Here is a 56,298-nt window from a genome sequence, read left to right on the forward strand (position 1 = left end):
GCAGCGGCGGTGCCGCTGACGCATGCGGTCGCTCCCGGAAGAACGCCGGCAGCGCCGGATCGGTGTGTTCGGTCGATACCGCCACCGGGCGCAAGGGCAAGTGCGCGCGTAGCCCGGCATCCAGGGATTGCGCATCGAATGGAGCCAGGGTCATAGCCGGGCCGGCCAGATCATGCACATGCACGCGATGCCCGAGGGTCGTCGCCATGGTGGTGGTGTAGTAGGAACCGTGCTGTTCGGAGCGGTGAATGACGTTCATTTCTGGCGCGCTTGAGACCGCGCGCGGTTGCAGGAACGGCTTGTCACTGAGGCTATTAACATAATCCGTCAGCAGATTGCCGTTGCGTACCGACAAACCATCGAGCCGGTAGGAACCGCCGATATCCGAATGCGCGCCAGGATGGACCAGATTGAGGAATCGCCCATCGTGGGAATGGCCGGGATGCAGGATGTCCTTGGCCGGGAACAGATCGCGGCGTTCGTCGCGGGCGCTGAGCTGCAAGCCCGATACCACCGAGGGCGGCAAGCGCACGTCGTGGAAATTCATCTCGCCGGTGGCGACCGGGTCCAGCAAGCCGACGACCTGCGCGGTGCGGCCTGGTGGCACCAGCGGTGGATGCGTGGGAGTGAGTTTGAGGATTTCGCCGTGTGGGCCTTGATCGATTTTCATCCCAATCGGATCCTGGATGCCGCGCTCGTGGACCATGCGGGTAAACATGGCCGCAGTGACCGCACCACGACTGAAACCGGTGGACAGGATGCTGATTTCGGCTTGCGGATCTTTTTTTCTCCAATCATGCACCTGGCGGATGAACTTCAAGTACATCTCTTCCATCCGTGGGCCATAGCTATAGCCCAGAGCGCCGTCGGCAATGCGGGGCAAGGCATCGTCTTGGGTGCCTACGCCGGGGACGTAGTGGCCCCTGATGTTGTTGATGCCCCTCGAGTACGCCAAGTCTAGTTGATCGCTCAATATCCCAATATTGGTGATGTGCTGAGGATCTTTGTGCTTGTCGTTACCGGTGCCATCGAAGCAGGCCACGAACAAACGAGTGTGGGGGCTCTGTTGGCTGACCAGCAGCGGTGCCTGGAACTGCGCCAATGCATGGCGGCTGTGTGCATATGTCGCCAAGTCTTGCGCCGTTGCTGGATACGTTTCCACGTCATCCGGCCATGTCTTTGCATCGGTATGTTCGTTGCCCATTGCATGCTCCCTGGCGAGGACGCCATCAGTAGGTTTTGGTGTAGGCGAGGATCAAATCGTTGCGTGAGTTGCTATATTTGTTACCTGGCTCTTGCAAAACAGTAGTNATGATGTCCGGGCGAATATCTGCCTGTAGGATCGGCGGCAACTGATTCTGCGGCACATGATGCAGGATCACCTTGTCCTTGAAGATGGCTTCGAGATCGACCAAGGCATGATGCGGCTGGCCATCCTTGGAGCGCCATGTCACCTCGGCGGGGGGGGGGAAGTGCGGGAAGTTGCGGATGCCGATATGCGATGCACCCAATGTATCATCCGGGTACTTGTCTCCCAACGACGCCGATGAAATCGTCTTGGTATCATCCGGAATGTTAAGTAAAGACATGTCGTCATAAATCACCTTGCAACCATAGGTGTCGTAGCAGGCCACTCCGAACGCATGCGTACTGAACGGTATCGGCTTACGGGTATCGATATGCACGGTGTTATGGGCATCAACGGGAATATTCCCGATCAGATGGATGCCGGGAGGTTCATTGGTCGGAGCGTTGGTCGGTGTGTTCATGCGCGAACATCCAGTCAGAGAGTGAGCGAAGATGGCGGTGAGCAGAAGGGGAAGTGCTGCACGGGACGGCGTGGCAAAAGGAGGTCGCACAGCCATGGTTCCACCAGTGGGAAGGAAGAGAAGCAGCCTACTACCCAACGCGGGAGCACGATAGAGCCGTGTCGGTTTGACTGACCAGCAGCGGTGCCTGGAACTGCGCCAATGCATGGCGGCTGTGTGCATATGTCGCCAAGTCTTGCGCCGTTGCTGGATACGTTTCCACCTCATCCGGCCATGTCTTTGCATCGGTATGTTCGTTGCCCATTGCATGCTCCCTGGCGAGGACGCCATCAGTAGGTTTTGGTGTAGGCGAGGATCAAATCGTTGCGGAAATCACTGTCTGGGTTATCTGGATTCCGTAGCACAGTCATCTGCACCATTGCTTTCATATACACATTGATGGTGCGGTCGTTCACTTCCAGGATGATGTCCGGAGAAATATCCGCGTGCAGGATCGGTGGCAACTGATTCTGCGGCACATGGTGCAGGATCACCTTGTCCTTGAAGATAGCTTCGAGATCGACCAAGGCATGATGCGGCTGGCCGTCCTTGGAGCGCCATGTCACCTCGGCAGGGGGGGAAGTGTGGGAAGTTATGGATGCCGATGGTGCCGGCGTGAAGGTTGCCAGGGTAACGCCTTCCTAGCGACGCCGACGAGATTTGTTTGACATCGTCGGGATCGTTGGCCTCATACCTGTCGTTGTACAGCACCTTGCAGCCATAGGTGTCGTAACACATCGCCCCGAACGTATGTTCGGCAAACGGTATCGGCTTACGGGTATCGATATGCACGGTGCCATGAGCATCGACGGGAAGATTGCCGATCAGGTGGATGCCGGGAGGTTCATTGGTCGGCGCGTTGATCGGCGTGTTCATGCGCGAACATCCAGTCAGAGAGTGGGCGAAGACGGCAGTCAGCAGAAGGGAGAGCGCTGCACGTGACGGCGTGACAAACGGAGGTCGCACAGCCATGGTTCCACCAGTGGGACGGGAGAAAAACAACCTACTGCCCAGGGCGTGATCGCGATAGCGCGGTGCCGGCTTGGACGGATTGAGCGGCTATTCATGTCATCCACCATCCATGTCCGGCATGCACAGGTTAGAGTAAAACGCAAGCCACTACATTGATATCAGGAATTTCGCCGTTGTGGCATAGGGTTTTTCCTACAGCATCTTTCCGCATCAACATCACACTGACTATCCGGCCGATGACATTGATTTTATTGACTTGCCGACATCCCAACGGATAACCCAGTTAACCGACACAGACAATCAAGGCCTTATGCACATTGTTTTCAGCGCATCATCACTACTACAATCCAATGCACAGGCAATACCTCGCATCGCCTCAAATAGAATTCATGCAACTCATCTTGAATCATCTTGATTTTCCGATTCAGGGCTGAAAATACACCATCAACGCAATATTGGATTAATCATATATGGAACACAACGACCTAATACCTGCACTTCTATTAATGTATCTTGGGCTCATCATTTCTGCCGTATCCCTAATACTTATCCCAATCTCGCTTGCACTTAAATTTAATAAATTTACAATAAAATTTCTATTCAATGCTCATGGAGCTATATGTATAGGACACGCCTATATTTTTTTAAAATTTCTGAAGGATATTTTTTATAGGAAAAACGAAATTGACCCTTATGTTTACCACCTTCTCCTATGGTCCGCAGTAGGCACGATTTATTTCATCCTATTTGGCTACAGCGCATATATGCGTGGAAGGGGACGAATTATTTCAATTTATTATTATTATTCAATATTTATTATCTTCGGAATTGCCCCCCTTCTTGTAATAGCTTCAGCATTGCCTGGGCCATTCAGTATTTTTCATTTAATCCTGTAGCTTTGGTGGTCACTTCGATAGGAGATAGTCATCGCCAACGAATACAGACACGATTAGATAAGTTCGGAGCCTTCAACCACACGCAACTCACCCCGTACTGGCAAGCAAAGCGGCAGTGACGGATTGGCGTGCCGCTTCCGTCGAGATAATCACACCAGCCGATGACGCAACTGACCTTCTCTTATGCACAGTGTTATGGGCATCGACGGGAATATTCCCGATCAGGTGAATGCCGGAAGGTTCATTGGCCGGCGCGTTGATCGGCGTGTTCATGCGCGAACATCCAGTCAGAGAGTGGGCGAAGACGGCGGTGAGCAGAAGGGGAAGTGCTGCACGTGACGGCGTGGCAAAAGGAGATCGCACAGCCATGGTTCCACCAGTGGGAAGGGAGAAAAACAGCCTACTGCCCAGGGCGTGATCGCGATAGCGCGGTGCCGGCTTGGCGCTGCTCAGGCGCCACGCGGGATGAGCGGCCATCATGGCGCCGCGTCCGGCATGTGTAGTCTCTCATCGCTGGCAAGCTGTGAGAATCAGAATTCTGACTGCCGTTTTGTAGGAATTTTCTTACAGTGTCGCTTCTTATCAACATGACACTGGCAACCAGATTTTTGAGCATCCCATGTCTTGCGTTCTGTTGGCGGCACTACTTTCGATCTACCTGCATGCAGGCAGCAACGTCGTCAAAAGTCCATCCGTCATCGTGGCGACACGATGCCTGCGCGGGGTAGTGCCGGCAAGCTGGTGACGTTCATTGATCCTCGGTCTGCATGCCAGTGATGGAGTGATCCGACTCCAGTGAAGAGCGCACTTCATTGCCTGAAGGGGTCGAAGAGGACGCATTATTTTGTGCGCTCCCTTCACTGCCTTCAGTGCAATTGTCAGCCGGTAACTGCCATGCCCATTCCTGCCTGCCACCGCCAAAGTGGCCGCCACGCTTGACCGCCACCACCCCAATTTCCGCTTTGCCCGTTTCATCGCATAAACCGAGAACCCGGCCTCGCAGGCTTCCCGATACACGTCCTTCGCCGATTTGTTCACTCCCGCATAGGCAGGGCGCTACTTTCCCACGGTCGTCTGCCAGTGACGCACGACATGGGCCGCGATGCCGCAGCCCGGCAAGCGCTAACGACGGCAGGTCGCATACGCCATAATGAAAAACGGGATGGCCACACGGCCATCCCGTTCTTGAACTCCGTTTCTAACAAGACGCGGATCAGTTCTTCAAACCGCGATTTTCCAGCAGCGGTTCGACACTGGGGTCCTTGCCACGGAAATCCCGGTATAAGGTGGCCAACTCGACACTGTTGCCCCGAGAGAGGATCTTGGCACGGAAGATGTCGCCATTTTTGCGCGACAAGCCGCCGTTCTCCTTGAACCACTGGAACGCGTCGTCGTCGAGCACTTCCGCCCAGAAGTAGGCAAAGTAGCTCGCCGAGTAACCGCCGCCCCAAATATGGTCGAAGTACGTGGTGCGGTAGCGCGGCGGCACTTGCGCCAGGTCCACCTTGTACTTCTTCAGTGCGTCGGCTTCGAACTTGTCCACCTCCTGCAGCGGCGCGTCGGCTGGCAGCGTGTGCCAGGCCAGGTCCAGCAGCGCGGCCGACAGGTACTCGGTGGTGATGTAGCCCTGGTTGAAGGTACGCGCCTTCTTGATTTTTTCGACCAGTTCGGCCGGCATCGCTTCGCCGGTCTTGTAGTGCTTGGCGTAATGCGCGAACACCTTCGGGTCCGAGGCCCAGTGTTCATTGAGCTGCGAGGGGAACTCGACGAAGTCAGGCGCCGTGCTGGTGCCGGCGAGCGAGGGGTACTTCACCGCGGAGAACATGCCGTGCAGCGCATGGCCGAATTCGTGGAACATGGTGGTAACTTCGTCGAAGCTCAGCAGCGCCGGCTGGCCCGGCGCCGGCTTGGTGAAGTTGCAGACGTTGTAGACCACCGGCTTGGCGCCGGTCAGGCCATTCTGCACAACCAATTGATCCATCCAGGCGCCGCCTGACTTGCTATCGCGCTTGAAGTAGTCGGTGTAGAACAGCGCCATCGACTTGCCGTCTTGGTCGAACACCTCGTAGACCTTCATGCCGTCGTGGTAGGTCGGGATGTCGGTGCGTTCCTTGAAGGTGATGCCGTAAAGCTCGGTGGCGGCGTAGAACACGCCGTTCTTGAGCACGTTGTCCAGTTCGAAGTACGGCTTGATCTGCGCTTCGTCGATATCGTACTTGGCCTTGCGTACCTGCTCGGCGTAGAAATTCCAGTCGGCGGCGGTGAGCTTGAAGCCACCCTTCTGCGCATCGATCACCTTCTGGATTTCGGCGCTCTCGCTGTGTGCCTTGGCGGTGGCGGCAGGCACCGTGTCGGTGAGCAGCTTCAGCGCCGCCTCCGGGGTCTTGGCCATCATGTCGCTGAGTCTGTAGGCGGCATAGCTGTCGAAACCGAGCAGCTTGGCTTTCTGCGCGCGCAACTGAGCCAGGCGTTGGATGCTCTGACGGGTGTCGTTGGCGTCGCCTTTTTCGGCGCGCGACTGCGAGGCCGCCATGACCTGCAGGCGCAGGTCACGGTTCTTGAGCGAGGCCAGCGCCGGTTGTTGGGTGGTGTTTTGAAGGGCCAACAGGTACTTGCCATCGAGCTTATGTGCGCTGGCGTCCTGCGCGGCCGAGGCGATGTCGCCATCGGACAGGCCGTCGAGTTTGGTTTTGTCGTCCACGACCACGGCGCCGGCGGCGGTGGACGCGACCAACTTGTTGTGAAACTGGGTGGACAGCGAGGTTTCATCGACGTTGAGTTTGCGCAGCGTTGCTTTGTCGGCATCGGACAGTTGCGCGCCTGAGTGCACAAATTCGTCGTAATCGTGCTCGAGCAGGTGCTTTTGCACCGGATCCAGGTTCAGTGTGTCGCGCTGGTCGTAGAGGCTTTTGATCCGCGCGAACAATTTCGGATCCAGGCTGATCTCATCCTGGTGCGCAGCCAGTTTGGGCGCCACGGTTTCCTGGATCTTCTGCCGCGCCTCGTTGGTATCGGCCTGGACCAAGCCAAAGAAAATACGCGACACGCGTTTCAAGGTTTCGCCGCTGCGCTCCATCGCCTCGATGGTGTTGGCGAAGGTCGCAGGTTCGGGGTTATCGGCGATCTTGCGGATTTCGGCCAGCTGCTGCTTCATGCCCTCCTCGAACGCTGGCAGGAAGTCGGCATCCTTGATCTTGTCGAACGGCGGCGCCTGGAACGGCAGCGGGCTGGGGCTCAGCAGCGGATTGGCGGCGGGCTGCGCGGGGGCAGGAGCTGGAGCAGCAGGCACAGCGGTGGACTCCTTACCGGAACAGGCGACCAGCGCCAAGCTGATGGCGGCGGCCAGAATGACAGTACGCGACATGAAGTGGGACTCCTGAGAGGACCTTGGGGCCAAGGCGACCAAGTACCTTACCGGGTTTGCGTTGCAGTGGCATGTGCCATTGGATCGTGCGGTGGCGCGGGGAAGGCCGGCCGACGCGCCGACGCTGGGGAGGGCAACGGTGCGGCGGCATGAGCGCCATCCATGCAACGGTGCTCGGTGCGGTACCTCCACGCATTCAGCGACGATGCCATGCTGGTCGGAGCGGGCTGCCCCTTGATGCAGACAACCGCCGCTGCTCCGATAGCGAGAATGGTCAGCTTACAGCGTATCGCGATGTTTGCCGCGCCATGGGCGGTACCAAGTGCGGATGGCGGCGATGTCCGCCTGCATGTCCTCGCTGGTGCGGACCGGTTCGCCCAGGCCGACCGTGCGGCTGGGGTAATCGAAATACACCGGAAAAATCGGCACCTGCGCATCGTGGGCGATCTTCCAGAAGCCGGTCTTCCACTTCTCCACCCGCTTGCGCGTGCCCTCCGGAGTAATCACGTACCACATGCGCTCGGCGTCGCGAATCAGCGCCACCGCCTGTTCGATCACCCCGCGCGGGGATTTGCGATCCAGCGGGATGCCACCGAGCTTGCGCAGCAACGCGCCCAGCGGCCACCAGAACAATTGGGTCTTGCCGAGCACGCGCACCTCGAAGCCGACCGCGAACTTGACCGCGAAGCCCAGAAACCCATCCCAATTGGACGAGTGCGGCGCCACGATCATCACCAGTTTGGGCAGGTCCGGAAACTCGCCCACCACCCGCCAACCGGTGAGCCGCAAAGCGGTCCGGCCGAGCCAGCGCATGCAGCGGCTGGGCTTGACCATCGGCATGTTCGGGGTTGCGGGGGGCAGGCGGAAATCGCGTTCGCTCAAAGGTCACTCCCAACGGCCGGGCGAGCGGCCACGTTTGATTTGGCCGCGCTCGCGCTTGGCGTCCAGGCGCCGCAGCTTGGAACCATGGGAGGGCTTGGTGGCGATGCGCCGCTTCGGCACCAACAACCCGGCGGCAATGAACGCGGCCAGACGCTGGCGCGCATCGTCGCGATTGCGGTCCTGGGTACGGAAGCGCTGCGCGTCGATCACCAGCACACCCTCGGCGGTGATCCGGCGGTCGCGCCGCGCCAGCAGCCGTGTGCGTAGCGGTTCTGGCAGCGATGGCGAGCCGGCCAGATCGAAGCGCAATTCCACCGCGGTGGCGACCTTGTTCACGTTCTGCCCGCCGGCGCCACTGGCGCGCACGAAACGCTCGAGGATTTCGTCCTCCGGAATCGCCAGGTTGTTCGAGATGTGGAGCGCGCCGTTACCCATGCGCCGATTGTAGGGCATCGGCCAGACGCTGGATTTCCCCGCGCCGGCTGCCAGGTCGCCGACCGGCGGCAGGGCAATCGCGGCGGCACCGCCGCGATTGCCGTATTCTGGCTGCTACCTCATCGCCACGCAGGATGCTCCATGAATTCGCTCCCGCGCTTCTCCCATCGTTGGCCGCAACGCCTGCTGCTGAGCATGCTGCTGGCCCTGGCCAGCGTGCCGGCCCTGGCCGAGGCACCCAGTGATGCCGACATCAACCGCCTGCTGTCGGCTTCGCGCGCGCAAAACATGCTCGACACCATGCTGCCGCAGATCGAGGCGATGCAACGCCAGCAGTTCGCGCAACTCAACGCGCAGCGCCACTTCAGTCCTGCGCAACAGCAGAAATTGCAACAGATCCAGGAGCGTACCCAGGCCACCGTGCATCAGGCCATGTCCTGGCAGGAGATGCGCCCGCTCTACGTGAATCTGTACAAGCAGTCGTTCTCCAAGCAGGACGTGCTGGCGATGGCCGAGTTCTACGAGAGCCCAGCTGGCCAGAGCATGCTCGACAAGACTCCGCAACTGATGCAGAACCTGATGGTCGCGATGCAGCAGAAGATGGCCCCGCTGCTCGCCAACCTGCAAAAAGAACTGGAACAGACCGTCAACGCGCCGCCAGCCAAGCCTTGATCGGTTGTGGGAAGTCCTCTCGCGTCTCGCGGACACGCACACGGTGGCCGCGATGTCAGTGCAGCGGCGTTGACGCGACCGGATGCTTACGACCGCGCATGCGCAGTGTTGCCTGTGTTCGCATCGACGCATACAACTGCTGCTGACGGGGACGCATGATCGCCACTGGGCGCGGGGAACAACACGCCCTCGCTATCGCTCGGCCGCCACGGCACCGCCGACCAACCGAACAATCCGAATGCACGCACGAACTGGGCATCCAGCGGCGCGCGCACTTCGACGCGATGGCCGTGCGGATGCGCAAACGCCAGGCGTTCGGCGTGCAGCAGCATGCGGTGTATTCCCTGCATGCGGAAAATGCGGTTGTGACGACCGTCGCCGTGACTGGTATCGCCGATCAGATGGTGCGAGAGGTGCTTGAGATGACGGCGAATCTGGCGGAAACGCCCGGTCACCGGGCTACAGCGCAGTAGCGCATAGCGGGAGGTCGGAAACTCGCCCGAAGGCACCGCCAGTTCGCCGCAGGCCAGGCGTTGGAAGCGGGTTTGCGCAGGTTTCTTCAACGGTTTGCCGGGACCGCCGTCGAGCGGATGATCGACCTCGAACCGTATCTCGGCCGGCCAACCCCGGCAGATTGCCAGATAGTCCTTGTCCACCTCCCCGCCCATCAACGCTTTGCCCAGCAGGCTCGCGGTGTCACGGTCGAAGGCCAGCAACAAACAGCCACTGGTGGCACGGTCGAGCCGGTGGATCAGGAAGATCGGGCGCCCCAACTGCGCGCGCAGGCGGTCGGCAAGGAAATCGTCTTCGCCACGGGCAAGCTTGCTGTCGTGGGCCATCAGCCCAGCCGGCTTATCGACCACGGCGATCAACGGATCCTGGTAGAGAATCTGCAGGAAATCGGCGGAAGCGTTCACGGTTGCATTATCCGCATCGCATCGATGCGCCACAACGCCAGCAGTGCCGCATCCTCGCCGCTATACATGCCGCGATGGCAACCGGCTATCGCAGCAGCCTGGCGGTGAACAGCCAAACTACACGCGGCACCCAGCGCATGCAGTAACGAAGAGGCAGCGCCGCGAGCGCTAGCGCCGCCACCACGCTGCCAGCAACGCGCACGCTCCGGCAGCACTGCTAATCCACGCCCACAGCGACGTCCCACCCAATTGCGGTCCACCGGCATTGAGCGCGTACAGCAAAGTGCCCACCGTGAGCAGGCCAACGCCGGCGATCGCCGCCACCACACGGCGCTGGATGCGCCGAAGGAACAGGTTGAGTTCGGCCAGATCGTGCGAGCGCATCGACAGCTCGTGGCGGCCTTCGACCTGTTGACGCAACCAGCCATGGATCAGCCGCGGCATGTCCGGCGCATGGGTCATCAGTTCCGGCAGGCGCTTGCGCAACTCTTGCAGCACGCGCTGAGGGCTGTAACGCTGGATCAGGATGCGTTCGAGCACCGGCCGCGCGACCGCCCAGATGTCCAGTTCCGGATCCAACTGGCGGCCCACGCCCTCGATATTGAGCAAGGTTTTCTGTAGCAGGATCAGTTGCGGCTGCAACGTGAGCTGATAGCGCTGGGCCACGCGGAACAGTTTGATCAGCACCTCGGCCAGCGAAATCTGCGACAGTGGCCGGGTGAAATACGGCTCGCACACCGAACGCGCTGCCGCCTCCAGCTCGTCGATGCGCACGTTGGCCGGCATCCAGCCCGCTTCCACGTGCAACTCGGCCATGCGCCGGTAGTCCTTATTGAAGATGGCCATGAAGTTCTCGGCCAGGTAGTACTGATCTTCCTGCGAGAGCTGGCCCATGATGCCGAAGTCCAGCGCGATGAAACGCGGGTTGGCCGCGCGCGCCGGGTCGCCGTCGACCCAGATGTTGCCGGCGTGGGCGTCGGCATGGAAGAAATTGTCGCGGAACACCTGGGTGTAGAACACGCGCACGCCCTTGGCCGCCAGCACCCGACGGTCGATGCCGGCGGCATCCAGCGAGGCGATGTCGTCGGAGGGAATGCCGCGCACCCGCTCCAGGGTCAGCGCGCGCTCGGCGGTGTGGGTCCAGATCACCTCGGGCACGTACAGATCATCCGAGTGCAGCCAGAACCGGCGCAGCACGCTGGCGTTGGCGCCTTCGCGCTGCAGGTCCAGCTCCGCGGCCAGGGTGGTCTCGATCTCGGCCACCACTTCGCGCGGACGGATCTTGTCGGCGCGTGGGTGGGTGCGCTCAAGCAACGCCGCGGCGGATTTCAATAGCGCGATGTCGGCGTTGATTTGCATTTCGATGTCTGGGCGCAGCACCTTGACCACCACCTCGCGGCCATCGTGCAGCGTCGCCGCGTGTACCTGCGCGATCGAGGCCGAGGCCAGCGGCTCGGTGTCGAAACTGGCGAAGGCCACCGCGATCGGCCGGCCCAGCGCCTGCTCGACGATGCGCCGCGCCGCCTCGCCATCGAATGGGCGGACCCGATCCTGCAACAAGGTCAGTTCCGCGGCCACGTCCGGCGGCATCAGGTCGCGGCGGGTGGACAGGATCTGCCCGAACTTGACGAAGAGCGGCCCCAGATCCTGTAACGCCAGGCGCAAGCGCGCACCGCGCGACTGCGCGGCGATGTCGGGACTGGCACGCGGCACGAACGGCTTGGCCAGGTCCAGCCATCGTTCGATCGGGGTGCCGTCGAGCAGATCATCCAGGCGGTAGCGCAAGATCACCCGGCCGATGCGGCTGGCGCGAAACAGCGCCTTCATGCGCCGCGCTCTGGTTGCAGCCGCAACAGCCGCGCGGCCAGACGCTCCAGATCGTCGCGCAGGATATCGACGTCGTCGTAAAACGCCTCCAGTTCGGCGCGCGCGACCACGTCGCGGGATTCCTCGGTGATGTACTCGGCCGCGCTATGCGCCAGATCCTGCGCACCGTGCCAGGCATGCTGCAACGCCGAACGCACCGCGTTGGCCAATTGCACCCCAAGCACCTCGCCGAACACCTGGGCAAACGGCTGCTGCCAATCCGGATCGAAACGCGCGGCCAGTTGCTGCAGGCGGCGCGCCAGTTCGGCGTCGCCGGACACACGCACCCGCCCGACCGGGCTGCCGCCGCGCCGCGTCTGCGCCAGGAACGGCAGTTGTGCGAACAATCCACCGAGCGTGCTGCGCACCGCCAGGTCCGGCTCCTGCGCCGGGTCCACCGGGCCGACCCGCAGCCGGGTGCCGTCCACGCGGATCTGCAGGGCCAGCGCTGGCGCCTCGATGGTCAACGCCACCCGCTGACCATCGAGGTCGCGCAGGGCCTGGCAGGTCTCGGGGTCCAGCGCCAACACGCGATTGAGCGCCGCTTCCAGCGCACGGCCGGCCAGGGGCTTGAGAGCATCAAGAGGGGAGGGTGACATGTCCGGCATTCTACAAGGCTGCAGTGATGAGACATGCGCCTGCGGCGCGGGGCTATCTTGCTTCGCTAACGGGTCACGTGGGTACCGTGATGCCATGAGGATGCCAGGTGTTGCAAGCCTTGCGCGATCGACACCCGCGGCACGTAGCCGAAATCGCGCCGCGCCGGTTCCATGCTGTACCAATGCGGGGTGCACAACTGCTCGGCGAGGAAACGGGTCATCGGCGGCTCGCCGCGCAGGCGCAACAGCGGCCACAGCGTCTCGCAGACGCAGGCGATGCGGTAGGCGGTCTTGAACGACAGCGTCTTGGTCACGGCCGGCGCACCGACCGCGGCGAGCAGCCTGTTCAACACCTCGCGCATCGGCAGTGGCTCGCCATTGGAAATGAAATAGGCCTTGCCGGCGCAGGCCGCGCCCACCGCCAGATGGTCCAACGCATCGAAATGCGCCTGCGCGGCGTTGTCGATGTAAGTGGAATCGACCAGATTGTCGCCGTTGCCGACCAGGCGCAGGCGGCCCGCCTGCGCACGCGTCACCAGTTTGGGCAGGATGTGTTGATCGCCCGGCCCCCAGATCAGGCGCGGCCGCAGTGCCATCACCGCCAACTGCGCGTCGTTGGCGGCGAGCACCTTGCGTTCGGCGAGCATCTTGGTCGCCGCATACGGTGCCTGGAGATCCTCCGCGTATGGCACCTCGTCCGCGCCCAGGCCTTCGACCGGATGGGCGGCGCGGTGGGTCACACTCGGGGTGGAGGTGTAGATCAGCCGGCCCACCCCATGCGCACGGCATGCGGCCAGCACGTTCTCGGTGCCGACCACATTGGGCTGGTAGTAACTGTCGTAGCTGCCCCAGACGCCGGCCCTGGCGGCGTTGTGGAAGACCGCGTCTGCACCGGCCAACGCATGCCGCAGCGCCTGCGCGTCGGTCAGGTCACCACGCACCTGGGCCACGCCCAGCGTCCGTAGTTCTGCATAGTGGCCACGGTTGTAACTGACCACCTGGTGCCCGCGCGCGACCAGGCCACGACACAAGGCCTGCCCCAGGAACCCGCCACCGCCCGTCACCACAATCTTCATCGTGTCGCATCCATCGAACCAAGGGGCACACGATAGCCGGGGCCACCAGCGAAGGCGATCCACAGCGGCGCATCACGCAACCGCGTCATGCGACCCCGGTGATCCTGCGCACCGTCGGAAATCTTCACCGTGGTATCGAGCACTTCAACGCCGGTGCGGCTGTACGCCGCGTTCGGCCCGCTACCGCTGCATGGCGCTACACCCCTCGTCCGGCAAGTCGCGCATGCTCAGCGCCGTGGCTCAGCGCCGTGGCTCAGCGCACACGGCCCTTGGCCCACACGGCCAGCTTTTCGCGACCGATCTTGGCGTTGTGGCGGATGTCCACCGGAAACCCCGGGTGATGCAGGAAATCGACGATACCGGCGGTATGCGGATGCGCCAACGCCAGCGCACGCAGTTCGCTCTGTGGTCGCGTCGGCATCGCCACACCCGGCTGCACCTCGTAGCACAGCACCGGGCGCTGCGCGCCGGGCTTGCCGATCCCGACCAGGGCGCTGCGCCGCAGCCACGGCAAGGCATTGAAGATCGGCTCGACTTGCTCGGTGTGCAACGGCCCCTGCGCGGTTTCCACACGCTGGGTTTTCCGCCCGCAGAACCATAACCGACCCTGCGCATCGAAATAACCGACATCGCCCATGCGGTGCACGATGCGCTCGCTGCCGTCGCCTAGGCGCTCGCGGATCTTGGCCAGACGCGTGGCCGCATCGCGGTTGAAATAGGTATCGGTGGCGGTGGGCCCGGCCACGGTGATCTCGCCGACACCGCCCACCGGCAGTTCGCGCACGCCGCTCCATTGGGGAATCGCCGCATCGTCGATGGCGATGATGCGCACCTCGTTGGGCGCCACCACTGTGCCGACGCAAGTCCCGGCGCCACTTTCGGTGGCCGCGCGGGTGTCCTGCAGTTCGCGTCCTTCGATCACCGCCACCGGCAGGCACTCGGTGGCGCCGTAGGGGGTCCACAGTTGTGCGTCTTCTGGCAACAAACGGCGTATTTTGGCCACCACCTCCGGCGGCACCGGGGCGCCCGCCGAGGTCGCACGGCGCACGTTCGGCAGCGGTTTGCCGTAGTCGGCCAAGACTCGCATCAGTGCCGGCGATCCGAACAATTGGGTCACACCGAAGCGCGCGATCGCAGCGTGCAGCCTGCGCGGATCGACGTTGGCCGGACGGGTCGGATCCATATCCGGAATCACCGAGGTCAGGCCCAGCGCCGGGTCGAACAATGCGAACGGCGGGAACGTGGGCAAGTCGACGCCGCCAGGCAGCATGCCGAAAGCGTTGCGCATCAGCTCGATCTGACCGACGAAATGGCGGTGCCGATAGACCACGCCCTTGGGTACGCCAGTGGAGCCGCTGGTGAACAGGATCGCGGCCACCGCGTCGGCGTCGGTGGCCGCCAGCTGGCCGACCGCGCCTCGACCGGCACGCTCGATCCGCGCCAGCGTGGTGCCACCCCAGGCCCAGCGCCGGCCCACGGTGACGATGTGCGTGGCCGACCGTGCCCAGCCCAGCAGGCGCCGCGCCAACTGCGCGAGTGGGATGCCGATGAATGCCTGTGGCTGCGCCTCGTCCAGGCATTGCGTGAGCGCGCGCTTGTCGATGCCCGGATCGACCAGCACCGGCACCGCGCCAGCCTTGAACAAGGCAAACATCAACAGGAAGAACTCCGGCGATGGCCGCACCATCACCACCGTGCGGGTTCCGTGACCGATCCCGTAGTCGGCCAGACCCGCAGCGATTGCATCGCTGCGCGCGTCCAATTGCGCATAACTCAGGGTCACGTCATAGGCGGCCAGGCCATCGGCACCGCGCCGACCAGGGCAGCGGATCGCGATCTGGTCGGGACGCTCGCGCGCCAACGGCGACAGCGTCGCCGCGATGTTCCAGTTGGTGCTCATCCGTGGATTATCGCCGATGCCGCACTCGCGAACGGCACCACAGGCCGCATCGGTTCGGTCACAATGCCGCGCTCCTCAACGCGCTTGCCGCGCAAAACCCGGCGGTGTCATGGCTCATCCTTGCCTCACTTGCGGCGCTTGCTGCGCCTACTTTCGCGTCAGTTTCCACTGGAGCGAAGCCGATCCCGCACTCGGCGGCAGGGTGCCGTTCGACCTCACCGAACCGCTACGCACGCACGAGCGGGTGATGCGCGGGACCTCGCAAGCGCAACCGCGCTGCGTCGCGCTGGATGCCGACATCGGCCGCTACAGCCGTTGCACGATCCACACCCACCGCCCTTCCGTGTGTGCGGCGGTTCCCGCCTCGCTGGAGTTCGGCGAACGCAGTGCGCAATGCGACAAGGCGCGATTGGCGCACGGGCTCTCACTCTTGAACGAAGCAGACTGGGACGGCGTGGTCGAGCGCAATTTTCCGGATGCCTGAAACGGCGCGAGGCAGGTCGCGACCGCCTGCGCCGGACAGGCTTTATTGCGCCTTGCCGCCCACATCGAGTCCGGCGCTGCCGCGGCGGACCCACGCACAGGCGTGGACACGGTTCACTTGTGTGTCCACCCGGTTGGCACCGGATTGGTCACCGTGTTCTTTTCCTGGGTGTAAGTGCCGTTCTGCTGCGCAATGGCTTCGCCGGTATCGACAATGGCGTTTTGGATGAACACGTTTTGCTTCTCGCCACGCACGAACGTCAATTGATGGAAGGCGGTCTTGTTACCCCAATCTTCGGAAGGCAAGGAAATGAACCTGACGGTATAGGTCTGGTCATCGAAACTGCCTTGCAGCACGTACACCCCGTAATGGTTTTCGCCCTGGGAAATGAGCTTGTAGACGCCGTTGCTGTAGTAATAGAGTTCGGCATCGGGGAACGGTTTCTTATCGTACATTTTCCGATAATGCAGCACCTGCTTGATGGTGGGCTGGCCGAAACCGACCACCAGCGTCTTGCCATCGCGGGAAGTCGTCAGGTCTTCCGCATGCACACCCGTACTACTCATCGACATCATTAACATCGATATTGCCATTGCTTTCACTGGATTTGTCTCCTGTCGGTTTCAATCAATCGCCCGATGTGGCGAACCGCATACAGCACATGTCCACTGTATATTGGCGGTCTTATCATGGAGCAGCAATCGGTTGCATTTTCGACAGCCAAGCACAATTGCCGATGCAGCCGATGGCGACGCATACGGCGTGACCGCCCTCCATTGTCCAGAATCCGCATGGACAGCAACGCCACGTCATCGCACCGCATTGCCAGCGACGCTTACGTCCAACCCGCCTCCATTTCACCCAAGCGCGCGCTCACGCCAACGGATGCGCGTCCAGAAACCTGCGGATCGCCGGCACTAACACCTCGTGTTTGTCTTCCAGCACATAATGGTTGGCATCCTCGAACGCCATGACCTCGGCCTGTGGCAACGCGCGGCGAAATCCCTCGAGGAAATGGTGATCGAAGCAGATGTCGCGCAAACCCCAGCCGATGAATGCGGGGCGATCGGCGAACCCAGGCAGCGCCTGCGCCGCACGCTCGAGCAACGACCACGCCGGATCCGCTGGCGATAGTGGAATGTCCTGCATGAAGCGAATGGTGGAAATACGGTTGGCCCAAGTGTCGTACGGCGCCACGTAAGCGCGGCGCACGTCGGCGGGCATGCGTCGCGACACGCCCAACCACGATGCGCCGGCGGAGAAGGCGTTGAAGGTACGGATGAACCACTCGCCCAAACGCCAGTGCCTGCCCATGGCAATCTGCCACGGCATCGGCTTGGCTGCCGGCAGTGGAAACGCCGCCGTGTTGGTGATCAGCAGACGTCGGACCTGTGCAAAGTGCGATAGCGCCCAGCCGAAGCCGATCATGCCACCCCAATCGTGCACGGCCAGCGTCACCGGGCCATCGATGCGCAGATGCCGCAACAGCGCATCGAGATCGTCCACACGCGATTGCAGCGTGTAGTCATAGCCTGGCTGCGCGCCTGGCGCATCGTCCGGTTTGTCCGACAGGCCCATGCCGATGTGGTCGGGCACGATGCAGCGGTATCGGTCAGACAGTCCAGTCACCAGCGTGCGCCACAGATAGCTCCATGACGGATTGCCATGCAGCATCAGCACCACCTCGCCCTCGCGCGGACCTTCGTCGAGGTAGGACATCTGCAAGCCCGGACGAACCTGGAAGCGCTGCGCAGTGAAGGAATAGCCGGGGTAGTTCATGCGGATGGCAACTTCTCGTGGACGGAGACGGTAGTGGGAGACAGACATCGCGTTCCAGCATCTGCATGCGCAGCGCACGCACCTGGACGAAAGTGCGTCAGCCACGCTCAGTGGTGTCGGCACCACGTCCAAGCCATTCGAACAGCGGCCGGTTCACATAATAGTTGCTGCGCCCGACCCTGAGCTTCTGCACGACCACACTTTGTGCCAGCGGATCGAGCAGTCTGGATGATTGAACGGATCGTGGATCAAGTCCTGCCCATGAAACCAATCACGCTCTGACACAGGCGTTACTTGGATACCGCAACAATGATTCGTTGCCCATTCGTCTTGCTCACGCATCACCTGAAGCAACCGACAATATCGATGCCGCCGCTAAGACCGTTTCCATCTTAGGCGAAGGATGCTCTCTTGGATCTCGAGACGCGCTGGACAGAGCCGCTGTAACGCGGGGATGGGCATCGTGGCCGCCACATGCGAGGAAAAACGGATTTTATATGCTCACCAAAGCAAACCTGTCTAATTTTTCCAAGATCTATACATGTTCGCTTTGCCACGATGCTGCAAGCACGCTCCTCCCCGCCTACCACACCACCTCGGCCATTGAGCAGTTCAGGCCCGAGCCGATGCCCATCAACGCGATACGGTCACCCTTCTTCAGCCGGCCCAGTTCTTTCAGTTTGCTCAACACGATCGGCACGCTGGCGGGACCGATGTTGCCGTGTTCGCCAAAGATGGTCATGACCTTCTTGGGATCGATGCCGAAATTCTTGATGAAGGCTTGCGTGTGCGGCAGGCTGACCTGATGGATGACGAACTGATCCAATTCATCCACCGCCCAGCCCAGTGCCTGCTTGGCGGCGGCAAAGGTCTTATGCGCCAGCTTGATGCCTTCGATCAACAGCATTCGGGTGTCGGTGACCATGCGGTCCAGGTTGCCACGGCACAACTTGTTCCACTCGGTGGCCGAGCGGGTCACACAGCCGCGGTAACGCGGCGCGTCCGGTACCAATTCGGCACGCGCCATCACCATCGCCGCGGCGCCACAGCCCAGCGTCAGCGCTGCCAGCTCGTCGCGGAATTCGTTCGCGGTCACCTCCGGCGAGGTCATCCGTTCCAGGGTCTTCTCGTAGAGCAGGTTGGCGGTTTCGCCGTCGACGACCAGGGCGTAATCGATTTCGCGGCGCTCAATCATCCGCGCCGCGATGTCCATGCCGTTGATGAAGGCCAGGCAGGCATTGGCGACGTCGAAGGTCATGCACTGCTCGCCGACACCCAGGTTGCCCGACACGATGCTGGCCGTGGAAGGCTCCAGGTAGTCTCGACTGACCGAGGTATTGACCAGCAAACCGATCTGGTTGGCCTCGATACCCGCATCCTGCATCGCCTTGCGCGCGGCCAGGGTGGCTACGTCGGAAGCTTGCATGCCCTGATCCCACATGCGCCGCGCATGGATACCGGCGATATCGCCCAGTGCATCGGCACGGATACCAAGCCGCTGGTATGTCGGCTGCAGACGCTCGTTGATCTGCTTAGAAGTCAGCGTATGCGGCGCATCGATGTGCGCCAGCCCCGCAATGGAGACGTTGTTAAAGAGCATCGAGGTGTACGCCAGGCTAAGGCGAGGGGCGCCAATTCTAGCGGCTGCCCGGTTTTAGCGCATCTTTAACAGATCCAGGGAAAGCGTATGGCCTGAGCGATTCAGGATCCGCTGCATTGGTAGGCCGCAAACCGCTGCTCGCCATTGCTCGGCTCGCCCATGGCTTGCACGGTGTTGGCGCCCACCCCCGGCGCCTCGTTGCGGGCCAGAGTCTCCAGCTCTTCCCGCACCCGCAGCGGATTGCGCTGGTAGAAGCCGACGCTGCTCTTTACCGACACAACCACCTCGCCCCGCTTCTCGCAACCAGTCACGGCCTGCCCAGGCAGCAGCACTCGCACACCCTTGCCTTCCGGCGCCATCGGCACCCAGGTGCAGGCCGCGAGACTGACAAGTACGAAGGACACGATCAATAAGCGCATGGGCAGGCCGCTGGTAGGTGGACTCGGATTGTGGCGCACATCGCTGAATCGGCGATGACGTTTACTGGCTCGATACCGCAGTCCGGTGCCGCAGGTGTCGGCCACCTCGATCGGCGCCGGCAAGCTCAGGGTCCGATGGCGCGGCGGAAGCCTGCCATCTCTTTGCGCGATCAACGCCGTCTTGGCGTGGGCGGACAGCCCCATCTGCTCGTACACCCGAATGCAGCGCTGGAATGCGGCGGATGCATGCGGGAAGACCTGCACCGGCTCGCGGACACCATCACACGAATTAATTTCCTTATAAAACAATAGTTTGTAGTTTCAGCAAGATCTCCTTGATAGGGCAAACGCCACCGAACGGCTAAAAATGAATTTTAGCTTAATTGAAATGCGCGATCGTCAAGAGGACTTGATCTTTCTGACTTGGTGTTTTACTTTACTACAACACCACTATTTAAATACACCAATGAGGCCGCCGATGAAAACCGTCTCCTTCCTGCTGACCACAGCCATTGCAGCGCTGTGTGCCATACCAGCACTCGCCGCTCCTCGCGTCGTCACCCTAGGCGTTGTCCAGGTGCATCCTTCCGCCGAGCAGCTCGCCCAGCGTCACACCACAATGCCGGGCCGCATCGTCACTCTCACCACAGTGCAAGTACGCCCGTCGGCCGACCTAATCGCGCTGCGCGATGCGGAGCAAGCCGCCAGCTCACACCTGCCGCCCCTGGCGACGGTGCATGTATACCCAGATGCCAACCTGCAGCCGGTCTTCGCACTCGGCAATGAGATGGGCAGCGTGCTGAAGCAGTTGTGGCCGGATATGCGGCAGTGGGGTCAAGCACTGGCGCGCAGTGAGTGACCCGCGCGACACCTATCCCGACGCGTAGACTGAGCCCATGACCGCCACACCGACGCTACACGTTCTGCTGTTCCAACCCGAGATCCCACCGAATACGGGCAACGTCATCCGCCTGTGCGCCAATACCGGCGCGCAGTTGCACCTGATCGAGCCGTTGGGCTTCGACCTTAGCGACAGGCAACTCAAGCGTGCCGGTCTGGACTATCACGAATACGCCCAGTTGCAGGTCCATGCTTCGCTTGACGCAGCGCTGCAAACGCTCGCCCCGCAGCGCCTGTTCGCCCTGAGTACCCGCGGATGTGCTCGCTACGACGCTGCCGCGTTCGCCGATGGCGATGCGTTTCTGTTTGGCCCGGAAACCCGAGGCCTGCCCCCCGAGGTGCTGGAGGCGATCCCGCCAGCACAGCGGCTGCGCCTGCCGATGCGCCCAGACAACCGCAGCCTCAACCTGTCCAACGCCGTGGCGGTGGTGGTGTTCGAGGCATGGCGACAGCTGGGATTCGCTGGCGCTGAATGAATAACTTCACAAAGTGAAAATCCAGTTAATATGCCAAGTCAAGCAATTACACCCCAAAATTTTCTGAACATAGCGAGAAATTCATGCGCAAGTCAGTTTTAAATTCAGGGCAAGTTCGGATCCGTAACGGATAATTTACATATCGGCAGCGAACGGCATTGCGCCTCAGCGCCGACACACCCATAACGAAGGTACCCGATTATATGAAGACCTCTCTGCTTGCTCTGGGCCTCCTGGCCACCCTGCCGTTCGCCGCTTCGGCCGCCGAAGGCATTTCCTACAACTACGTTGAAGGCGGTTATGTCCAGAGCGACGGCCGCAGCGACCAAACCGTCGACGCCAAGGGCTGGGCGCTGAAGGGTTCCTATGCGTTCCACCCGAACTTCAGCGTTTTCGGCGACTTCAGCCGCCAGAAGACCGATTACGATAGCGACAATTTCCGCTTCAACCAGTTCCGCGTCGGTGCTGGCTACAACTACGAGATCGCCAACAGCACCGACCTGGTGACCCGCGTGGCCTACAACCGTCTCGACCAGCAACACGGCACCAAGTTCAACGGCTGGAGCGCCGAAGCCGGCCTCCGCACCGCCTTCAACCCGTACTTGGAAGTGTATGCGCTGGGCGGCTACGAGGATTACTTCAAGAAGGACGGCATCGATCCGAAGGGCAAGTTCTACGGCGTTATCGGCGGCGAAGCCAAGCTCAACCAGAACTGGGGCCTCAGCGCCGACATGAAGATGGACCGCCATGGCAGCAAGGAATGGTTCGTCGGCCCGCGCTTCAGCTGGTAAGCGCTTGTCCTAGCGCCGCGCGCGACGTCTTCTCTCCCGCCGCGCGCGGCTCTGAAAGCCCGGTCTCACGACCGGGCTTTTTTTGTCCGCGACCAATCGATCGCCGGCGACGGTACCGTTTACGGAAACGCCCGGCGTGCCAGCAGACACGCGCTCGGTTCGAGCCTAGCTCGAATCAGCTGAACAGGGTCGTCGGGTATTCGGGCTTCTGCTCACGCGCCAACAACTGCTGCAAGCCGGCCGCCGGGGTCAGTTCGCCGTGCAACACGGCACGCACGGCATTGGAGATCGGCAACTCGATCCCATGACGCTCAGCCTGGCGCATCACCTCGTCGGCCGTCTGCACCGACTCGACAACCTGGCCGATCGCACGCACCGCCTCCTGCAACGGTTGACCACGCCCCAAAGCCAGGCCCAGGCGGCGGTTACGCGACAGGTCGCCGGTACAGGTCAGCACTAGGTCGCCGAGTCCAGCCAGACCCATCAGTGTCTCCGGTTTGGCGCCGATCGCCGCAGCCAGCCGCAGCATCTCGTTGAGGCCGCGGGTGATCATCCCGGCGCGCGCGTTCAAGCCCAACTCCATGCCATCGGCCACACCGGTGGCGACCGCCAGCACGTTCTTCATCGCCCCGCCAAGCTCGGCACCGATCATGTCGTCGCCGGTATAGGCGCGGAAGGTCGGTCCATGCATCGCACCAGCGACCTGCTGCGCAAACGCGGCATCGCCATGCACGGTCACCGCGGTCGGCAGGTCCAGTGCCACTTCCTTCGCAAAGGAAGGACCGGTGACCACCGCCAGCGGCACGTGCCGACCCAGGATCTCCTGTGCCACCTCATGCAGGAAACGCCCGGAACCGGGCTCGAAGCCCTTGGTCGCCCAGGCCACGCCTGCCTGCGCCGGCCGCAGTGGGGCGAGCTGACGCAAGGTCTGGGTGAACGCATGCGATGGCACCACCACCAGGATCCAGTCGGCGCCGTGGACAGCCGCCGCCAGATCGGTGGTGGCGTGCAGTGTCGCCGGCAACGCAATGGATGGCAGGTAACGCGGATTCTCGTGGCGCTGCACGATGGCCTCGGCGACGCTGAGGTCTCGCCCCCACAACACGGTCGGAAAACCATGCCGTGCGGTGAGCGCGGCCAAGGCCGTGCCCCAGGAGCCAGCACCGAGAACGGCGATCTTCTTGGTGTTATCGCGCATGCGCAATGGCGGACGCGCTCAGGCGTTACCGACCGGCTCCGAATCGGCCAGTGTCTGGCCCTCGCCCTGCTGCGCACGCTGGCGCAGGGTCTCGGCGTACAGCGCTTCGAAATTGATCGGCTGCAGGAAGAACGGCGGAAAACCGCCGGCCTGGATCAGGTCGCTGACCAGCGAACGCACGTAAGGGAACAAGATGCTCGGACACTGCGTACCGAGCAGCACGTCCACGGCCTGCGGCTCCAGGCCGACCAAGCCGAACACACCGGCCTGTTGCACTTCGGCCACGTAAGCGGTCTTGCCGCCGGCGGTGCAGGTCAGCGTCACGCCCAGCACCACTTCGAACGCCTGCTCGTTCAGGCGTTGCACGCGTTGATTAAGGTTGAGCTGCAATTCCGGCTGAGCACTGTCGTTGAACACCGCCGGCGCATTGCCGGACTCGAACGAAACGTCTTTGACGTAGATCTTCTCGATGGTGAAAGCGGGGCCAACCGCAGCTTCGGTCGGCGCAGCCGCGCCGTTGTTGGTAACGTCGGACATTATCTTGACTCCGGTAGATTCAGTAACAGAACAAAATAGGATTATCACATGCCGGCCATGCCACTCGACGGCCGGTCCGATGACCTGCCTCAGCGGCCCTTGACCAGTGGCAACTCGGCCTGCTGCCAAGCGGCGATGCCGCCATCGAGCACGTAAACCTGTTCGAAGCCGGCCTTCTTCAATTGTTTGGCGGCGCCGTCGGCGGTGGCGCCAGTGCGGCAGACCAGTACTACCGGCTGCGACTTGGCGTTGGTCACGAGCTTGTGTTGCGGACCGAACTGACTAGGTAAAGCGCTGCGACTCCCGGCGATATGGCCTTTTTCGAAATCGGCCGAGGCCGACAGGTCCACCAGCACCGCATTGCCGGCATTGATCAGCCGGGTCAGTTCGGCCGGGCGCAGGCTTTTGTAGCCGCGAAACAGGCGCGCCACTTCGGTGACGACCAAAGCGATGGTCAGGCCCACCAGGGCCATGGCCAGCATCGGATTGCGACCGGCAAAGGCCAACAGTTCTTCGGAGTTCACAGGTATCGGGGACTGGAAACGGGCGCAGATTGTCGCACAGCTGGATGCCAGCGCTACTGGCCATTCCAAAGGTCCGGCAAGCCATCCTGCAGCCACCAAGTCTTGGCCTCGGCATCCCAGCGCCAACGTTCGCGATAGCGGACGCTACGCTCGACCTGGGTGTTGCGGTTGATCACGCCCAGTTCGATCTCGCGCTGCACCTGACCATCACCCGCTGTGGTGGCTCCGACCCGATAGGAGGAAATCTGGATCTGACGGTAGCGCTCCAGTTGCAAGTCGGTCAGCGGGTGCGCTTGCCGGTAGCTCGGGTCCACCGCTTGCCAAGCCGATTCGAACTCGCTCCAACGGATCGCGGCGGCGTAGGCAGTCTGCAGATCGTCCAGTTTGCGCTGTTGCGCACGGCTACCGGCCACGACCGTGCCGACGCAACTCAGCAGCACCACCAGCACAAGCGCGCGGAACATCGAGTGCATTGCAGATTCCCCTGGGCGGCGCGCGGCGCGTGTGATGCGTGCATTCTAACCTTTGGCAATGGCAACGAAGCGCCCGCTCAGCGTCGCCGCCGCCGCCGCGCCCGGCGCACCGACCTGCGCCTGGATACCGATCCGGGCACGACCACGCTGGCGGAAGGTTTGCACGAACACGTCCCAGTCGGCGTCCACCTCCGCCGCGGCCTGGGCATGCAGATCGGCGTACAGCGGTGCCAGATAGCGCACCTGAGTCTCGGCGACGTAAACATCGCCGTGCAATCCAGCTAAGTGCAATTCGCAATTGACCAAAGCCCAGCCAGCCAGAGTCATCACCGAACCCAGACTACCGCCGAACGCATTGCCTTTGTCATTGATGTTCGCCGCCAGCGGCGCGGTCACATGCAGGCGTCGTTCGGCGCAGCCCTGTAGCGCGACTTGCAACGCCGCCGCCGGCGGCATCGCCTCGAACTGCCGTTGCAACTGCTGCAAGAACGCATCGAAAGAGAGATCCGTTGCCATGGTGCGATTGTGCCGCCGGTGAAGGCTCGCATAATGCATGGCATGAGCGCACATGCAAGCACCGCAGCAGTAGCCTGGACTCTGATTTCACTGCGCCCGCTCGGCGAGCATGGACCACTGCGACGGGCAGCCGCACGCCATGGCGCGCGGCTGCTGGCCGTGTCGCCCTGGCGTCTGCAAGGCCGCACCGATAGCGCCACCCGCACCGCACTGGCGCAGGCGTTGGCCGCACCGCGGGTGATCTTCAGTAGCCCCGCCGCGGTACGCGCGGCGGCGGCGCTGCAGCCGTTGGTGTCCAGGGCCGACCAGTGCTGGCTGGCGGTCGGTACCGGCACCGCACGCGCACTAAACCGCCACGGCATCGCCGAGGTGACTGTCCCGACACGGATGGATAGCGACGGACTGTTGGCCCTGCCGCAACTGGCGGCTGTCGCAGCGCCGGTAGGATGGGTCACCGCACCCGGTGGCCGCGGCATGATCGCCGCGCAACTGCAGGCGCGCGGCACTCCACTGCTGCGCGCCGACGTGTATGAACGCGTACCGCTGCCACTCAGGCCGCAACGGATCGCGCAACTGCGCACCGTCGCGCCCGGCGTACTGGCATTGAGCAGTGGCGAGGCACTGCAATTGATCGTGGCGCAACTGCCCGACGACCTGCTTGCGGCCTGGCGCGCACAACCGCTGGTCGCGGCCAGCCCGCGTTTGGCAGCACTGGCCACCGAGCTGGGCTTTACCGACATCGCTCACGCGGCCGGGCCGATGCCGCAGCAATTGGCAGCGGCCGCTGCGGCCGCGATGACACGTTTACGACCTGGCTGAACGCGGGCTAGCGGCTGGCTTGCGGCCACGGTGCCGCACACGCCATGCTCCAGCAGTAAGGTACCGACTTTCGCCTTGCTCGCGACGGGGCGAAAGCCATGAAGGATGCTGCCAATGACCGACGAAACTCTAACCACACCACGCCGTTCCACGCACTGGATCTGGCTGCTGCTAGTGGCCGCCACACTGGCGGCGCTCGGGTTTGCCGGTTGGCGTGGTTGGAGCTGGTGGCAGGCACACAGCGCACGCGAGCGGATGCAGCAGTCGGAAGTCCAGCAGCAATTGCAGGCCTTGCAACAGAACCTTGAGGTTCTACGCAGCGATCAGCACGCCACCGTGCAACGGCTGCAAGACGCAGCGAGCACCAATCGCGTGTTGCGCGACGAAATGCTCGGATTGAGCCAGCGCAGCGCGCTGCTCGAGGCCAACGTGGCCAAACTGGCCGATTCCAGTCGCCACGGTGCTCAGGCACTGCGCCTGGACGAAGTCGAACTGCTCCTCAACCAGGGGCAGCAACGCCTACTGCTTGCTGGCGACGTGCAAGGCGCGCGACGCGCCTACGCGCTGGCCAGTGGCGTGCTCGATGGCATCGACGATCCACAATTCCTCAACCTGCGCCAAACCCTGCTGCAGGAACGTACCGCGTTGGATGCGCTCGGCGAAGGACCACAGGCGCGTTTGTCGGCGCAACTGGACGCCTTCGCCGCCAGTATCGATGCACTGCCCACGCGGCTGCCGGAGAGCGCACAGCAACCGTTGTGGCAGCGCTTGCTGGCACCGCTGGTGAAGGTCCGTCCAGCACAGGGCGGAGTGCTGGCCGCTCGCTCGGAGCGAGTGGCCGCCCGCGACGCCCTGCAGTTGGACCTGACCCTGGCGCGTGCGGCGCTGGAGCGTGGCGACGCGCGCGGCTACCGCAGCGCTCTGGCGCGTGCCGGCAGGTGGCTGCAACGGCTCTGGCCAGAATCGCCGCAACTGCGGGCATGTCGCGACACCCTGCGCACGCTGGGCAATGCCGACCTGCGCCCGACGATTCCCGAGCTGGGAACCACCCTGCAACAACTACGCACCCTGCGCGACGCAAGGAGCCCCTCATGAAATCTTTCCGTTCCCTGATTGTGCTGCTGATCGTGATCGCACTCGGCGTGATCGGCGCGCAATGGCTGGCGCAGGAGCAACTGCGCGAATTCGGCGAAGTGATCGTGCGCGTCGGCGACACCGACTACATCGCTTCGCTGCCGCAAGCCGGGTTGCTGCTGGTGATCGCGTTCCTGCTGTTGTGGCTGATCGGAAACGTGTTGAGTTTTCCGTTCCGCGCCTGGGGCCGACATCGCCGCAAACAATCGCGGGCACGCCTGATCGAGGGCCTGGTTGCCGTGCACAACGGCCAGTGGACGCGTGCGGAAAGACAACTGGACGCCGCAGCGCAAGATCCAGACGTGAGCGTGATTGCCCTGATCGCCGCGGTACGTGTGGCCGACGCACGTGGCGATGCAGAAGCACTCGAGCGCCATCTGCGCCGTCTGGCCGAACGCGATGCCTGTGCCCACGCGCTGCTACAGGCCGAACGGCATCTGGACCGAGAACGCCCCGTCGATGCGATCAATACGCTCGACGTGGCTGCGGCGCAGCCGCTACCGCCACGCGGACTGTTGCTGCGTACCGAAGCACTGATCCAAATCGGTCGCGCCGACGAGGCCTATGGCCAACTTGGTGCAATCCGCCGGCAACAGGCATTGCAATTGGACGCCATCGCCGCGCTGGAAACCCGCCTGGCCACCGCATCGCTGGAACAGGCCAGCGATGCCAACGCACTCGCCGAACGTTGGGAAAGCCTGCCCAAATCCCTGCGCAGCGAGCCAGATGTGGTTGGAACCTATGCATTGCGTGCCGCTGCCCTGGGCTGGGACGATGCGACACTACGCAGTCTGGAACAAGCACTGGACACGCGTTGGGACGAGAACCTGGCGGCGCTGTACGGACGGCTGCCGATGGAGCGATACGATACCCGCCGCGCCAGCGCACAGCGCTGGCTACAGGACCATCCTGAGAGCGCGGCGCTGTTGCTGACTCTGGCCCGCCTGGCCCGCCACCAGCAGCAGTGGCCTCAGGCGGAAGACTTCCTGCATCGAGCGCTGACGCTCGGCGCCGGTGCCGAGGCCTGGGAGGTGTTCGGCGATGGATATGCCGACGCCGGCGACACGCTCGCCGCGCAGCGCTGCTATGCCAATGCACTGCGCGTGCAGCGCGGCGAGCAGGCGTTGCCATTGCCCACGCAGGAGTTCTCGTCGTCGCCCAATCCGCAGGCAGAAGTGATGGCACAACGCACCGACCACGGTTTTACGCAAAGCCAAGACTGATCTGCGACGGCATGTGTCATGCCATCGCCGTCACCGTGCACAACACACTGCAATGCAGCGGGAGCGCCGCAGCGCGCAGGTGAATACCGCCTGACCATCGCGCCGCACGATCTCGCCAAGGTGGACACACGACGCTTCAGCGCTCGACGATCGCCACCACACCCATCCCGCCAGCGGTGCAGATCGAGATCAACGCACGGCCACCGCCGCGCTCGACCAGTTGCTTGGCGACGGTCGCGACAATGCGCGCACCTGTCGCCGCGAACGGGTGACCAGTGGCCAGCGAGGACCCCAGCGGGTTGATCTTGGCCGGATCGATCTGCCCCAGCGGCGCATCCAAACCCAGACGAGTGCGGCAGTAGTCCTCGCTCTCCCATGCACGCAGCGTGCACAGCACCTGCGCGGCGAAGGCTTCGTGGATTTCGTAGATGTCGAAATCCTGCAGGTTCAGGCCTTGACGCTTGAGCATCTCCGGCACGGCCACGGTCGGCGCCATCAACAGACCCTCCCCATGCACGAAATCCACCGCCGACACCTGCACGTCGCGCAGATAGGCCATTGGCGCATGATCATGCGCCCGCGCCCATTCCTCGGAGGCAAGCAACACCGCTGCGGCACCATCGGTCAGCGGGGTGGAATTGGCGGCGGTCAGGGTGCCGCGGCCACTGACCTTATCGAATGCCGGCTTCAGCGTCGCCAGTTTTTCCAGCGACGTATCCGCGCGCAGGATGTTGTCGCGCTCCACGCCGCGGAACGGCACGATCAAGTCGGCGAAGAAGCCGCGCGCGTAGGCTGCCGCCAGTTTCTTGTGCGAAGACACCGCCCAAGCATCTTGCGAATCACGCGCGATGCTCCACTGCTTTGCCATGTCCTCGCAATGCTCCCCCATGCTTTTACCGGTACGCGGCTCGACCACACCGGGGAATTCGGGCTTGAGTTCTGCGAACTTGAAACTACGGGTGAGCACGCGCAACTTGTCGCCAGCCGTCTTGGCGCGGTGAGCGGCCAGCAGACGCGCGCGCAACTTTTTGCCGTAGACGATCGGAACTTCGGATGTGGTGTCCGAACCGCCGCCGATCCCTGATTCGATCTGCCCCAACGCAATCTTGTTGGCCACAGCGATAATGCTGTCCAAGCTGGTCCCGCACGCGCGCTGCAGCGTGATGCCAGGAGTCAGCGGCGACAGCCCCGACGACAGCGCCGCCTCACGCCCAAGATTCCAATCGCTGGCATGCTTGATCACCGCCCCCATCGCCACTTCGCCCAACTGCTGGCCGTGGAGGCCGTAGCGCTCCACCAGCGCACCCAGCGTGCGTACCGACATGCCGAGGTTCCCGACATCCGCATACACCGTGTTCTGACGACAAAACGGAATGCGGACGCCGCCGAGAATAGCAACGGGGCGGGCTGCTGGCATGAGATCACCTCGCGCGAGGAAAGTCAGGAACATTGCCTCCACGTTAGCGCAGGCATAATGAAGCGAGTGTAGCTATGCGTCCGCGACGGGCCAACCGCCAATCCATGAGCCAAATCCTCGCCAGCAACGATGCCCGCGGCGTGATCGCCCTTGAACTGTCTTCCGGGCGCGAACCGGCGCATGCGGCATTGCCGCATGCACTGACCGCCGAGTTGGCGGAGAAGATCGGCCGCGATCTCGCACAGTTGGTACCGGCGGTACGCGAACTGGACCTGACCTTGGCCGGTGCGCACTTCGATCCTGCCGAAGTGTTACGCCCGGGCTGGCCGATACACCGGCGTCTGGACGAACTGCGCGCACGCGCGCCAGGGCGTGACGAGGGTCCACGTCTGCTCGCATTCGGCGCCGATGCCGACGGCAGCGTGCCGTTACCGTTCCAGGCCGATGCCACGCTCTGCGGGGCTGCATTGCGGGTGGTGCCGTTCCTGCTCAGCGGACCGACAGCAGTCGTACGGCAGGTGGCGGAGACGTTGGAAGACGTGTTGCTGGCGCAAGGCATGGCGCAAGCGGACACTGCGCTGCTGACGCAACAGGGCTTCGGCGCGCAGATCGAGCATGCCCGCTACCTGACCGTCAACGATCTGGCGGCAATGATGTCGATGCAGTACGAGCATCAGGGGCTTGCCGCGCTGTGGCCACTGATCGAGACCGCGCTGCTAGCGCCGGAACAAGAAGAGTGGCTGGCAACTCCGCCCGAACCACTGCTGCGCTATCGTGACGGCGAAGTCCGCATGGCCCTGTTCGATCCAGCCGGCTGGTGCGCGCACTATGCCTACGACCGCCAAGATTGCCAGCGCCTGCAGCGCGTCTACGAGCAGTACCTAGCACGTCAGCGGCAACTGGCAGCAGTGCTGGAAGCACACGGCATGCCGGTACTGTACGTACACTGCGAGAGCGGCCACGACGCCAAACAGGCAATGGAGTCCTGACCGGACGGCGGCACCACCGCTCCACAGACGACGCATCCCAGTGTGCAACGGCTACCCGTTGTCGCGGGAAAAACACCATCCACCGCACCCTTCCCCGTCAGCACCTGACGTGCGGTGGATCCTCCGCGCAACAAGATACGCACCAGTCTGGACATCCATGTTTCCAGTCCATGCAGACCGCATCGGCGCATGCGTCATACGCAGTGCGCCGAGCAACTGCGGTTGTCCCCCATCGGAGCGAGGGAGCAGAACAGGAGGAGGAGACGTACAGCCGTTCCCCTTCATCGCCTAGTTGTAGAATCAAGGCCTGCCAAGGCGGGAGCACGCTACGCTGTGCCGATCAACGCAGCACACGGATCACCCCGCAAGACACGCGGACATCGGGGTTGCCAGCCGGCTGGCCACGGTTGACGTCAGGATCCGCATGCACGATCAGCGCACGCCCCGCGATGTCGTTGGCCGCACCACCACCGAGCACCATACCGCGCAGCAGCACGTCGATCTGAGCAATACCATCGGCGTTGGCGGTGAAGTGGTCGATCTCGCCGGCATGGTGCTGACTCGTGCTGAACCTGGACCGTCCTTGCACAGCGCCGAGCAGATTGAAATCGCCACCAGCGCTGCTTGCGTCAACCGCACTGCAGTCGCCACGCTCATGCAGATGAAAAGCAAAGGTATGGTTTGGCTGCAAGCCGCCGAGCGTACCAGTGATGCGCACACCACCAGGGGCGGCGACCAGCGACAGCTTGCCACTCACCAAACTGCCGGAGGCAGGCGCCAACACCGCCTGCGCCTGTTGTGCGGTAACGACGCTGGACAGCGTCGGGGCCTTGGACGGCGGATGGGATGGCGCTGAGTGCGGCGCACTACTGCACGCGGCCAACATCAACAATCCGCTTCCAACGAGACCATGCAATCCATAACGCATCGGCATCGACTCCTGTATGCAATAGAGAAAAAGACCACCGTTCAGGCCCCATGAAAGCCGGGCAGCGTATCAGTCTAACCGGCCGTCGAGGTCGCGTCGCCTCACTAGGCGGTGCGCGATGACGCACCGCCGATGCGACACTGCCATGCGGTCGAGCGCATCTATCTGCTCTTTTGCCAAAGCAGGTCCGCTTCGACGTCATGGCCACCAGTGCGCATCGAACATCCGTTGCGAGCAACCAAGCAACCCGTTTCAGCGCCGACGCCGGCCAGGCCCGAGCTTGCGGGTCACGGTGTTGCGGCCCACGCCCAGGCGCGCGGCGGCTTCGGCGCGACGGCCATGCGTGAAGCGCAGAGCGACTTCCAGCAGCGCCTTGTCGAAGCGCTCGCGGGCTTCGGCATGCAGGCCTTCGGCGCCATCGGACAGGCGCTGCTGCGCCCAGGCCGACAGTTGTGTCTCCCACTCGCCGCCGTCGCCGCTACGCTCGCGACGGCCGCCGCGCAGCAACGCGCTATCGACATCGTGCGCATCGATCACCTCGGCCGGGGCCAGCGCAGCCAGACGCCAGCAGACGTTCTCCAGTTCGCGCACGTTGCCCGGCCAGGCATAGCCGCGTAGCACGGCCAATGCGGCCGGCGACAGTCGCTTGGGTGGCGTGTCGAGCTTGCGCGCGGCCATCGCCAGAAAATTCTCAGCCAGTTGTGGCACATCGGTACGCCGCTCGCGCAACGGCGGCAGTTGCAAACGCACGACATCCAGACGGTGCAACAAATCGGCGCGGAAGCGGCCCTGTTCGACCAACGCTTCCAGATCCTGATGGGTCGCGGCAATCACCCGCACGTCCACGCGGATCAGCTCGCGGCCACCAACGCGGAAGAATTCGTTCTCGGCCAGCACGCGCAGCAGGCGAGTCTGCAACGGCAGCGGCATGTCGCCGATTTCGTCGAGAAACAGGGTGCCGCCATCGGCCTGTTCGAAACGGCCGATGTGACGCCGCTGCGCACCGGTGAAGGCGCCGGCCTCGTGGCCGAACAGTTCGTTCTCCAGCAGTTCGGCCGGAATCGCCGCGGTGTTGAGCGCGACAAACGGCTTGCGCGCACGCGGCGATTCGTTGTGCAGCGCGTGCGCGACCAGCTCCTTGCCAGTACCGGTCTCGCCGTTGATCAATACCGATAACGGCGCCTGCGCCAGGCGACCGATGGCCCGGAACAGCGCGCGCATCGCCGGAGTGTCGCCGATGAGTTCGGCACTGCCATGGGCGGAGACCGGCGGGGTGGCCACAACGCCGGGGCTGGACTCGGGTAAGGCGCGCGCGGCCAGTGCCACGGCATCGTCCAGGTCGAACGGTTTGGATAGAAATTCGTGGGCGCCGCCACGGAACGCGCCAGCGGTGCTAGCCACATCGGTATAGGCGGACATCACGATCACCGGCAACTGCGGGTGCGCGGCTTTGAGTTTGTCCAGCAGCACCAGGCCATCGTCACCGGGCATGCGGACATCGGTGAATAGCAGATCCGGTGGCGAGCGTTCCACCAATGCCTGCAAGGCAGCGATGGCGTTGTCGAAACTGTCCACGCTATAGCCTGCATCACGCAACGCGGTGGACAACACGAAGCGTACGGAGCGGTCATCGTCGACCACCCAGATGCGTTGCGTTCCGTGTAGGGAATCGGTCATCGCACTGCTCCTAATCGGTGTCCGCTGCGGTTTGCGGCAGCAGCAAGGTGAACACGGTGTGCCTGGGGCGGGAACGGAAACTCAACAAGCCGGCATGCTCACGCGCTACCTGTTGCGCCAGTGCCAAGCCCAAGCCGCTGCCCTCCGCACGTCCGCTGACCAGCGGCAGGAACAGATGTTCGGCCAGTTCCTCGGGCACGCCGCGACCGTCGTCGACGATGTCAAGGCGCAGGCCGCGCGAATGCACGCGGTCGCGGATGCGCTGGCCGTGTTCGACACGGGTGCGCAAGATGACCTGTGCGGCACCGGCCTGGATCGCGTTGCGCACCAGATTCCACACCGCCTGGGTGAGACGGTCGGCATCGCCGAGGAACTCGGGAATGCTTGGATCGTAATCGCGCTGCAGGCGCACCGACCAACCGCCCTCGGACTCGGCCAGGCGCAATACACGTTCGAGTACCAAGTGGATGTTGAGCATGGCATGCGGCCGCGCTGGCGCCGGCGACAACAACTGGTCGAGCAGACTGTTGAGGCGCTCGATCTCCGCACCGATCAACTCGATCAGTTCGTGCTCGTCTTCGTCGCGATGCTGCGCACGGCGCGCCAGCAACTGCGCTGCGCCCTTGAGCCCGGCCAGTGGGTTGCGCAGTTCGTGGGCCAACCCTTTCAGCGCCGCGCTCAACGCACTGGGCAAGACTTGCGCCGGGTCCAGGGTGGGAAACTCATCCACTGGATGCGCCTCCAGTAGCCAACCGCCGTCGTCCAGCCGCGACAGCCAACCCTCGGCGAAGCGCGGCGCCTCACCAGGGATGGCCAAGGCCATGCGATGCAGACGCAGCACGTCACGCTCGTCGTTGAGCAGGAACCGTGCCAGCGCGTCGCCCTGCAGTTCCAGCGAAGCCAGCGGCTGGTCGAGCAGGCGACGCACGCTGACCCCGAGCCAGCGCACGAACGCCGGGTTGGCGCCGCGCAGGCGGCCGTCGGCATCGGCCCAGACCACCGGGGTGATAAGGGCGGAAAGCAGGGGCGGCGAAGCACTCATTGTCATTGCACCAATATAGTGCAAAAACAAGCGATCAGCCTGACGCTCCCCGGATGAGCGGCCGCATAGCGATCCGATTGCACCGTTACCGCGCCCGTGCGCCAAACTGCGTCAGCGACAGGACCACGGAAAAAACGGAATCGGGCGAAGCGAGCATCCACGGGAAATACCTCGATCACTGGGAACACGGGCATCACTTACGCCCCATAGAGCGTTTGTCGTGAAGGCCTCGGGTCGTGCGGACCGGCGAAAGCGCCGGCCGCACCCATACAGTTCCAAGTCCCGCGACGACGGTCGCGGGCCGGTGGTGCTCAGGACTCGTAGGCGGATTCACCGTGCGAGGTAATGTCCAAACCCTGGCGCTCGGCGTCTTCCGACACGCGCAGGCCAACCACCGCCTTGGCGACAAGGAAGCCGACCACGGACACAATGCCGATCCACAGCACGGTCAGGCCGACGCCGGTGGCCTGCACCAGCAGTTGGTGGCCCATGGTCACCCCCGTGGCGTAACCGGTACCGCCCAGCGCCTTGTCGGTGAACACACCAGTCAAAAGCGCACCGACGATGCCACCGACGCCATGCACGCCGAACACGTCCAGCGTGTCATCGGCGTTGAGCAGCTTCTTCAGCCCGGTGACGCCCCACACGCAGATGATGCCAGCGGCCGCACCGATGACGATCGCGCCGAACGGTCCGACCGTACCGGCCGCCGGGGTGATGCCGACCAGGCCGGCGACCATGCCCGAGGCCACGCCCAGCGCCGAGGACTTGCCCTTGACCACCTTCTCCGTCAACGACCAAGCCAGCACCGCGGCAGCGGTGGCCAGCAGCGTGTTGAGGAAGGCCAGCGCGGCGATGGCATTGGCTTCCAATGCCGAACCGGCATTGAAGCCGAACCAGCCCACCCACAACAACGCCGCGCCGACGAAAGTCAGGGTGACGTTGTGCGGCTTCATCGCGGCATGACCGAAACCCAGGCGCTTGCCGACGAAGTAAGAGCCGACCAAGCCGGCCACGCCCGCATTGATGTGGACCACGGTGCCGCCGGCGAAGTCCAACGCGCCCTTGCCGAACAGGAAGCCTGGCGTCGACCACACGATATGCGCCAGGGGTAGATAGCCGGCAGTGAACCAGATGACGATGAACAGCAACACCGCGGCGAACTTCACCCGCTCGGCGAAAGCGCCGACGATCAGCGCGCCGGTGATGCCAGCGAAGGTCAACTGGAACGCGACGAACACATACTCGGGCAGCTTGAAGCCCTTGGAGAACGTATCGGCCAGCGTGGTGCTATCGACTCCGCTCAGCAAGGCCTTGTGCAGCGTACCAATGAACGCGCCACCATCGGCGAAGGCCAGGCTATAGCCGTACACCACCCACAGCACCGCGATCAGGGAAAACACCACACCGACCTGGATCAGCACCGACAACACGTTCTTGGCGCGCACCATGCCGCCGTAGAACAGAGCCAGGCCCGGCACCACCATCAGCAGCACCAGCAGGGTGGAGGTCAACATCCAGGCGACGTCGCCCTTGTCCACCACCGGCGCGGCGGCGGCGGGTGCGGCAGCCGTGGCTGGCGCAGGCGGCGGCGTCAGTTGTTCGGTCTCCACGTTCGGCGTGGAGACCGGCGTGATCTGCGCCTGAGCCAACACGCTGCCCGGCACACTCGCCGCCATCGCGCCAACTAGGATCAGCATGCACACCGCATAGAAACGGGTCTTCCACCCGGAGAACAAGCCTGTCTTCATAATGAAGGGTTCCACAGTAGTGTTAGAGCGCATCGGCGCCGATCTCGCCGGTACGGATACGGACGACCTGTTCGATCGCGGTAACGAAGATCTTGCCGTCGCCGATCTTGCCGGTCCCGGCCGCGGCTTGGATCGCCTCGACCACGGCCTCCAGGTGTTCGTCGGTCACCACCGTCTCGATCTTGATCTTGGGCAGGAAGTCGACGACGTATTCGGCACCGCGATACAACTCGGTGTGACCCTTCTGCCGACCGAAGCCCTTGACCTCGGTGACGGTGATGCCGGACACACCCGCCTGCGACAAGGCCTCGCGGACCTCGTCGAGCTTGAATGGCCGGATGATGGCGGTGATCAGTTTCATGCGCATATCCCGTTGATGGAAGGAAACAACCGCCGAACCCTGTCCGGCGCGTGGCACGTCGTGCGCGCCGCAAACGGCGCGGGTACTGCTGCGCGCAGCATTCCGTGGATCAAGCCGCAACGCGCCGCACCTGAAGTGCGACGGCAGCGCGGCAACGTGGGAGGGAGCCTGGCCCACGGCACGCAAGCGCGGTATTGCGTGGATACCCCTGTGAATACGCCGAAAACCTAGTTCCTGACGCGAGCCACTGGCCCGGCTCCCCAGCCGGGCCAGCAGCGGCGATGACGAAGGAGGAAGGCGGAGACCTTCGCCGTCGCTGCGCATGCAACTCAGTTGGCGTAATACAGCTGATATTCCAGCGGGTGCGTCGCCGCACGGAACTTGGTCACTTCCTGCATCTTCAGCGCGATGTAGCCATCGATGAAGTCGTCGGTGAACACGCCGCCGGCCTTGAGGAACTCGCGGTCGGCATCAAGCGCTTCCAACGCCTGGTCGAGGCTGGAGCAGACCTGCGGGATTTTCTTCTCTTCTTCCGGCGGCAGGTCGTACAGATCCTTGTCGCTGGGCGCGCCTGGATCGATCTGGTTCTTGATACCGTCCAAGCCTGCCATCATCAACGCGGCAAAGGTCAGGTAGCCGGATTGCAGCGGATCCGGGAAGCGGATCTCGATGCGGCGCGCCTTCGGGTTGGACACCCACGGGATGCGGCACGAGGCCGAGCGGTTGCGCGCCGAGTAGGCCAGCATCACCGGCGCCTCGAAGCCCGGGACCAGACGCTTGTAGCTGTTGGTGCCCGAGTTGGTGAAGGCGTTGATCGCCTTGGCATGCTTGAAGATGCCGCCGATGTACCACAGCGCCATCTGCGACAGGCCGCCATAGCCGTCGCCGGAGAACAGATTGGTGCCGCCCTTGGCCAGCGACTGGTGCACGTGCATGCCCGAGCCGTTGTCGCCGACGATCGGCTTGGGCATGAAGGTCACAGTCTTGCCGTTGCGGTAGGCAACGTTCTTGATGATGTACTTCATCGTCATCAGCTCGTCGGCCTTCTTCACCAGCGAGTTGAACTTGGTGCCGATCTCGCACTGACCAGCGGTGGCGACCTCGTGGTGGTGCACTTCGACCTCGATGCCGACCTGCTCCAGGGTCTTGCACATTTCCGCGCGCAGGTCCTGCAGCGAGTCGGTCGGCGGCACCGGGAAGTAGCCACCCTTGACCGCCGGACGATAACCGCTGTTGCCACCCTCGATCTTGCTGCCGCTGCTCCACGCCGCTTCTTCCGAATCGATCTTGAAGAAGGTGTGGCCCATGTCGTTGCCGAAACGCACGCCGTCGAAGATGAAGAATTCCGGCTCCGGGCCGAAGAACGCCTGATCGGCGATGCCGCTGGACTTCAGATAAGCCTCGGCGCGCTTGGCCACGCCGCGCGGATCGCGCGCATAGCTCTGCATGGTCGCCGGATCGAGGATGTCGCAGGTCAGCACCAGGGTCGGGTCGGCCATGAACGGGTCGAGGAAGGCGGTGTCGGCATCCGGCAGCAGAACCATGTCCGACTCATTGATGCCCTTCCAGCCGGCGATCGAGCTGCCGTCGAACATCTTGCCCTCTTCGAACAATGCAGGCTCGATGATGCTGACCGGGAACGTGACGTGCTGCTGCACGCCGCGCAGGTCGACGAAGCGCAGGTCGACGAACTCGATCTTGTTGTCCTTAACCAACTTCTCAATAGTTTCCGCAGACATCAGATACAACCTCGGTTTATGAATGGCACCAGAAATTATGAGCAATCGGCATGCCAACTTCGTAGACTTCACAAGTCATTGAATCTGAAAGACATGCACGCAGATGGCGCAGACATTTCGCACCAAAATAATGCGGTCGCCATGAAAAGCACTACTGTGGTGCAAACCACAATGCTCTATCCTTGCGCACCGCCCATCTCTCCATTCCATCGAGCCAATCTCCTCCATGAGCGACCCGCTGTCCGCCCTGTTGCTGGGCATCATCGAAGGCCTGACCGAATTCCTGCCTGTCTCCAGCACCGGGCACCTGCTGATCGCCGAGCAATGGCTCGGCCACCGCTCGGACTTCTTCAACATCGTCATCCAGGCAGGCGCAATCCTGGCGACCATGCTGGTATACCGGCAGCGCCTGTGGACGCTGGCGACCGGCCTGGGCGAGCCTGCCAATCGCGACTACGTGTTCAAGCTGAGCGCGGCATTCCTAGTCACCGCCGTGGTCGGCTTGACGGTGCGCAAGGCCGGCTGGCAGTTGCCGGAGAGCGTGCATCCGGTGGCCTGGGCGCTGGTGATCGGCGGCGTGTGGATGCTGGCAGCCGAGCAGATCGCAGGCCGGCTACCTGAACGCGAGACGGTGACCTGGAAAGTGGCCATCGCGGTCGGCTTGGCACAGGTGGTGGCCGGCGTGTTCCCCGGTACCTCGCGCTCGGCGACGACGATCTTCCTGGCGATGCTGCTGGGCCTGAGCAAGCGCTCGGCCGCAGCCGATTTTGCTTTCCTGGTCGGGATCCCGACCATGTTCGCGGCCAGCGGCTACTCCTTCCTGGAGCTATACAAGCACGGCGCGCTGGGCAGCGAGAACTGGGGCGACGTGAGCATCGCCTTCGCCGCGGCGCTGGTGACCGGCTTCATGGTGGTGAGATGGCTGCTGGGCTACATCAAATCGCACCGGTTCACCGCCTTCGCGGCGTATCGCATCGTGCTGGGCGCGGCACTGCTGCTGTGGCTGCCGGCAGCATAAGGACTGAGAGCAAGGGCGATCCGACTCGCCCTTGTCCCAATCCCTCTTTCGAAGGGTAAGAGATTCAAGCCACGGCGGGATTGAGGCTGTAGGTGCCGTACAGCGTAGCTTCGGCCAACACGTGACCCTGCATCGCGCGCAGCGCGTCGGGGCCAGTAAAGCGCGCCGGTAGATCGAGTCGGGCCACATTCAACGCGAACAGGCGAAAGAAATAACGATGCACGCGCAGGTCGTTGGCCGGCGGATACGGGCCGTCGTAACCGTAATAGTCGCCGCCCATCGTCGCGTCGCCAGCGAACCAGTCGGTGTAGCTGTTCAGTCCCTGCCGCGCGCCGTCCAGGCCGGGCGGTTGCTGCTTGCCCTTGGTCACCACGCCGTCACTGGCGCTGCCCTCGGCGATCGCGCGCAGGTCGGCCGGCAAGTCCACCGCCACCCAATGCACGAATTCGGTGCGCGGCTGCGCGACCGGGATCTGCACATCGGCGCGGCCGACCATGTCGGCCACGGTCGGCACGTCCGGATCGATGCACAACAGGGCGAACGACCGGGTCGCGGACGGCACCTGATCCCAGGCCAGATGCGGATTGCGGTTGCCGCCGAAGCCGTCGGCCTGACCCATCGCATAGGTCGCGGCAATCGGTTGGCCGGGCTGCAGATTGTCACTGCGAAGGCGCATACGGGAAGCTCCTTGTGGAATCAGGTTGCAGGGTAGCCAAGGCGCATCGCAACGGGCGTGAGCAGGACGAATGCCGCGGCCAGCGGCCCCGCATAGGCGCGCCAGTGGCCGGCGGCCAAACGTGGCGGGCCGAGCGTGGCCACGGTTGGAAAGGGGACACCGAATGCCTGCTCCAAAGCTGCCGCCACAGCGGCCGGATCGGTCTCGATGCCGTCCAGGCGCAGCAACCGGTGCGGGTACAGGTCCTGCGCGTGCAGCACGGCGATTTGCTCCAACACCGCCGCCAGCCAGCGCGCACCGCCTTCCGGAGAGGCCAGTTGCAGCGGTGCCGGGGCGCCATTGGCCAGCCAGTCCAGCAGCATATCGCGCGGGTCGCGCAGCACGATCAGCAACCGTCCTTCCGGCAGATGCGGGCGCAGCGCGCGCAACAGCACGTTGTCCCACCACAGCAACCAGTCGACGATGTTGCCATCGCCGATGCCGCGCGCCGGCAACTGCGCACGCCACTCGGCGACCAGCGCCGCGCCGTCCAGTGCGCCGCTGTCGAGTTCGCCGACGCTGCGGTAGCGCTGCAAGCCATCGCTCGGCGGCTGCGCGCCGAAGCGGTCACCGCGCAGCACCGGACTGGCCGCGCTCAACACGGCGATCACCCGTTCCACGCCGCTACCTGGCGCCCCCCAGACGAAGAGCGGCCGTGCCTGCGTTTGCGCATCGACTGCGGCCAGCGGCGGCCATGGCGACAGCGCTTCTTGCCCCGCTTGCCCCAACGGCGGCAACGGCAAACGGTGCGGTTGTTGTTCCTGCTGAAATGCCAGCCAGGTCGCCAGCGCGTCCTCGACGCGGCCAGCGGCATCCTGCACCGCCGCCAACCATGGCCGCAGGATGGTCCGGTTCTGCTCGGGCAGGCGCTGCATCAGGCGGCACACATGATCGATGGCCGCAGTGTGCTCGCCGCGTTCCAGCATCGCTTCGACCAGCCGCTCCTCGCCGCTGATCCGACCCGGCTCCAGGGCCACGATACGTTGGGCCACGGCCTCGCTCTGGTCGCGCTCGCCGGCCATGTCGTGCACCCGCAGCTGCGCCTCCAACGCCGGCACGTGCGCCGGCATGGTGGCCTGCCAGCGCGCGATCAGCGCGCGTGCCTCGGCACCGCCTACCGGCTCCAGCGCCAGCCGTGCCAACCATAGGTCATGGGCGTCGGTCGTACTGGTCAGCGTCGCTTCGAGGGTCGCGCGCGCGTCGTCGAGCGTGCCAAGACGCTGCCAAGCGATCAGTGCCGCGTGCAGGGTGCGGCGGTCGGCCGGAGCCGCAGCCAGGGCCGGACGCAGATGCTCCAGCGCCTGCACCGGTCGGTCGGCCTGCAAGGCGTATTCGCCGGCCAGGCGGCGCATGTTGGCGGTATCGCCGGCAGGATCGGCCAGCACCGTTTGCAGCGCGGCAATGGCGTCGTCGAGGCGGCCCTGACGATGCGCGAGCTGCGCGACCAGCGCCATCATCGGCACACTGGTCCCGGGCGTCAGCGTGGCGACGCGGCGGAACGCCGTCTCGGCGAAGGCCAGGTGCTGTTTGTCCAGATAGGCGAAGCCCAGCGCGTAGAGCAGGCGCGGATCATCCGGCAATGCATTGCTGGCGCGCGACAGCAAGGCCAGTGCGCGGTCGGCGTCGCCGCGGCGCAGCGCCAGCATGCCGTCCAGCCCGAGCAACTGCGGATGCTCCGGCTGCAACCGCGCAGCGGTGCGGCTCAACCGCTCCACTTCGTCCAGGTCGCCGCGGCCCAGGGCCAGATGCCCGCGCATGATGTAGGCCATGAACGCGTTGGGATCCAGCGCCGCCGTCTGCGCCAATGCGACTTCGGCCTGGGGCAGGTCGTTGGCGCCAACCAATATGCTGGCGCGCAGCAGGTGCAATTCGGCATCTTCCGGCGCCAGCGCGATCGCCCGGTCAATGCTGTCCAGGGCTCCGGCGGTATCGCCGTGCTGCTGCCGCGCCAACGCCAGCCAGCGCTGCGCTTGCGCATCGTCAGCGACCTCCGCCACCCAAGCCTGTGCAAGACGCAGGGCATCGGCGGTGTCCTGGCGGCGCAGGGCGTCGAGAATGGACTCGTGCATGGGGCTCGGGCTGAAGGCAAACCCGCATTGTAGCGGGAGCGCCAGGCCGGCCAGCGCCGAAGCAGGGTTTAGGACTGCGCCAGACCTTGGGTCAGGCGCTCGGCCACCCAACGCTCGGCGAAACCGTCGCCACGCGCGTTCTCGATGAAACCGCAATGCCCGCCCCAGCGCGCAATCTCCAGCCGTGCCACGGCCGGCAGACGCAAACTGCGGAAATCGTCCAGAGGAATCACCGGGTCGTCCTCGGCCATCAGAATGTCGGCCGGTACGCGCAGACCCAATAGACGCTCGCCGGCGATGCTGTAGCTATCGAAATACTCATCCAGGCTGGCGAAACCCGCATGCCGCTGCGCCAGCCACCCCATCAATCCGCGCATGTCCAGCGCCAGGGTGGCATCGTCGTAACCATGCTGGTCGGGAAACAGCTCGCGCTTGCGCATCAGCGATCCACGCCAATTCCGGCGGAAATACCAATCGTAGAACTGCGGGCCGTTCTCGACGCGCTGCATGGCGGCAGCCGGATCCAGCAACGGACACACCGCAGCCACGCGTTGCAGCGGCAAGCCGGCCACCGGTGCGCGCAACGCCAGACGCAATGCGAAATTGCCGCCAAGCGAATAACCAGCGACCAACAGTGTCGGCGCCGGGAAACGCCGCCATAGATCGCAGGCGGCATTGAACACTTCGTCCAGGCGATCGGAATGGAACAGGTCCACGTTGAGGTGATGGGTATCGCCGTGATCGCGGAAATTGAGTCGGAACACTTGGTAACCGTGGGCAACCATCTGTGCGGCGGTCAAACACATGTAGCTCGAATCGGCACTGCCTTCCCAACCGTGCAACAGCAGCACCGTGCCACGCGGGGCAACATCGGCCGGCACGCTCAACCAACCCTGCAGGCGCACGCCGTCGCCACCATCGAGGATATGCGAGGTGGTGGTCGCACCGCTGGCGACAAGCCGTTGTTCGCCACGGCGTACGCGCAACATGCTGGAACCCAGCACCGATTGCACGTGGGGATTGCGCAACCAGCGTGGTGGGGAGTAATCGGTCGCGTTCATGGGAGATGAGCTTGCATGCAGAGGAGAGAGTAATCGGTTAACCACCGCGCCACCGGTGTTCCAGGGTTCAGCCTTGTTCCATTGCCGTGACGATGCGCGCGCGCGCCGTCTCGGCGATGCGCCGCCGTCCTTCCACGTCCTGCAAGCGGATCGGCTCGAGAAAATGCACTTCAGCCACACGACCCGGCTCGCCGAGCATGCGCACCACATTGACCAAGAAACTCTCCTGCGGCCCGAACGCCACGACCGCCTGGGCCGAACCGCCTAGCCCATAACGCAGCGCCACCGGCTGCACAGGCACCTCGACTTCCACTGCAGCCTGGAAGATCCGCGCATGGAACGGACCGATCTCATGACCGCTACGGGTGCGCCCTTCCGGAAACACTCCGACCGAACGCCCCGAGCGCAACTCTTCCCGCATGGCCTGCAGCACACCACTCAACGATGCGTTGCTGCCACGCTGGTGGAAGATGGTCCGCACGCGCACGGCCAACCAGCCGATCAGGGGCCAGCCGGCAATCTCATGCTTGGCAACGAAGGCCATCATGCGCTGGCTATGCAACATCACGATATCGATCCAGCTTACATGGTTGGCCACGAAAAACACCGGATTGGGCAATGGTGCGCCGATACGGCGCACCCGCAGGCCGAAGATGCGCAGGAAGCAGATCGACCACCAGCACGCCATGCGATCGCCCAAGGACTCGGCACCGCCGCGCCCCGGCGACAAGACCATGCACACCAGCACGCACGGTGTCGATACCGACACGTGCAGTGCCAGCAGCGGGACACGATAGCCGTAACGAATCCAGCGCAGCGCTCCACCCTGTTGGCGCGTGGCAATGTGCAAGAACTCACTCATTCGGTGAAGGTTACCGGAAGCAGGAGGGCCAAGCGGGCTATTGTGTCAGTCTCACGCCGCTCGCGCGGCGACAGTTGCGCGGCGGCACCGCGCACCAGGCTCAACCACGCGCGATCACCGCCAGGGTCAGCCGCGACACGCACACCGGTTTGCCCGCCGCATCCTCGATGCGGATCTCCCACACCTGGGTGGTTCGGCCGATATGCAATGGCCGGGTGGTACCGACGACCCACCCGCTGCGCACGCTGCGCAGGTGATTGGCGTTGATCTCAATGCCCACACAGACCTGATCCGGCCTCACGCACAGATTACCGGCGCTGCTGCCCAGGGTCTCGGCCAGCACCACCGAGGCGCCGCCGTGCAGGATCCCGTATGGCTGCAGCGTGCGCGCATCCACCGGCATCGTCGCGCGCAACCAGTCCGACCCGGCCTCGCTGAAAACGATACCCAACTGCGCAACCAGGGTGTCGCGCGCATCGGCATTGAGGGCATCCAGATCGACCGGTTCACGAAAAGCCATGCGCCAATCCCTACAGTCAAATAATCCCCAGCCTACCGCCAAGCAGGCCGCGATACCGCACCGTTGGCACTTTTCCAGCCACCCGATCCCCGATTGCGGCGCTCAGAGAATCGGCACCAAGCCGGACCCGAACGCCGTCAGCATCCTTACCAGCAGCCACTTCGGACCGACGTCGACCTCGGGGAAATCACCCACTGCGATGTAGCAGCGGTGGAAGCCAGGATCGTGCCGGGTCAACGGGGCCGGGCAATCGGGGCCGGGCTGGAAGGCGTAGTCGGTGGCATAGCGCCACGGCCACAAATCCAGCACCGGCAACGATTCGGAGAGTTTGTCGATGCTGTAATTCAAGCCCGACAGCAGCGGCGGCTTGACCCGTGGCGCCACCACCCAGGAATTCTCCGGCTCGATGTCGCGGTCGATGCTGGCCGCCAATGCCTGGGCAAAGACCGGATCGTCGACGATCACCGCCCCCTCGGTGTTGTAGGTTTCGCTACGCGGGTCGAAGTTGTGTGACCCGATCACCCCGACACGGCGATCCACCACCAGCGACTTGGCATGCACGCCCATGCGCGCGCCCTCACGGGTCACCGGCAGCGGGTGGTTGGCGATACGTCGGCTCAGGTAGGGCCGGGTCTCGGTCCGCAACAGGCGGCGCTCGACCTGGCTGCCGTCGCCACGACTTCCGGACGGCCCACCGCTACCGCTGCCCAGCAAGGAAAGGCGCTTGTCGGCGCTGCCGCCGACCGGCGCATTGGGCACGGGCGTCGGCACGGCAACGGTCTCGCCATCGGGCAGTTCCCCGCGCAACGGCGCGGGGAGCAAATTGGCGTAGTCCACCGGCGCATCCAGCGGGAACGGCATGTACTCGTAGATGTCCAGGCCCAGCGCGCGCAGGTTGCGCCGCTTGTACTTGTAGGACAGCGCATAGACCACCGGATTGTCGGTGGAGGCCAGACTGTTGCTGGCCACCACCACGCGTGGTGGATGCGCCCGCTTGCGCAGGTCGCGGAAGATCGCCTGCGCCGGGTCCGATAGCACCAGGTAGGGCGTCTGCAGCAGGATCTCCTCGCGCGCCTCGGCAATCAGATGATCGAGCCGTGGCGCGGTGGATATCGCTTTGGGTCCATGCTCGCGACGATGCTTTTGCGGCAGGTCGGCGACGTAGTCCACATGCTCGACCGGCAGCGCCGGCAACACGAACGCGTTCTCCACGAACGCTGGATCAGCCGCCTCCTGACTCACCCGCTGGACCCGTTCGGGGCGCAGGAACTGGGCCGGCGGCAGTGCCGGCACGCCATCGCGCAACAACATCTTGCCGACGTCGTTGAGCCGCGCCACAGGCACGCTGCGCCGCGCCTCCCAGTACGTATCAAAACTGGCGGCCATCGTGCGCGCCACCGGGCCGGCCACCAGCACGTCGCGGTCGCGGAAGTTGTATTCGCTGTCCCAGTCGAAATAATCATCCTGGTAGTTGCGCCCGCCGGCCACACCGACCGCCTCGTCCACCACCAACAGCTTATTGTGCATGCGCTGGTTGAAGTGGCGGAAACAGCACAGCACGCTGGCCGCATAGTGCAGGTAATTGGTCTTGGCCAGGCCGAAGGTGGGGTTGTAGATGCGTAGCGAGAAGTTTTCGTGCGCCCCGGCCAACGCGCCGAGAATCTGCAAATCGGAGATCGCCGAAAGTTGGTCGATCAGCACCCGTACCTTGACCCCACGCCGCGCCGCGTCCAGCAGTTCGTCCATCACCAACCGTGCGCTATCGTCCTTGTCGAAGATGTAGGTCTGCAGATCGATACTATGGCTGGCACTGCGAATCAGGTTGATCCGCGCCACCAACGCTTCCTCGCCGTGATCCAGGATGATGGCGTAATGGTGCGGCGCGCCGCCGTCGGACTGCGCGAAGGCCTTACCGGCCAACCCGCGCAATGGCGAGGCGAGCGCGCAGTGGTCGCTGCGCGTGCAGGTCAGTTGACGGTCTTGCGCGGCCTCCGCAATCGCCAGGGCACGGGCATGCTGTGTGTGCGACAGCGTCGCGCAACCACTGGCGAGCAGCAACACCGCCAGCACCACTCCCCTTATCAATACTGTCACCGAACGCCCGCCTCGACCAACCGCGTATGAAACACGAACGTGACCCGATCGCTCAAGGCCAGATCCCACTTATCCATCCCGTAACGCCCACGCAACACCGTACCGCGACTGATGACATCGCAATCATAGCCGGGCCGGCTGCATGCGGCCGGCATCACGGTCAACGCTTCGGGGTGACTGACTCCACGGATGCTCAAGATTCCCGATACCGACCCACCGCTGGTCAACAACCGCGGGGAAAACGGTTGCGAATCGAAGGAAACGACGGGGTAGCGCGCGGCATCGAAGAAATCCTCCCCGCGCATCCAGCCGGTATAGCGTGGTTTGTCGGGGATCTCCGCGTAGGCAGTGAACAAGCGTAGACGCACCTGGTGACGACCATCCGGCAGGACGTGGACGACACTTTCGTAACGCGGGAAAACGCCTTCGATACGCAATCCGAAACGTGTGCGGATATAGAAACCGAAGTGCGATTGCGTTGGGTCGAAAGCGTAGTCGCCTGGCGGCAGCTGCGTCGCAGAGGTTTGCGCGCCGTCAGCAGCGGACAGCAGACACAAGGGCAACAACGCGGCGCACAGCGCCGCAGTCAAATGACGACGGCGCCGAATCAAGGCCACCAGAAAGCGTTCAGGCGTGCCACGCCGGGCTCGATCGGCGCCTCTTGTGGAACCGCCAGCACGGCGATACTGGCGGTGGGCATGCCGCGGTAGTCGCCGGACTGACCGCTGTGCATCAGCGCGACTAGCCGCTCCAGACCTGGGTTGTGGCCGACCAATAACAACCGCTCGACGTCGCGATGGCCGTCCAGCAGGTCGGCCAGGGTACCGGAGGTGGCTTCGTAGATGCACGGCTCCAAGCGTTGCTCGACATAACCGGTCAAGCCCAGGATCGCCTCCAGCGTCTCGCGCGCGCGGCGTGCCGGCGAACACAGCACCCTGTCCGGCACCAGACGTTGTTCCAGCAGCCAGCGCCCGGCCACCTCCGCCTCGGCCAGACCGTGCGGTGACAGCGGTCGGTCGAAATCTGCCTGACCGGTGTCGGCCGGCTCGGCGTGGGCATGGCGCAGCAGGATCACTTCTCGCAAAACGATGGTCATCGGTCAGGCCTTCTTGAGCCACTTGAGCAACGGCTCCCAGTCCAGTTGATGGTCGCGGACCTGGGCGGAGCGGTAATCGAACAAACTGCGGCCCAGCCCGACCAGCACCACATAGGCCTGGCTGTCGCGTAGTTGCCCCACCACCGGGTAAGGCCACTCACCGAGCATCTGCAACGCCTGTTGGGTCGCGTGGGTCCACGGCTTGCCGCGGTTGAGCAGCAGCCCGACCGGCAACTTGCGCTGGTGGACCCGCGGCACCTTGGCCAGTGTGTTGAGGAAGCCGACGCTGGCCTCGATGTCCAGCGCCGAAGGCGTCAACGGCACCACCACCGCATCGGCCTCGTCCAGGAAAGGTGCCAGGTCCTCGGCCATGGCACCGGCAGGAGCATCGATGATCACCCGCTGCGCATCGTCCGGCAGCGCCGCACGCCAGGCGCGCTTGCGGCTGACATCGATTGGCAGCACCGCGCTGTCCAGACCGACACGGCGTTCGGCCCAGCGGGTCGAGGAACCCTGGGGATCGGCATCGGCCAGCACCGTCCGCTTATCGGCCAGCGCATAGAACGCGGCCAAGTGCGTGGCGATGGTGGTTTTGCCCACGCCGCCCTTGGAGCTAGCCACCAGGATCGTCTTCATGCACGCCTCGCCTCCGCGGAAGAACCCGAAGCGTACACCTGCGCTCCGTCAGCAGGTAGTCAACGCGGGTTTTCAGACAGACTGTTCGAGCCTCAATGGCAGTAGGAATGGAAAACGCTCCGGTCAGCAGTGCGTGAGGGTTCGTATTTCAATTTCTTGTTGGGACTGGCCTTCCAGGCGGACCCTAAGACCCGCGAGAAAAACTGCATGAGAAAAGCGCGATTGGTCCAAAGCTTGTCAACGATGATGTCGACGTTTCCGACACTAAAGTGATGCAACTGCATGCATTGCGCGAATGCGCCAAAGGTCCGCTCAGCCCTATGCGCCCAGCACCCACAGCCACGCCGGCAATGTGAGCAGCGACAGCAAGATGCCGTAACCGACCAGCGCGGCCGCCAGCCGCGGTGCCAACCGGTGCGAGATCGCCAACAGCGCCGCAGTGATCATGGTCGGCATCGCAGACTCCAGCACATTGGCTTGAAGCAGTTGCCCGCGTAGGCCCAGGGCCAACGACAGCAGCCAGACGAGTGCTGGCAGCAGTAGCAGCTTCAGCGCCAGCCCGGCGGCAAGCGGCACCAATTCATCGCGCGGCAATCGCAACTGGATCGAAAAACCGACCGCCAGCATCACCAGCGGTAGCATCGCATCGGCCAGATGTTGCAAACCCGAGGCGATCCAGGTAGGTGGCCGCACAGGCATCAGCGTGAGTGCGAACGCCAAGGCCCACAGCGGCGGAAAGCGCGCCATCCGCGACAGCGTCTGCTTCGGCGAGGGCGGCGCCTCGCCGCTGTAGCGCGCCAACACGTACAGGCCGAAGCTCGACAACAACACGAAGGTGCCGAACTGGTCGTAGACCACCGCATACGGCAAAGCCGCCTCGCCAAGCAGCGCATGCACCATCGGGTAACCGATGAAGCTGGTATTGCCCAATGCCACGCATAACAACAGGACCGCCTGCTGTTCGCGGCGCAGACGCAGCGGAGTGCGCAGCACCAGCACCGCCAGAACCGTCGCAGCGGTGAATAACCACGGCGTCAGCACCAGTCCCAGCAGAGTCCGATCCAGTTGCAGGCGCGGCACGTACATCAGCACCGAAGCAGGCAAACACAGGTAGAGCACTACTGCGTTGAGCACATCTGTGGTACTGGGTGGCAGCACGCGCAGGCGCGCGAACAGCTTGCCAAGGGCCAGCATGGTCAGGATCAGCGCAAACGCATCGAAGGCCATCGGTGCTACAGGGCTCTGCGCAGGTTACGCTGCCACTTGCACGCAGGCGGCGTGGCCACAGCGGCGACGGTGGCTAGCACCGCGCCGCGCGCCGCCATGTCGCGGCTCAAGGCCAGGCCGGCGGCGCAGCCTGCCAGGCAGCGTGGACATCGGCCAGCGTGGCGCGCTCGGCGGCGCGCCAGTTCGGTAGCAAGGCGGCGAAATCGGCACCGCCACCCCATTTATCCGGCCAGGTACGGACGGCGGCAGCGTACCACTTGACCGCTTCGTCCTTGCGCTGCAAGCGCCACAGGACCAGTGCCAGGGTCGGCGGGATCCAATCCGGCGCGGCTGGATGGCCGTTGATCAGCCCACTCCATTGGTTCAAGGCGCCAGCTGGATCGCCGATGCGCAGCAGGCTCCAGCCGTAATTCCACGCCATCTGGCGACGCTGCGCACTACCTGAGAGCCCTTGCAATGCCTCTTGGTACAGCTGTTTGCCCAGTTCCTGGTGGCCGTCCGTCATGGCGATAGCGGCCAGTTGCGCGCACGCCTCGCTCGTACCCGAGCCCGCATACGAATTGCGCTGCACTGTATTGGCAAGACGCTCCACCAGCGCATCGCCAGTGCCAGCAATAGCAACCACCGGACGCGTGGTGCTGGCGTCTTGATCGAAATAGAACTCTTTCGGTGCCGGCAACGCTTGCGCCTGCGCACCTGTCATACCAACTGCCCCGATGCAAGCCAGCACTGCGGCCATGACCCGTGCGTATATCTTCACTACTGAAACCCCTTGGAGTTCGTCTCCTCCCTTTTGCCCCATCCTAACCGCCCGCAATTCCACGAGCGAGCGCCTGCTTGCAAAAACGCGACTGATACAATCATAAGCGCGCGCACGGTAAAGCATGACGCGCGTCAGCCTTTCATCCTTGGGCAAGTACATGAACCGCATCGCCGATTCGCGTCCGTCGTCCTCTCTCGCCACTGCGGCCGCCGATGGCGTGGATGCCAGCTATACGTTGGAAGACAAGTACACCCGCACCGAAGGCCGAATCTATCTATCCGGCGTGCAGGCGCTGGTGCGCCTGCCGCTGATACAACAGTTACGCGACCGTGCTGCCGGACGCAACACCGGCGGCTTCGTCAGCGGCTACCGCGGCAGTCCGCTGGGCGGTTTGGACCTGGAGTTGTGGCGCGCGCGCAAGCATTTGGACGCGGCCAACGTGGTCTTCAGACCCGGCATCAACGAAGACCTGGGTGCGACCATGGTGTGGGGGACGCAACAGACCAACCTATTCCCCGGCGCACGCGTGGATGGCGTATACGCCATGTGGTACGGCAAAGGCCCTGGCGTAGACCGCTGCGGCGACGTGTTCAAACACGGTAATGCCGCCGGCACCTCGCCTCATGGTGGCGTGTTGGCAATGGCCGCCGATGACCATGCCTGCCGCAGCTCGACCCTGCCGCACGGCTCGGAAGACGAGTTCGTCAGCGCGATGATGCCAGTGCTCAACCCGGCTGGTGTGCAGGATATCCTCGACCTGGGCCTGCTCGGCTGGGCGATGAGCCGCTATACCGGGCGCTGGATCGGCTTCAAGACCATCGCCGAGACGGTGGAATCCTCGGCCTCGGTGGAGGTTGACCCCTTCGCACGGCGGATCGTGCTGCCGGAAGATTTCGCGCTGCCGCCGGGCGGGCTCAGCATCCGTTGGCCAGATCCGCCGCTGGACCAGGAAATGCGCCTGCACCGCTACGCGATCGGTGCCGCGCAGGCCTTCGCCCGTGCCAACGGCATCGACCGCATGGTGATGGACGCGCCGCAGGCGCGACTGGGCATCGTCACCACCGGCAAAAGCTATCTGGACGTGCTGCAAGCGTTGGAGTACCTGGGCCTGGACGCGGACGCTTGCGCGCAGATCGGTATCCGCCTGTACAAGGTCGGCATGACCTGGCCACTGGAACCACTGGGCATCGCCGCGTTCGCGCGCGGGCTGCAGGACATCGTGGTGGTGGAGGAAAAGAAGTCCTTCATCGAGCGGCAGATGAAGGAACAGTTGTACGCCTGGCCAACCAACGCCGGCCCCCGCCCGAGCATCATCGGCAAGTACGACGAGGCCGGCGAATGGATCCTGCCCTCCACAGGTGAACTGACCCCGGCCACCATCGCTGGGGTAATCGCCAAGCGCATCCAGCGCCTGCCGCAATCCAATGCGATCGACACCGCGTCGATCGAACAACGACTGCAGTGGATGGCGGCCAAAGAAACGGAACTGGCCCTGCCGCGTGTCGACTTCACCCGCGTCCCGCACTACTGCTCCGGCTGCCCGCACAATACCTCTACGGTCGTGCCAGAAGGATCACGTGCCATGGGCGGCATCGGCTGTCACTACATGGTGACGTGGATGGACCGCGCCACCGACACCTTCACCCACATGGGCGGCGAAGGCGTGACCTGGTCCGGGCAATCGCCGTTCACCGACACCGCACACGTCTTCCAGAACCTGGGCGATGGCACCTATTTCCACAGCGGCTCGCTGGCGATTCGCCAGTCGATCGCCGCCGGGGTCAACATCACCTACAAGATCCTCTACAACGACGCCGTGGCGATGACCGGCGGACAGCCGGTGGATGGCACACTCAGCGTGCCCGACATCGTCCGGCAAATGCAGGCCGAAGGCGTGCGCACCATCGTCGTGGTCAGCGACGAGATCGGCAAATGGACGCGGCGGCGCGAGCTGTTCCCCAGCGAGGTCGAATTTCACGATCGCAGCGAGCTGGATGCGGTGCAGCGGCACCTGCGCGAGGTCAAGGGCACCAGCGTGCTGATCTACGACCAGACCTGCGCCACCGAAAAGCGACGTCGGCGCAAGCGCGGCACGCTGCCTGATCTGTCCAAGCGGGTGCTGATCAATTCGCTGGTGTGCGAAGGCTGTGGCGATTGCGGCGAGAAGAGCTTCTGCGTGTCGGTGCTGCCGAAGGAAACCGAGTACGGGCGCAAACGCCAGATCGACCAGTCCAATTGCAACAAGGATTTTTCCTGCATCTCCGGTTTTTGCCCCAGCTTCGTCACCGTGCACGGCGGGCAGTTGCGCAAAGGCCGCCAGATCGACGCCTCCGCATTACTGGAGCATCTGCCAGAACCCACGTTCCACAGTGACCTGACGCAACCCTGGAACATCCTGATCACGGGTGTCGGCGGCACCGGCGTAGTCACCATCGGCGCGTTGCTCGGCATGGCTGGACACTTGGAAAGCAAAGGCGCCAGCGTGCTCGACCAGACCGGCCTGGCGCAGAAGGGCGGCGCCGTCACCACCCACGTGCGTCTGGCGTGCCGGCCCGAGCAATTGCACGCCGTGCGCATCGCCGCTGGCGAGGCCGACCTGGTGTTGGGTTGCGACATGGGGGTGGTCAACGACTACTGGGTCCTGTCCAAGATGCACGGGGAACGCTCCCAGGTCGTGCTCAATACCTACGAGGCGATGCCCGGCAGCTTTACCACGCATCCGGACATACACTTCCCCGCCGCCGAGATCGTCGCCAGCGTGCGCCTGGCCCTGCGCGGTCGCGAGCCCTTGCTGCTCGATGCCACGGAATTGGCCACGGCGCTGCTTGGCGACGCCATCGCCAGCAATTTGTTCATGCTTGGCTACGCTTGGCAGCACGGTTTGGTGCCCCTGTCGCATGCGGCCTTGATGCGCGCCATCGAGCTCAATGGCGCCGCCGTGGCGATGAACCAGCAAGCCTTCGCCTGGGGCCGGCGAGCGGCGCTGGATCTACCTGCGGTGCAACGCGCAGCCGGAAGATCCAAGGTCAACGATGCCGCCGATACCGATGACGCCAACCCCGCACCGCTGGACGACAGCCGCCTGTCGCACTCGCTGCACGAACGGATCGCGCGTCGCCACGTCTTCCTGATCGATTACCAGGATGCCGCCTATGCCGCACGCTACACCACCCTGGTGGAACGCGTGCGCGCCACCGAACAGCGCATCGCTCCGGCTTCGACCGTGCTGACCGAAGCGGTGGCGCGCTACGCCTTCAAGCTGATGGCCTACAAGGACGAGTACGAAGTGGCACGGCTGTACACCAGTGGCGAATTCCAACGGCAGGTCCAAGCCCAGTTCGAGGGCGATTACACACTGCAGTTTCATCTGGCGCCCCCGCTGCTGGCTGCCAAGGACGCACAGGGACAGCCGCTTAAACGCGCTTACGGGCCATGGATGTTCACCGCGTTCAAGTGGCTGGCCAAGCTGCGCCGGCTACGCGGCAGCCGCTTGGACGTCTTCGGCTACAGCGCCGAACGCCGCGGCGAACGCCAGCTCATCGCCGATTACATCGCCACGGTGGACGAACTGCTACAACGGTTGCAGACGGACAACCTTGCGCTGGCGGTGCAGATCGCCAGCATCCCCGAACACATTCGCGGCTATGGTCATATCAAGCAAGCGCACCTGGACGAAGCCAAACAACGCAAAACACAGTTGCTGGCGACGTGGCGCAACCCCAAGGCGCTGCACATTGTGCAGACGAACTGACCCGTCCGCGGGCGCGGACACGTGGCTCAGCCGCGCCGCCAGACCAGGCAGCGATTGTTGGCCGGCATCGTTGCATCTTCCTGCAGCGCCAGACCCTGCGCATGGGCGAGTGCCATCACCGCCTCTACATCGCGCAGACCGCTGGCGGGATCGCGTGCCTTCAGCCAAGCGTCGAACACGCGGTTGCTCTCGCTGGTGAACACACCGCCGACGTTGAACGGCCCGTACACCACCAGCGTCGCCCCAACACAATCGGCGAACAATCGCCCGACGCCGGCGAAGAATGCCTGCACCGCCGCCCAGTCCATGATGTGCAGGGTATTGGCGCTGAACACCGCATCGTAGCCGGCCACCGGCCATGGCCCTTCGCATACGTCCAGGCGCAAGGCAGGCGGCGTGTTCGGCAATGCCGCCGCCTCCAACCATTGCGCGATACCGGCGAGGTGTTCGGGGCGCTCGCTGCATTGCCAAGTCAACTGCGGCAACGCCGCGGCGAAATGCACCGCATGCTGACCAGTGCCGCTACCGATCTCCAGCACACATTCGCGATCGGCGAAGTGCCGACGCAGCACGTCCAGGATTGGTCCACGGTTGCGCTCGCAGGCCGGCGCAAACGGCTTCTCGCTCATCGTGTCCGCTCTCCCAGTCGCTACGCATTCGCCTCACCCGCACGAGCGCACGAAGATGCGCTTGCCGCTGGCTACGCCGTACTTGGCCATGGCCACTTCGGCCAACAGACCTTCGATCACCGACGGCTCCGCGTTGTCGACATCGATCAGCAAGGCCAGGCGCGGCGGATCGTCCTCGGTTTCGGCGCTGTTGCGAGAGTTCATGGCAAGGCCCTGCAAAAATCGGATGCGGCATGACGTCATGATCCCAAGAAGAACGGGGACGGCGCGACACGCTGCCTCTGTGCCCGCACAGGTCCTGCGCGACCAGCACTCAACGCTGCGCCGGCAACGCCTCGTAAGCCTGGCGCACCGCCGCCTCGCCATAGCGGCGTTCCAGCCGGCGCACGATGAAATGCCCGCGCGCCAGCGCCTGAAAATGCGCAATAAACACGGCGTTGAGCAGCGCGCCGCTGGCCGCGCCGACCAGTGGGACCGCCTGCGCCGCGAACTTCTCACTGACCGTCACCGAGAATTTGGCGGCGATGCGCGAGAGCACCGACACCAGCACCGGTGCGCCCTTGCTGCCGAGTCCGTGCGCGGCTACGTACTGCGCGGCAGCACCGAGTTGCTGTGCCATCGCCGCACGCACCGCGAAATAACCGGATTCGCTGTCCTCGTCCTGGCGAGACCCGCCATGCGCCAGCACCTCCAGACACGCCAGCGTGGTGGCTGGATCGTCCAGGCGCTCGCCTTCGGCGCGGGCGATATCGGCAATCGAACGCAGCATCAACGTCGTGGTCAACGGCAACTCCACCACGAGCCCAGGCAGACCGAAGAAGCCACCAACCGCGCCGGTCGCGGCCACCGCCGCCCCATGCAGACGCGGTCGCGCCTTGCCTGGCGCCTCCTGCACGCGCAGGGTCAGCAACGCCGAGCGCAACGCCACGCGCAACGCACGTTGACTGATTGCCTCCACGCGTGAGGACAGCACGCGCGGCAAGCGTTTGCTGAGCAAGTGCTCGATCGGCGCACCGACCGCATTGGCGATTTTCGCCGCCAGTCCGGGATGTTCGAGCAGCGCCCGCGCCTGCGCCAGGTCGCGGTGGTCGTCGGCATCCAGGGCGGGAACGGGAAAATGCGAGGTCATGGCCGCAAGACTCCTGGCAAGGGTGTACGACAGCATGCACCACGCCGCGCAGTGCGGCTGTGGACAAAGACGGTGCGGACACGTGGCCTAAATCCGTTCCAATGAGCGGTTGCGAGTGACCGGGCCGAACACGCCGACCACCAACGCCGCGATCAGCATGCTGGCGACGATGCAAGCCAGCACGGGGCCGACACGCTGACCCGTGTTATCCATCAAAAAGCCGATCAACAGGCTGCTAAACGCCGTGGACAGACGGCTGAAGGAATAGCAGAAGCCCACCGCACGGGCACGCAAAGCCGTGGGGAACAATTCGGCCTGATAGCCATGGTAAGCGAAACTCATCCACGCATTGCAGGCGGCAATCGCCGCGCCGCACGCAATAATCGTCAGCGGCTGACTCTGCCATGCGAACAGCGTGCCGAACAGCACCGCCCCCAGCGCCGATACCACCACCTGCGCCTTGTTCTCCCAACGCTGGGCGAAGCGCAACAACAACAACGGTGCCAAGGGATACGCCAACGCAATCGCAAAGGAATAACCCAGGCTGTGCACGCTGTCCGCACC

Annotated in this window: 55 protein-coding genes (1 of these 55 only partly in view); 12 read left to right on the forward strand and 43 right to left on the reverse strand. The window is 63.7% G+C overall.

Translation table 11 applies throughout. The features are described from left to right. From XalbCFBP2523_RS13230 to arfB, 7 genes are all read right to left on the reverse strand, one after another. Window positions 1-1,204: phospholipase effector Tle1 domain-containing protein (locus XalbCFBP2523_RS13230; protein WP_211286566.1), on the reverse strand; the 1,204-nt coding region annotated here is incomplete at its 3' end. Between the two features lie 695 nt (window positions 1,205-1,899). Continuing rightward, a complete protein-coding gene (locus tag XalbCFBP2523_RS16600) occupies window positions 1,900-2,073 on the reverse strand; it encodes a hypothetical protein (protein WP_155394562.1) in 174 nt (57 codons plus the stop codon). A gap of 25 nt (window positions 2,074-2,098) precedes the next feature. Next, window positions 2,099-2,374, reverse strand: a complete 276-nt coding sequence (locus XalbCFBP2523_RS17215; RefSeq protein WP_230599181.1) for a hypothetical protein — start codon at window positions 2,372-2,374, stop codon at window positions 2,099-2,101. 1,389 nt (window positions 2,375-3,763) lie between these two features. Continuing rightward, window positions 3,764-3,949: a hypothetical protein gene (locus tag XalbCFBP2523_RS13245; RefSeq protein ID WP_104629971.1), complete on the reverse strand. Its 186-nt coding sequence runs from the start codon at window positions 3,947-3,949 to the stop codon at window positions 3,764-3,766. Window positions 3,950-4,889: 940 nt separating this feature from the next. After that, window positions 4,890-7,040 (reverse strand): peptidyl-dipeptidase Dcp, encoded by a 2,151-nt coding sequence (gene dcp, locus XalbCFBP2523_RS13250; RefSeq protein ID WP_045766486.1) that lies wholly within the window; start codon window positions 7,038-7,040, stop codon window positions 4,890-4,892. A 279-nt stretch (window positions 7,041-7,319) separates the two neighbouring features. Beyond that, window positions 7,320-7,874 carry a lysophospholipid acyltransferase family protein gene (locus XalbCFBP2523_RS13255; protein WP_045757430.1) on the reverse strand — a complete coding sequence of 185 codons (555 nt, stop codon included), beginning with the start codon at window positions 7,872-7,874 and terminating at the stop codon, window positions 7,320-7,322. Window positions 7,875-7,925: 51 nt separating this feature from the next. Beyond that, the gene (gene arfB / locus XalbCFBP2523_RS13260; RefSeq protein ID WP_045766487.1) at window positions 7,926-8,357 is read right to left on the reverse strand and encodes an alternative ribosome rescue aminoacyl-tRNA hydrolase ArfB; all 432 of its coding nucleotides are present in this window, start codon (window positions 8,355-8,357) and stop codon (window positions 7,926-7,928) included. 141 nt (window positions 8,358-8,498) lie between these two features. Here arfB and XalbCFBP2523_RS13265 point away from each other — a divergent pair, with 141 nt between their 5' ends. Further along, window positions 8,499-9,029 (forward strand): DUF2059 domain-containing protein, encoded by a 531-nt coding sequence (locus tag XalbCFBP2523_RS13265; protein ID WP_012917534.1) that lies wholly within the window; start codon window positions 8,499-8,501, stop codon window positions 9,027-9,029. An 86-nt stretch (window positions 9,030-9,115) separates the two neighbouring features. On the opposite strand, the gene XalbCFBP2523_RS13270 is transcribed toward XalbCFBP2523_RS13265, so the two are convergent. After that, window positions 9,116-9,946, reverse strand: a complete 831-nt coding sequence (locus XalbCFBP2523_RS13270; RefSeq protein WP_230599182.1) for a pseudouridine synthase — start codon at window positions 9,944-9,946, stop codon at window positions 9,116-9,118. Between the two features lie 2 nt (window positions 9,947-9,948). On the opposite strand from XalbCFBP2523_RS13270, the gene XalbCFBP2523_RS16785 reads away from it, so the two are divergent. Continuing rightward, window positions 9,949-10,092 (forward strand): hypothetical protein, encoded by a 144-nt coding sequence (locus XalbCFBP2523_RS16785; protein ID WP_170064238.1) that lies wholly within the window; start codon window positions 9,949-9,951, stop codon window positions 10,090-10,092. A gap of 22 nt (window positions 10,093-10,114) precedes the next feature. Here the strand turns inward: XalbCFBP2523_RS16785 and ubiB are convergent, their stop codons facing one another. The 4 genes from ubiB to oleC all read right to left on the reverse strand — a co-directional run bounded on the left by ubiB (window position 10,115) and on the right by oleC (window position 15,387). Continuing rightward, window positions 10,115-11,773, reverse strand: a complete 1,659-nt coding sequence (gene ubiB / locus XalbCFBP2523_RS13275) for a ubiquinone biosynthesis regulatory protein kinase UbiB (RefSeq protein ID WP_012917536.1) — start codon at window positions 11,771-11,773, stop codon at window positions 10,115-10,117. Continuing rightward, window positions 11,770-12,411 carry a ubiquinone biosynthesis accessory factor UbiJ gene (locus XalbCFBP2523_RS13280; RefSeq protein WP_045766855.1) on the reverse strand — a complete coding sequence of 214 codons (642 nt, stop codon included), beginning with the start codon at window positions 12,409-12,411 and terminating at the stop codon, window positions 11,770-11,772. Before XalbCFBP2523_RS13280 ends, ubiB begins: the two co-directional genes overlap by 4 nt. A 65-nt stretch (window positions 12,412-12,476) precedes the next feature. After that, window positions 12,477-13,487: a 2-alkyl-3-oxoalkanoate reductase gene (oleD, locus tag XalbCFBP2523_RS13285; RefSeq protein ID WP_045766488.1), complete on the reverse strand. Its 1,011-nt coding sequence runs from the start codon at window positions 13,485-13,487 to the stop codon at window positions 12,477-12,479. A gap of 253 nt (window positions 13,488-13,740) precedes the next feature. Continuing rightward, window positions 13,741-15,387 carry an olefin beta-lactone synthetase gene (oleC, locus tag XalbCFBP2523_RS13290; RefSeq protein ID WP_045766489.1) on the reverse strand — a complete coding sequence of 549 codons (1,647 nt, stop codon included), beginning with the start codon at window positions 15,385-15,387 and terminating at the stop codon, window positions 13,741-13,743. Between the two features lie 109 nt (window positions 15,388-15,496). Between oleC and XalbCFBP2523_RS13295 the strand changes: the two genes are divergently transcribed. Next, window positions 15,497-15,871, forward strand: a complete 375-nt coding sequence (locus tag XalbCFBP2523_RS13295; RefSeq protein WP_045766490.1) for a YkgJ family cysteine cluster protein — start codon at window positions 15,497-15,499, stop codon at window positions 15,869-15,871. A gap of 113 nt (window positions 15,872-15,984) precedes the next feature. Here the strand turns inward: XalbCFBP2523_RS13295 and XalbCFBP2523_RS13300 are convergent, their stop codons facing one another. From XalbCFBP2523_RS13300 to XalbCFBP2523_RS13315, 4 genes are all read right to left on the reverse strand, one after another. Further along, window positions 15,985-16,464 (reverse strand): hypothetical protein, encoded by a 480-nt coding sequence (locus XalbCFBP2523_RS13300; protein WP_045764808.1) that lies wholly within the window; start codon window positions 16,462-16,464, stop codon window positions 15,985-15,987. A gap of 280 nt (window positions 16,465-16,744) precedes the next feature. Continuing rightward, window positions 16,745-17,650, reverse strand: coding sequence for an alpha/beta fold hydrolase (locus XalbCFBP2523_RS13305; RefSeq protein ID WP_045766491.1), 906 nt, complete (start codon window positions 17,648-17,650; stop codon window positions 16,745-16,747). Between the two features lie 583 nt (window positions 17,651-18,233). Continuing rightward, window positions 18,234-19,250: a 3-oxoacyl-ACP synthase III gene (locus tag XalbCFBP2523_RS13310; RefSeq protein ID WP_012917543.1), complete on the reverse strand. Its 1,017-nt coding sequence runs from the start codon at window positions 19,248-19,250 to the stop codon at window positions 18,234-18,236. A 101-nt stretch (window positions 19,251-19,351) separates the two neighbouring features. Further along, window positions 19,352-19,669, reverse strand: coding sequence for a DUF4156 domain-containing protein (locus tag XalbCFBP2523_RS13315; RefSeq protein ID WP_012917544.1), 318 nt, complete (start codon window positions 19,667-19,669; stop codon window positions 19,352-19,354). A 367-nt stretch (window positions 19,670-20,036) separates the two neighbouring features. On the opposite strand from XalbCFBP2523_RS13315, the gene XalbCFBP2523_RS13320 reads away from it, so the two are divergent. From XalbCFBP2523_RS13320 to XalbCFBP2523_RS13330, 3 genes are all read left to right on the forward strand, one after another. Further along, complete coding sequence (locus XalbCFBP2523_RS13320) at window positions 20,037-20,528, forward strand: hypothetical protein (protein WP_230597231.1); 492 nt, start codon at window positions 20,037-20,039, stop codon at window positions 20,526-20,528. Between the two features lie 37 nt (window positions 20,529-20,565). Next, window positions 20,566-21,045 (forward strand): tRNA (uridine(34)/cytosine(34)/5-carboxymethylaminomethyluridine(34)-2'-O)-methyltransferase TrmL, encoded by a 480-nt coding sequence (gene trmL / locus XalbCFBP2523_RS13325; protein WP_012917546.1) that lies wholly within the window; start codon window positions 20,566-20,568, stop codon window positions 21,043-21,045. Between the two features lie 203 nt (window positions 21,046-21,248). Continuing rightward, window positions 21,249-21,836, forward strand: a complete 588-nt coding sequence (locus XalbCFBP2523_RS13330; protein WP_045766493.1) for an OmpO family porin — start codon at window positions 21,249-21,251, stop codon at window positions 21,834-21,836. Between the two features lie 175 nt (window positions 21,837-22,011). Here XalbCFBP2523_RS13330 and XalbCFBP2523_RS13335 read toward each other — a convergent pair whose 3' ends face one another. From XalbCFBP2523_RS13335 to XalbCFBP2523_RS13355, 5 genes are all read right to left on the reverse strand, one after another. Continuing rightward, on the reverse strand, window positions 22,012-23,034 hold the full coding sequence (locus tag XalbCFBP2523_RS13335; protein ID WP_012917548.1) for an NAD(P)H-dependent glycerol-3-phosphate dehydrogenase: 1,023 nt from the start codon (window positions 23,032-23,034) through the stop codon (window positions 22,012-22,014). A gap of 18 nt (window positions 23,035-23,052) precedes the next feature. Next, complete coding sequence (gene secB, locus XalbCFBP2523_RS13340; protein WP_012917549.1) at window positions 23,053-23,571, reverse strand: protein-export chaperone SecB; 519 nt, start codon at window positions 23,569-23,571, stop codon at window positions 23,053-23,055. An 89-nt stretch (window positions 23,572-23,660) separates the two neighbouring features. Next, window positions 23,661-24,095: a rhodanese-like domain-containing protein gene (locus XalbCFBP2523_RS13345; RefSeq protein WP_045764809.1), complete on the reverse strand. Its 435-nt coding sequence runs from the start codon at window positions 24,093-24,095 to the stop codon at window positions 23,661-23,663. Between the two features lie 53 nt (window positions 24,096-24,148). Then, the gene (locus XalbCFBP2523_RS13350) at window positions 24,149-24,568 is read right to left on the reverse strand and encodes a hypothetical protein (RefSeq protein WP_045764810.1); all 420 of its coding nucleotides are present in this window, start codon (window positions 24,566-24,568) and stop codon (window positions 24,149-24,151) included. Window positions 24,569-24,613: 45 nt separating this feature from the next. Further along, complete coding sequence (locus tag XalbCFBP2523_RS13355; protein WP_045764989.1) at window positions 24,614-25,084, reverse strand: YiiD C-terminal domain-containing protein; 471 nt, start codon at window positions 25,082-25,084, stop codon at window positions 24,614-24,616. A gap of 33 nt (window positions 25,085-25,117) precedes the next feature. Here XalbCFBP2523_RS13355 and XalbCFBP2523_RS13360 point away from each other — a divergent pair, with 33 nt between their 5' ends. The 3 genes from XalbCFBP2523_RS13360 to XalbCFBP2523_RS13370 all read left to right on the forward strand — a co-directional run bounded on the left by XalbCFBP2523_RS13360 (window position 25,118) and on the right by XalbCFBP2523_RS13370 (window position 28,260). Further along, on the forward strand, window positions 25,118-25,903 hold the full coding sequence (locus XalbCFBP2523_RS13360) for a uroporphyrinogen-III synthase (RefSeq protein ID WP_045757068.1): 786 nt from the start codon (window positions 25,118-25,120) through the stop codon (window positions 25,901-25,903). Window positions 25,904-26,017: 114 nt separating this feature from the next. Next, window positions 26,018-26,998 (forward strand): uroporphyrinogen-III C-methyltransferase, encoded by a 981-nt coding sequence (locus tag XalbCFBP2523_RS13365; RefSeq protein WP_045761369.1) that lies wholly within the window; start codon window positions 26,018-26,020, stop codon window positions 26,996-26,998. Beyond that, window positions 26,995-28,260, forward strand: a complete 1,266-nt coding sequence (locus XalbCFBP2523_RS13370) for a heme biosynthesis protein HemY (protein WP_045766494.1) — start codon at window positions 26,995-26,997, stop codon at window positions 28,258-28,260. The genes XalbCFBP2523_RS13365 and XalbCFBP2523_RS13370 overlap by 4 nt, the downstream gene beginning before the upstream one ends. 136 nt (window positions 28,261-28,396) lie before the next feature. Here XalbCFBP2523_RS13370 and XalbCFBP2523_RS13375 read toward each other — a convergent pair whose 3' ends face one another. After that, window positions 28,397-29,677, reverse strand: a complete 1,281-nt coding sequence (locus tag XalbCFBP2523_RS13375; protein ID WP_045757069.1) for an acetyl-CoA C-acetyltransferase — start codon at window positions 29,675-29,677, stop codon at window positions 28,397-28,399. Window positions 29,678-29,781: 104 nt separating this feature from the next. Between XalbCFBP2523_RS13375 and XalbCFBP2523_RS13380 the strand changes: the two genes are divergently transcribed. Next, on the forward strand, window positions 29,782-30,666 hold the full coding sequence (locus XalbCFBP2523_RS13380) for a hypothetical protein (protein WP_045757070.1): 885 nt from the start codon (window positions 29,782-29,784) through the stop codon (window positions 30,664-30,666). Window positions 30,667-31,006: 340 nt separating this feature from the next. Here the strand turns inward: XalbCFBP2523_RS13380 and XalbCFBP2523_RS13385 are convergent, their stop codons facing one another. The 6 genes from XalbCFBP2523_RS13385 to glnA form a co-directional block, all read right to left on the reverse strand. Then, on the reverse strand, window positions 31,007-31,594 hold the full coding sequence (locus XalbCFBP2523_RS13385) for a superoxide dismutase family protein (protein ID WP_045757434.1): 588 nt from the start codon (window positions 31,592-31,594) through the stop codon (window positions 31,007-31,009). Window positions 31,595-31,846: 252 nt separating this feature from the next. After that, entirely contained in the window at window positions 31,847-33,271 is a 1,425-nt protein-coding gene (gene ntrC / locus XalbCFBP2523_RS13390; protein ID WP_012917559.1) for a nitrogen regulation protein NR(I), read from the reverse strand. 10 nt (window positions 33,272-33,281) lie between these two features. Next, the gene (locus XalbCFBP2523_RS13395) at window positions 33,282-34,319 is read right to left on the reverse strand and encodes a two-component system sensor histidine kinase NtrB (protein WP_045757071.1); all 1,038 of its coding nucleotides are present in this window, start codon (window positions 34,317-34,319) and stop codon (window positions 33,282-33,284) included. Window positions 34,320-34,624: 305 nt separating this feature from the next. After that, on the reverse strand, window positions 34,625-36,064 hold the full coding sequence (gene amt / locus XalbCFBP2523_RS13400) for an ammonium transporter (RefSeq protein WP_045766495.1): 1,440 nt from the start codon (window positions 36,062-36,064) through the stop codon (window positions 34,625-34,627). 22 nt (window positions 36,065-36,086) lie between these two features. Continuing rightward, the gene (locus XalbCFBP2523_RS13405; RefSeq protein WP_012917562.1) at window positions 36,087-36,425 is read right to left on the reverse strand and encodes a P-II family nitrogen regulator; all 339 of its coding nucleotides are present in this window, start codon (window positions 36,423-36,425) and stop codon (window positions 36,087-36,089) included. A 329-nt stretch (window positions 36,426-36,754) separates the two neighbouring features. Next, window positions 36,755-38,164, reverse strand: coding sequence for a type I glutamate--ammonia ligase (gene glnA / locus XalbCFBP2523_RS13410; RefSeq protein WP_012917563.1), 1,410 nt, complete (start codon window positions 38,162-38,164; stop codon window positions 36,755-36,757). Window positions 38,165-38,390: 226 nt separating this feature from the next. Here glnA and XalbCFBP2523_RS13415 point away from each other — a divergent pair, with 226 nt between their 5' ends. Beyond that, on the forward strand, window positions 38,391-39,182 hold the full coding sequence (locus tag XalbCFBP2523_RS13415) for an undecaprenyl-diphosphate phosphatase (RefSeq protein WP_012917564.1): 792 nt from the start codon (window positions 38,391-38,393) through the stop codon (window positions 39,180-39,182). Between the two features lie 64 nt (window positions 39,183-39,246). On the opposite strand, the gene XalbCFBP2523_RS13420 is transcribed toward XalbCFBP2523_RS13415, so the two are convergent. From XalbCFBP2523_RS13420 to XalbCFBP2523_RS13475, 11 genes are all read right to left on the reverse strand, one after another. Continuing rightward, the gene (locus XalbCFBP2523_RS13420; protein ID WP_012917565.1) at window positions 39,247-39,858 is read right to left on the reverse strand and encodes a YbhB/YbcL family Raf kinase inhibitor-like protein; all 612 of its coding nucleotides are present in this window, start codon (window positions 39,856-39,858) and stop codon (window positions 39,247-39,249) included. 20 nt (window positions 39,859-39,878) lie between these two features. Further along, complete coding sequence (locus XalbCFBP2523_RS13425) at window positions 39,879-41,966, reverse strand: tetratricopeptide repeat protein (RefSeq protein WP_045766496.1); 2,088 nt, start codon at window positions 41,964-41,966, stop codon at window positions 39,879-39,881. A gap of 68 nt (window positions 41,967-42,034) precedes the next feature. Further along, complete coding sequence (locus XalbCFBP2523_RS13430) at window positions 42,035-43,027, reverse strand: YheT family hydrolase (protein ID WP_045766497.1); 993 nt, start codon at window positions 43,025-43,027, stop codon at window positions 42,035-42,037. 67 nt (window positions 43,028-43,094) lie between these two features. Then, complete coding sequence (locus tag XalbCFBP2523_RS13435; protein ID WP_045766498.1) at window positions 43,095-43,889, reverse strand: lysophospholipid acyltransferase family protein; 795 nt, start codon at window positions 43,887-43,889, stop codon at window positions 43,095-43,097. A gap of 100 nt (window positions 43,890-43,989) precedes the next feature. Then, window positions 43,990-44,409 carry a hotdog fold thioesterase gene (locus XalbCFBP2523_RS13440; protein ID WP_012917569.1) on the reverse strand — a complete coding sequence of 140 codons (420 nt, stop codon included), beginning with the start codon at window positions 44,407-44,409 and terminating at the stop codon, window positions 43,990-43,992. A 102-nt stretch (window positions 44,410-44,511) separates the two neighbouring features. Beyond that, window positions 44,512-46,503 (reverse strand): phospholipase D family protein, encoded by a 1,992-nt coding sequence (locus tag XalbCFBP2523_RS13445; RefSeq protein WP_045766499.1) that lies wholly within the window; start codon window positions 46,501-46,503, stop codon window positions 44,512-44,514. Beyond that, window positions 46,500-47,120: a YceI family protein gene (locus XalbCFBP2523_RS13450; protein WP_045766500.1), complete on the reverse strand. Its 621-nt coding sequence runs from the start codon at window positions 47,118-47,120 to the stop codon at window positions 46,500-46,502. Before XalbCFBP2523_RS13450 ends, XalbCFBP2523_RS13445 begins: the two co-directional genes overlap by 4 nt. Next, on the reverse strand, window positions 47,111-47,587 hold the full coding sequence (locus tag XalbCFBP2523_RS13455) for a SixA phosphatase family protein (protein WP_045766856.1): 477 nt from the start codon (window positions 47,585-47,587) through the stop codon (window positions 47,111-47,113). The genes XalbCFBP2523_RS13450 and XalbCFBP2523_RS13455 overlap by 10 nt, the downstream gene beginning before the upstream one ends. A gap of 15 nt (window positions 47,588-47,602) precedes the next feature. After that, window positions 47,603-48,235 (reverse strand): ParA family protein, encoded by a 633-nt coding sequence (locus tag XalbCFBP2523_RS13460; protein ID WP_045766501.1) that lies wholly within the window; start codon window positions 48,233-48,235, stop codon window positions 47,603-47,605. Between the two features lie 318 nt (window positions 48,236-48,553). After that, entirely contained in the window at window positions 48,554-49,462 is a 909-nt protein-coding gene (locus XalbCFBP2523_RS13470) for an AEC family transporter (protein ID WP_045766503.1), read from the reverse strand. A 106-nt stretch (window positions 49,463-49,568) separates the two neighbouring features. After that, a complete protein-coding gene (locus tag XalbCFBP2523_RS13475; RefSeq protein WP_045766504.1) occupies window positions 49,569-50,201 on the reverse strand; it encodes a tetratricopeptide repeat protein in 633 nt (210 codons plus the stop codon). A 181-nt stretch (window positions 50,202-50,382) separates the two neighbouring features. On the opposite strand from XalbCFBP2523_RS13475, the gene XalbCFBP2523_RS13480 reads away from it, so the two are divergent. Beyond that, complete coding sequence (locus XalbCFBP2523_RS13480; RefSeq protein WP_045766505.1) at window positions 50,383-53,976, forward strand: indolepyruvate ferredoxin oxidoreductase family protein; 3,594 nt, start codon at window positions 50,383-50,385, stop codon at window positions 53,974-53,976. Window positions 53,977-54,002: 26 nt separating this feature from the next. On the opposite strand, the gene XalbCFBP2523_RS13485 is transcribed toward XalbCFBP2523_RS13480, so the two are convergent. From XalbCFBP2523_RS13485 to XalbCFBP2523_RS13495, 4 genes are all read right to left on the reverse strand, one after another. After that, window positions 54,003-54,605 (reverse strand): DUF938 domain-containing protein, encoded by a 603-nt coding sequence (locus tag XalbCFBP2523_RS13485; protein WP_045758508.1) that lies wholly within the window; start codon window positions 54,603-54,605, stop codon window positions 54,003-54,005. Window positions 54,606-54,638: 33 nt separating this feature from the next. Further along, window positions 54,639-54,809 (reverse strand): PIN domain-containing protein, encoded by a 171-nt coding sequence (locus XalbCFBP2523_RS16415; RefSeq protein ID WP_155393159.1) that lies wholly within the window; start codon window positions 54,807-54,809, stop codon window positions 54,639-54,641. A gap of 109 nt (window positions 54,810-54,918) precedes the next feature. Further along, window positions 54,919-55,734, reverse strand: coding sequence for an EcsC family protein (locus tag XalbCFBP2523_RS13490; RefSeq protein WP_196296879.1), 816 nt, complete (start codon window positions 55,732-55,734; stop codon window positions 54,919-54,921). Window positions 55,735-55,821: 87 nt separating this feature from the next. After that, window positions 55,822-56,298, reverse strand: the end of a protein-coding gene (locus XalbCFBP2523_RS13495; protein ID WP_045766858.1) for an MFS transporter. The gene runs 924 nt beyond the window's last position; only the last 477 of its 1,401 coding nucleotides appear in the window; its start codon lies off the right edge, out of view; it ends in the stop codon at window positions 55,822-55,824.

Origin of the sequence: Xanthomonas albilineans (genome assembly GCF_002939705.1) — a bacterium.
In the GTDB taxonomy this organism is placed as follows: Bacteria; Pseudomonadota; Gammaproteobacteria; order Xanthomonadales; family Xanthomonadaceae; genus Xanthomonas_A; species Xanthomonas_A albilineans.

Bases quoted from the DNA above. Each gene is read 5' to 3' on its own strand.
- XalbCFBP2523_RS13460 (WP_045766501.1), bottom strand. From the start codon at position 48,235: ATGAAGACGATCCTGGTGGCTAGCTCCAAGGGCGGCGTGGGCAAAACC.
- glnA (WP_012917563.1), bottom strand. From the start codon at position 38,164: ATGTCTGCGGAAACTATTGAGAAGTTGGTTAAGGACAACAAGATCGAG.
- XalbCFBP2523_RS13425 (WP_045766496.1), bottom strand. From the start codon at position 41,966: ATGCACGAGTCCATTCTCGACGCCCTGCGCCGCCAGGACACCGCCGAT.
- XalbCFBP2523_RS13255 (WP_045757430.1), bottom strand. From the start codon at position 7,874: ATGGTCAAGCCCAGCCGCTGCATGCGCTGGCTCGGCCGGACCGCTTTG.
- XalbCFBP2523_RS13300 (WP_045764808.1), bottom strand. From the start codon at position 16,464: ATGGCAATATCGATGTTAATGATGTCGATGAGTAGTACGGGTGTGCAT.
- XalbCFBP2523_RS13310 (WP_012917543.1), bottom strand. From the start codon at position 19,250: ATGCTCTTTAACAACGTCTCCATTGCGGGGCTGGCGCACATCGATGCG.
- arfB (WP_045766487.1), bottom strand. From the start codon at position 8,357: ATGGGTAACGGCGCGCTCCACATCTCGAACAACCTGGCGATTCCGGAG.
- XalbCFBP2523_RS13385 (WP_045757434.1), bottom strand. From the start codon at position 31,594: ATGCGTTATGGATTGCATGGTCTCGTTGGAAGCGGATTGTTGATGTTG.
- XalbCFBP2523_RS13320 (WP_230597231.1), top strand. From the start codon at position 20,037: ATGAATTTTAGCTTAATTGAAATGCGCGATCGTCAAGAGGACTTGATC.
- XalbCFBP2523_RS13480 (WP_045766505.1), top strand. From the start codon at position 50,383: ATGAACCGCATCGCCGATTCGCGTCCGTCGTCCTCTCTCGCCACTGCG.
- XalbCFBP2523_RS16600 (WP_155394562.1), bottom strand. From the start codon at position 2,073: ATGGGCAACGAACATACCGATGCAAAGACATGGCCGGATGAGGTGGAA.
- ntrC (WP_012917559.1), bottom strand. From the start codon at position 33,271: ATGACCGATTCCCTACACGGAACGCAACGCATCTGGGTGGTCGACGAT.
- XalbCFBP2523_RS13470 (WP_045766503.1), bottom strand. From the start codon at position 49,462: ATGGCCTTCGATGCGTTTGCGCTGATCCTGACCATGCTGGCCCTTGGC.
- XalbCFBP2523_RS13280 (WP_045766855.1), bottom strand. From the start codon at position 12,411: ATGTCACCCTCCCCTCTTGATGCTCTCAAGCCCCTGGCCGGCCGTGCG.
- secB (WP_012917549.1), bottom strand. From the start codon at position 23,571: ATGTCCGACGTTACCAACAACGGCGCGGCTGCGCCGACCGAAGCTGCG.
- XalbCFBP2523_RS13330 (WP_045766493.1), top strand. From the start codon at position 21,249: ATGAAGACCTCTCTGCTTGCTCTGGGCCTCCTGGCCACCCTGCCGTTC.
- XalbCFBP2523_RS13440 (WP_012917569.1), bottom strand. From the start codon at position 44,409: ATGGCTTTTCGTGAACCGGTCGATCTGGATGCCCTCAATGCCGATGCG.
- XalbCFBP2523_RS13370 (WP_045766494.1), top strand. From the start codon at position 26,995: ATGAAATCTTTCCGTTCCCTGATTGTGCTGCTGATCGTGATCGCACTC.
- XalbCFBP2523_RS13365 (WP_045761369.1), top strand. From the start codon at position 26,018: ATGACCGACGAAACTCTAACCACACCACGCCGTTCCACGCACTGGATC.
- XalbCFBP2523_RS13420 (WP_012917565.1), bottom strand. From the start codon at position 39,858: ATGCGCCTTCGCAGTGACAATCTGCAGCCCGGCCAACCGATTGCCGCG.
- XalbCFBP2523_RS13295 (WP_045766490.1), top strand. From the start codon at position 15,497: ATGGCTCATCCTTGCCTCACTTGCGGCGCTTGCTGCGCCTACTTTCGC.
- XalbCFBP2523_RS13395 (WP_045757071.1), bottom strand. From the start codon at position 34,319: ATGACAATGAGTGCTTCGCCGCCCCTGCTTTCCGCCCTTATCACCCCG.
- XalbCFBP2523_RS13360 (WP_045757068.1), top strand. From the start codon at position 25,118: ATGCATGGCATGAGCGCACATGCAAGCACCGCAGCAGTAGCCTGGACT.
- amt (WP_045766495.1), bottom strand. From the start codon at position 36,064: ATGAAGACAGGCTTGTTCTCCGGGTGGAAGACCCGTTTCTATGCGGTG.
- oleD (WP_045766488.1), bottom strand. From the start codon at position 13,487: ATGAAGATTGTGGTGACGGGCGGTGGCGGGTTCCTGGGGCAGGCCTTG.
- XalbCFBP2523_RS13245 (WP_104629971.1), bottom strand. From the start codon at position 3,949: ATGAACACGCCGATCAACGCGCCGGCCAATGAACCTTCCGGCATTCAC.
- XalbCFBP2523_RS13485 (WP_045758508.1), bottom strand. From the start codon at position 54,605: ATGAGCGAGAAGCCGTTTGCGCCGGCCTGCGAGCGCAACCGTGGACCA.
- XalbCFBP2523_RS13315 (WP_012917544.1), bottom strand. From the start codon at position 19,669: ATGCGCTTATTGATCGTGTCCTTCGTACTTGTCAGTCTCGCGGCCTGC.
- ubiB (WP_012917536.1), bottom strand. From the start codon at position 11,773: ATGAAGGCGCTGTTTCGCGCCAGCCGCATCGGCCGGGTGATCTTGCGC.
- XalbCFBP2523_RS13475 (WP_045766504.1), bottom strand. From the start codon at position 50,201: ATGGCCGCAGTGCTGGCTTGCATCGGGGCAGTTGGTATGACAGGTGCG.
- dcp (WP_045766486.1), bottom strand. From the start codon at position 7,040: ATGTCGCGTACTGTCATTCTGGCCGCCGCCATCAGCTTGGCGCTGGTC.
- XalbCFBP2523_RS16415 (WP_155393159.1), bottom strand. From the start codon at position 54,809: ATGAACTCTCGCAACAGCGCCGAAACCGAGGACGATCCGCCGCGCCTG.
- XalbCFBP2523_RS13405 (WP_012917562.1), bottom strand. From the start codon at position 36,425: ATGAAACTGATCACCGCCATCATCCGGCCATTCAAGCTCGACGAGGTC.
- XalbCFBP2523_RS13305 (WP_045766491.1), bottom strand. From the start codon at position 17,650: ATGAACTACCCCGGCTATTCCTTCACTGCGCAGCGCTTCCAGGTTCGT.
- XalbCFBP2523_RS13375 (WP_045757069.1), bottom strand. From the start codon at position 29,677: ATGCCAGCAGCCCGCCCCGTTGCTATTCTCGGCGGCGTCCGCATTCCG.
- XalbCFBP2523_RS13435 (WP_045766498.1), bottom strand. From the start codon at position 43,889: ATGAGTGAGTTCTTGCACATTGCCACGCGCCAACAGGGTGGAGCGCTG.
- XalbCFBP2523_RS13380 (WP_045757070.1), top strand. From the start codon at position 29,782: ATGAGCCAAATCCTCGCCAGCAACGATGCCCGCGGCGTGATCGCCCTT.
- XalbCFBP2523_RS13335 (WP_012917548.1), bottom strand. From the start codon at position 23,034: ATGCGCGATAACACCAAGAAGATCGCCGTTCTCGGTGCTGGCTCCTGG.
- XalbCFBP2523_RS13415 (WP_012917564.1), top strand. From the start codon at position 38,391: ATGAGCGACCCGCTGTCCGCCCTGTTGCTGGGCATCATCGAAGGCCTG.
- oleC (WP_045766489.1), bottom strand. From the start codon at position 15,387: ATGAGCACCAACTGGAACATCGCGGCGACGCTGTCGCCGTTGGCGCGC.
- XalbCFBP2523_RS13350 (WP_045764810.1), bottom strand. From the start codon at position 24,568: ATGCACTCGATGTTCCGCGCGCTTGTGCTGGTGGTGCTGCTGAGTTGC.
- XalbCFBP2523_RS13355 (WP_045764989.1), bottom strand. From the start codon at position 25,084: ATGGCAACGGATCTCTCTTTCGATGCGTTCTTGCAGCAGTTGCAACGG.
- XalbCFBP2523_RS13490 (WP_196296879.1), bottom strand. From the start codon at position 55,734: ATGACCTCGCATTTTCCCGTTCCCGCCCTGGATGCCGACGACCACCGC.
- XalbCFBP2523_RS13430 (WP_045766497.1), bottom strand. From the start codon at position 43,027: ATGAACGCGACCGATTACTCCCCACCACGCTGGTTGCGCAATCCCCAC.
- XalbCFBP2523_RS13265 (WP_012917534.1), top strand. From the start codon at position 8,499: ATGAATTCGCTCCCGCGCTTCTCCCATCGTTGGCCGCAACGCCTGCTG.
- trmL (WP_012917546.1), top strand. From the start codon at position 20,566: ATGACCGCCACACCGACGCTACACGTTCTGCTGTTCCAACCCGAGATC.